General features: G+C 72.0%; 53 protein-coding genes (1 of these 53 only partly in view). 35 read left to right on the top strand and 18 right to left on the bottom strand.

Annotated features, from left to right (window positions below; genetic code table 11):
• The 5 genes from PV350_RS08150 to PV350_RS08130 all read right to left on the bottom strand — a co-directional run.
• Window positions 1-163, bottom strand: partial view of a PP2C family protein-serine/threonine phosphatase gene (locus PV350_RS08150; RefSeq protein ID WP_499508905.1) — the 5' end (the start) only. Its footprint begins 1,076 nt before the window's first position; 163 of the gene's 1,239 nt are visible here — the first part of the coding sequence; the start codon lies at window positions 161-163; its stop codon lies beyond the left edge, outside the window.
• Window positions 164-313: 150 nt separating this feature from the next.
• Window positions 314-679, bottom strand: a complete 366-nt coding sequence (locus PV350_RS08145; protein ID WP_500333249.1) for a toxin Doc — start codon at window positions 677-679, stop codon at window positions 314-316.
• Window positions 679-909: a hypothetical protein gene (locus tag PV350_RS08140; protein ID WP_499508907.1), complete on the bottom strand. Its 231-nt coding sequence runs from the start codon at window positions 907-909 to the stop codon at window positions 679-681. Before PV350_RS08140 ends, PV350_RS08145 begins: the two co-directional genes overlap by 1 nt.
• Window positions 910-1,051: 142 nt before the next feature.
• A complete protein-coding gene (locus PV350_RS08135) occupies window positions 1,052-2,098 on the bottom strand; it encodes a glycine-rich domain-containing protein (protein ID WP_500333248.1) in 1,047 nt (348 codons plus the stop codon).
• Window positions 2,099-2,328: 230 nt separating this feature from the next.
• On the bottom strand, window positions 2,329-3,543 hold the full coding sequence (locus PV350_RS08130; RefSeq protein ID WP_500333247.1) for an FAD-dependent oxidoreductase: 1,215 nt from the start codon (window positions 3,541-3,543) through the stop codon (window positions 2,329-2,331).
• Window positions 3,544-3,607: 64 nt separating this feature from the next.
• Here PV350_RS08130 and PV350_RS08125 point away from each other — a divergent pair, with 64 nt between their 5' ends.
• Window positions 3,608-4,213 carry a PadR family transcriptional regulator gene (locus PV350_RS08125; protein ID WP_499508910.1) on the top strand — a complete coding sequence of 202 codons (606 nt, stop codon included), beginning with the start codon at window positions 3,608-3,610 and terminating at the stop codon, window positions 4,211-4,213.
• 25 nt (window positions 4,214-4,238) lie between these two features.
• Here the strand turns inward: PV350_RS08125 and PV350_RS08120 are convergent, their stop codons facing one another.
• A complete protein-coding gene (locus PV350_RS08120; RefSeq protein ID WP_500333246.1) occupies window positions 4,239-5,672 on the bottom strand; it encodes a glycoside hydrolase family 47 protein in 1,434 nt (477 codons plus the stop codon).
• A gap of 148 nt (window positions 5,673-5,820) precedes the next feature.
• Window positions 5,821-6,783, bottom strand: a complete 963-nt coding sequence (locus PV350_RS08115; protein ID WP_500333245.1) for a helix-turn-helix transcriptional regulator — start codon at window positions 6,781-6,783, stop codon at window positions 5,821-5,823.
• A gap of 90 nt (window positions 6,784-6,873) precedes the next feature.
• Here PV350_RS08115 and PV350_RS08110 point away from each other — a divergent pair, with 90 nt between their 5' ends.
• The gene (locus PV350_RS08110) at window positions 6,874-7,560 is read left to right on the top strand and encodes an alpha/beta fold hydrolase (protein ID WP_499508913.1); all 687 of its coding nucleotides are present in this window, start codon (window positions 6,874-6,876) and stop codon (window positions 7,558-7,560) included.
• A gap of 88 nt (window positions 7,561-7,648) precedes the next feature.
• Here the strand turns inward: PV350_RS08110 and PV350_RS08105 are convergent, their stop codons facing one another.
• Window positions 7,649-8,821, bottom strand: coding sequence for a bifunctional class I SAM-dependent methyltransferase/NUDIX hydrolase (locus PV350_RS08105; RefSeq protein WP_500333244.1), 1,173 nt, complete (start codon window positions 8,819-8,821; stop codon window positions 7,649-7,651).
• 348 nt (window positions 8,822-9,169) lie between these two features.
• Here PV350_RS08105 and PV350_RS08100 point away from each other — a divergent pair, with 348 nt between their 5' ends.
• Window positions 9,170-11,533, top strand: coding sequence for a glycosyl hydrolase family 95 catalytic domain-containing protein (locus PV350_RS08100; protein ID WP_500333243.1), 2,364 nt, complete (start codon window positions 9,170-9,172; stop codon window positions 11,531-11,533).
• A gap of 248 nt (window positions 11,534-11,781) precedes the next feature.
• Window positions 11,782-14,373 carry a rifamycin-inactivating phosphotransferase gene (gene rph, locus PV350_RS08095; protein WP_500333242.1) on the top strand — a complete coding sequence of 864 codons (2,592 nt, stop codon included), beginning with the start codon at window positions 11,782-11,784 and terminating at the stop codon, window positions 14,371-14,373.
• 52 nt (window positions 14,374-14,425) lie between these two features.
• Here rph and PV350_RS08090 read toward each other — a convergent pair whose 3' ends face one another.
• A complete protein-coding gene (locus PV350_RS08090; protein WP_500333241.1) occupies window positions 14,426-15,424 on the bottom strand; it encodes an alpha/beta hydrolase in 999 nt (332 codons plus the stop codon).
• A gap of 49 nt (window positions 15,425-15,473) precedes the next feature.
• A complete protein-coding gene (locus tag PV350_RS08085; protein ID WP_499508918.1) occupies window positions 15,474-15,791 on the bottom strand; it encodes a putative quinol monooxygenase in 318 nt (105 codons plus the stop codon).
• A 143-nt stretch (window positions 15,792-15,934) separates the two neighbouring features.
• On the opposite strand from PV350_RS08085, the gene PV350_RS08080 reads away from it, so the two are divergent.
• The 6 genes from PV350_RS08080 (at window position 15,935) to PV350_RS08055 (ending at window position 24,942) form a co-directional block, all read left to right on the top strand.
• The gene (locus PV350_RS08080) at window positions 15,935-16,825 is read left to right on the top strand and encodes an AraC family transcriptional regulator (RefSeq protein WP_500333240.1); all 891 of its coding nucleotides are present in this window, start codon (window positions 15,935-15,937) and stop codon (window positions 16,823-16,825) included.
• A 297-nt stretch (window positions 16,826-17,122) separates the two neighbouring features.
• Complete coding sequence (locus PV350_RS08075) at window positions 17,123-18,235, top strand: maleylacetate reductase (protein WP_499508920.1); 1,113 nt, start codon at window positions 17,123-17,125, stop codon at window positions 18,233-18,235.
• Complete coding sequence (locus tag PV350_RS08070) at window positions 18,228-19,115, top strand: dioxygenase family protein (RefSeq protein WP_500333239.1); 888 nt, start codon at window positions 18,228-18,230, stop codon at window positions 19,113-19,115. The genes PV350_RS08075 and PV350_RS08070 overlap by 8 nt, the downstream gene beginning before the upstream one ends.
• On the top strand, window positions 19,096-22,017 hold the full coding sequence (locus tag PV350_RS08065) for an AfsR/SARP family transcriptional regulator (RefSeq protein WP_500333238.1): 2,922 nt from the start codon (window positions 19,096-19,098) through the stop codon (window positions 22,015-22,017). Before PV350_RS08070 ends, PV350_RS08065 begins: the two co-directional genes overlap by 20 nt.
• 106 nt (window positions 22,018-22,123) lie before the next feature.
• Window positions 22,124-22,603: a flavin reductase family protein gene (locus PV350_RS08060; protein WP_499508923.1), complete on the top strand. Its 480-nt coding sequence runs from the start codon at window positions 22,124-22,126 to the stop codon at window positions 22,601-22,603.
• Window positions 22,604-22,689: 86 nt separating this feature from the next.
• On the top strand, window positions 22,690-24,942 hold the full coding sequence (locus tag PV350_RS08055; RefSeq protein WP_500333237.1) for a winged helix-turn-helix domain-containing protein: 2,253 nt from the start codon (window positions 22,690-22,692) through the stop codon (window positions 24,940-24,942).
• Here the strand turns inward: PV350_RS08055 and PV350_RS08050 are convergent.
• On the bottom strand, window positions 24,915-26,429 hold the full coding sequence (locus PV350_RS08050; protein ID WP_499508925.1) for a 4-hydroxyphenylacetate 3-hydroxylase family protein: 1,515 nt from the start codon (window positions 26,427-26,429) through the stop codon (window positions 24,915-24,917). The two genes, PV350_RS08055 and PV350_RS08050, sit on opposite strands and share 28 nt — an antisense overlap.
• A gap of 159 nt (window positions 26,430-26,588) precedes the next feature.
• On the opposite strand from PV350_RS08050, the gene PV350_RS08045 reads away from it, so the two are divergent.
• From PV350_RS08045 to PV350_RS07970, 16 genes are all read left to right on the top strand, one after another.
• Window positions 26,589-29,408 (top strand): helix-turn-helix transcriptional regulator, encoded by a 2,820-nt coding sequence (locus tag PV350_RS08045; protein ID WP_500333236.1) that lies wholly within the window; start codon window positions 26,589-26,591, stop codon window positions 29,406-29,408.
• Window positions 29,409-30,036: 628 nt separating this feature from the next.
• Window positions 30,037-30,630 (top strand): malonic semialdehyde reductase, encoded by a 594-nt coding sequence (locus PV350_RS08040; protein WP_499516692.1) that lies wholly within the window; start codon window positions 30,037-30,039, stop codon window positions 30,628-30,630.
• A gap of 233 nt (window positions 30,631-30,863) precedes the next feature.
• Complete coding sequence (locus PV350_RS08035) at window positions 30,864-31,343, top strand: cupin domain-containing protein (RefSeq protein WP_500333235.1); 480 nt, start codon at window positions 30,864-30,866, stop codon at window positions 31,341-31,343.
• 47 nt (window positions 31,344-31,390) lie between these two features.
• Window positions 31,391-32,035 (top strand): RraA family protein, encoded by a 645-nt coding sequence (locus tag PV350_RS08030; RefSeq protein WP_499508928.1) that lies wholly within the window; start codon window positions 31,391-31,393, stop codon window positions 32,033-32,035.
• Window positions 32,036-32,420: 385 nt separating this feature from the next.
• The gene (locus PV350_RS08025; RefSeq protein WP_500333234.1) at window positions 32,421-33,239 is read left to right on the top strand and encodes an HpcH/HpaI aldolase family protein; all 819 of its coding nucleotides are present in this window, start codon (window positions 32,421-32,423) and stop codon (window positions 33,237-33,239) included.
• Window positions 33,236-33,967: a CoA transferase subunit A gene (locus PV350_RS08020; protein WP_499508930.1), complete on the top strand. Its 732-nt coding sequence runs from the start codon at window positions 33,236-33,238 to the stop codon at window positions 33,965-33,967. Before PV350_RS08025 ends, PV350_RS08020 begins: the two co-directional genes overlap by 4 nt.
• Window positions 33,964-34,626, top strand: a complete 663-nt coding sequence (locus tag PV350_RS08015; RefSeq protein WP_500333233.1) for a 3-oxoacid CoA-transferase subunit B — start codon at window positions 33,964-33,966, stop codon at window positions 34,624-34,626. Before PV350_RS08020 ends, PV350_RS08015 begins: the two co-directional genes overlap by 4 nt.
• Window positions 34,627-34,634: 8 nt before the next feature.
• Window positions 34,635-35,777: a thiolase domain-containing protein gene (locus PV350_RS08010; RefSeq protein WP_500333232.1), complete on the top strand. Its 1,143-nt coding sequence runs from the start codon at window positions 34,635-34,637 to the stop codon at window positions 35,775-35,777.
• Window positions 35,774-36,166 (top strand): Zn-ribbon domain-containing OB-fold protein, encoded by a 393-nt coding sequence (locus PV350_RS08005; RefSeq protein WP_499508933.1) that lies wholly within the window; start codon window positions 35,774-35,776, stop codon window positions 36,164-36,166. Before PV350_RS08010 ends, PV350_RS08005 begins: the two co-directional genes overlap by 4 nt.
• On the top strand, window positions 36,163-37,083 hold the full coding sequence (locus PV350_RS08000) for a cupin domain-containing protein (RefSeq protein WP_500333231.1): 921 nt from the start codon (window positions 36,163-36,165) through the stop codon (window positions 37,081-37,083). The genes PV350_RS08005 and PV350_RS08000 overlap by 4 nt, the downstream gene beginning before the upstream one ends.
• Before the next feature lie 49 nt (window positions 37,084-37,132).
• On the top strand, window positions 37,133-38,488 hold the full coding sequence (locus PV350_RS07995; protein ID WP_500333230.1) for an MFS transporter: 1,356 nt from the start codon (window positions 37,133-37,135) through the stop codon (window positions 38,486-38,488).
• 21 nt (window positions 38,489-38,509) lie between these two features.
• The gene (locus PV350_RS07990; protein WP_500333229.1) at window positions 38,510-39,721 is read left to right on the top strand and encodes an MFS transporter; all 1,212 of its coding nucleotides are present in this window, start codon (window positions 38,510-38,512) and stop codon (window positions 39,719-39,721) included.
• The gene (locus tag PV350_RS07985; protein WP_499508937.1) at window positions 39,687-40,685 is read left to right on the top strand and encodes a cyclase family protein; all 999 of its coding nucleotides are present in this window, start codon (window positions 39,687-39,689) and stop codon (window positions 40,683-40,685) included. The genes PV350_RS07990 and PV350_RS07985 overlap by 35 nt, the downstream gene beginning before the upstream one ends.
• 31 nt (window positions 40,686-40,716) lie before the next feature.
• Entirely contained in the window at window positions 40,717-41,661 is a 945-nt protein-coding gene (locus tag PV350_RS07980) for a DUF6282 family protein (protein WP_499508938.1), read from the top strand.
• A gap of 59 nt (window positions 41,662-41,720) precedes the next feature.
• Window positions 41,721-42,503: an IclR family transcriptional regulator gene (locus PV350_RS07975; protein ID WP_499508939.1), complete on the top strand. Its 783-nt coding sequence runs from the start codon at window positions 41,721-41,723 to the stop codon at window positions 42,501-42,503.
• Window positions 42,504-42,614: 111 nt separating this feature from the next.
• On the top strand, window positions 42,615-43,238 hold the full coding sequence (locus PV350_RS07970; protein ID WP_499508940.1) for an isochorismatase family protein: 624 nt from the start codon (window positions 42,615-42,617) through the stop codon (window positions 43,236-43,238).
• A gap of 70 nt (window positions 43,239-43,308) precedes the next feature.
• Here the strand turns inward: PV350_RS07970 and PV350_RS07965 are convergent, their stop codons facing one another.
• Window positions 43,309-44,484 (bottom strand): alpha/beta hydrolase family protein, encoded by a 1,176-nt coding sequence (locus PV350_RS07965; RefSeq protein ID WP_500333228.1) that lies wholly within the window; start codon window positions 44,482-44,484, stop codon window positions 43,309-43,311.
• A 311-nt stretch (window positions 44,485-44,795) separates the two neighbouring features.
• On the opposite strand from PV350_RS07965, the gene PV350_RS07960 reads away from it, so the two are divergent.
• Complete coding sequence (locus PV350_RS07960) at window positions 44,796-45,248, top strand: MarR family winged helix-turn-helix transcriptional regulator (RefSeq protein WP_500333227.1); 453 nt, start codon at window positions 44,796-44,798, stop codon at window positions 45,246-45,248.
• A gap of 4 nt (window positions 45,249-45,252) precedes the next feature.
• On the opposite strand, the gene PV350_RS07955 is transcribed toward PV350_RS07960, so the two are convergent.
• Window positions 45,253-46,032, bottom strand: coding sequence for an SDR family NAD(P)-dependent oxidoreductase (locus PV350_RS07955; protein ID WP_499508943.1), 780 nt, complete (start codon window positions 46,030-46,032; stop codon window positions 45,253-45,255).
• 184 nt (window positions 46,033-46,216) lie between these two features.
• Between PV350_RS07955 and PV350_RS07950 the strand changes: the two genes are divergently transcribed.
• Together PV350_RS07950 and PV350_RS07945 are read left to right on the top strand one after the other, a co-directional pair.
• The gene (locus tag PV350_RS07950) at window positions 46,217-46,759 is read left to right on the top strand and encodes a DUF302 domain-containing protein (protein WP_499508944.1); all 543 of its coding nucleotides are present in this window, start codon (window positions 46,217-46,219) and stop codon (window positions 46,757-46,759) included.
• Between the two features lie 100 nt (window positions 46,760-46,859).
• A complete protein-coding gene (locus PV350_RS07945) occupies window positions 46,860-47,387 on the top strand; it encodes a DinB family protein (protein ID WP_500333226.1) in 528 nt (175 codons plus the stop codon).
• Window positions 47,388-47,410: 23 nt separating this feature from the next.
• Here PV350_RS07945 and PV350_RS07940 read toward each other — a convergent pair whose 3' ends face one another.
• Complete coding sequence (locus PV350_RS07940) at window positions 47,411-48,922, bottom strand: FGGY-family carbohydrate kinase (RefSeq protein ID WP_499508946.1); 1,512 nt, start codon at window positions 48,920-48,922, stop codon at window positions 47,411-47,413.
• A gap of 89 nt (window positions 48,923-49,011) precedes the next feature.
• Window positions 49,012-49,965, bottom strand: coding sequence for a PASTA domain-containing protein (locus PV350_RS07935; protein ID WP_499508947.1), 954 nt, complete (start codon window positions 49,963-49,965; stop codon window positions 49,012-49,014).
• 500 nt (window positions 49,966-50,465) lie between these two features.
• Here PV350_RS07935 and PV350_RS07930 point away from each other — a divergent pair, with 500 nt between their 5' ends.
• On the top strand, window positions 50,466-51,104 hold the full coding sequence (locus PV350_RS07930; protein WP_500333225.1) for a hypothetical protein: 639 nt from the start codon (window positions 50,466-50,468) through the stop codon (window positions 51,102-51,104).
• Between the two features lie 242 nt (window positions 51,105-51,346).
• Window positions 51,347-52,096, top strand: a complete 750-nt coding sequence (locus tag PV350_RS07925; RefSeq protein WP_499508949.1) for a lysophospholipid acyltransferase family protein — start codon at window positions 51,347-51,349, stop codon at window positions 52,094-52,096.
• 133 nt (window positions 52,097-52,229) lie between these two features.
• Here the strand turns inward: PV350_RS07925 and PV350_RS07920 are convergent, their stop codons facing one another.
• Window positions 52,230-52,790, bottom strand: coding sequence for a winged helix-turn-helix transcriptional regulator (locus tag PV350_RS07920; RefSeq protein WP_500333224.1), 561 nt, complete (start codon window positions 52,788-52,790; stop codon window positions 52,230-52,232).
• A gap of 110 nt (window positions 52,791-52,900) precedes the next feature.
• Here PV350_RS07920 and PV350_RS07915 point away from each other — a divergent pair, with 110 nt between their 5' ends.
• The 4 genes from PV350_RS07915 to PV350_RS07900 all read left to right on the top strand — a co-directional run bounded on the left by PV350_RS07915 (window position 52,901) and on the right by PV350_RS07900 (window position 55,091).
• Window positions 52,901-53,206 (top strand): putative quinol monooxygenase, encoded by a 306-nt coding sequence (locus PV350_RS07915; protein ID WP_499508951.1) that lies wholly within the window; start codon window positions 52,901-52,903, stop codon window positions 53,204-53,206.
• 17 nt (window positions 53,207-53,223) lie between these two features.
• The gene (locus tag PV350_RS07910; protein ID WP_500333223.1) at window positions 53,224-53,457 is read left to right on the top strand and encodes a hypothetical protein; all 234 of its coding nucleotides are present in this window, start codon (window positions 53,224-53,226) and stop codon (window positions 53,455-53,457) included.
• Window positions 53,414-54,163, top strand: a complete 750-nt coding sequence (locus PV350_RS07905) for a zinc-binding dehydrogenase (RefSeq protein ID WP_500333222.1) — start codon at window positions 53,414-53,416, stop codon at window positions 54,161-54,163. Before PV350_RS07910 ends, PV350_RS07905 begins: the two co-directional genes overlap by 44 nt.
• 160 nt (window positions 54,164-54,323) lie before the next feature.
• Complete coding sequence (locus tag PV350_RS07900) at window positions 54,324-55,091, top strand: SDR family oxidoreductase (protein WP_500333221.1); 768 nt, start codon at window positions 54,324-54,326, stop codon at window positions 55,089-55,091.
• Here PV350_RS07900 and PV350_RS07895 read toward each other — a convergent pair.
• Window positions 55,081-55,809 carry a DinB family protein gene (locus tag PV350_RS07895; protein WP_499508954.1) on the bottom strand — a complete coding sequence of 243 codons (729 nt, stop codon included), beginning with the start codon at window positions 55,807-55,809 and terminating at the stop codon, window positions 55,081-55,083. The two genes, PV350_RS07900 and PV350_RS07895, sit on opposite strands and share 11 nt — an antisense overlap.
• A 131-nt stretch (window positions 55,810-55,940) precedes the next feature.
• Window positions 55,941-56,715, bottom strand: a 775-nt coding sequence (locus tag PV350_RS07890) for a C40 family peptidase (protein WP_500333220.1), incomplete at its 5' end; no start/stop codon positions are given.

The following is a 56,715-nucleotide window of genomic DNA, read 5'->3' as shown; positions in this document are numbered from 1 at the left end:
GCCGCGCTACCGCCTTCCCCGTCAGGTCCACAATGAGGAAAGAGACCTTCGTAGCCTGAAAACGCAGCCGCAGGTCCTCCGCAACCACGTCGACGGCATCCGCCGGCGCCGCTGTCTCGGCCGCCGTCAGCAGCCGGGGAAGTCCACTCGTTCCAGCACTCACGGCCGCGGTCCCTTCCACCAGCCCCCTCACCAGCTTGGCTACCGCAGCGGTGAGCGTCAATCTGTGCCCACTCGCGGCTGCAACCGGCGCAGTGTGCTCCGCGGGCCCTCAGACATCAACGGCAACAGAATTCCCGGCCAGCCCTGCGTTTCACGCTCGCCAGGAGCGGATGCGTTCGGCGGCGGTGAACACGTCGGCCTTGCCGCTGACGATGTCGCGGGCGAGCTCCACCGGGGCGTAGGGCGCGGTGAGGGTGTGGCCGCTGGCCGTCATGTAGGCCACCGCGGCCATCGCGCCGAACAAGGCGTTGCGGGCGGGGAAGAAGCGGAGCTGGATGATGGTGTGCATCAGGGCGGCCGCGCGCCAGGCCTCGTCGTAGTCGGCACCGAAGGCGGGGGTGTTCACGCGGTGCCGGGCGACGGCTGCGACCAGTGCGGAGTAGTCGCGTACCGCCAGGTCCGTCATGCGGGCCTCTTGGATCTCCAGGAGCCAGCGGACGTCGACGAAGAGCTCCATCAGGCGGCGGCACCCGCTCCACTGCGGGGTGCGTCGTCGGGGAAGGCCTCGTCGAAGGCGGCCGCGTGGGCGTCGTGGAAGTCGAGCGCCGTGGAGACGAAGACGCGGCGGCGCCCTTCGAGGACGGTCGTGGCGTGGATGTAGTCCTCGACGGACATCCCGGCGGCTGCGGCGGCGACTTGCAACTGCCGCAGCTCGGCTTCGGTGTAGTCCACGCTCACATCCGGCATGCACCGAAGGTACCGGATCGGCTGCGGCCGCTGCACCTGAGCCTGCCATCTGCTGCGTCAAACGGAACCGAGCCGGTCATGGCACGAAAACCCGAGGTCCCGGCGCACCGAAGGGTGCGCCGGGCCTGATGCGTGTCCTCGGCTACCACCAGATGACGGCGTATCCGTCGCCACCGTTGTCGGCGGGAATCAGCGCGGCCACCGTACCGTCGCCTCCCGTGCCCGCACCCTGTGGGGCGGGCTCGACGATGCCGCTCACCGCAGGCTGGCCGCCGGGGCCTGCCAGCCCTTGGGCCACGACGGGAGGCTGGCCCGCGGCGCCCTGACGGGTCGTACCGCCGACCGAGCAGAAGCCGTTTCCGCCGGGACTGGGAGTCAAGGGGAGGAGGCCGGCGCGTCCTCCGGTGCCGCCGTCACCCCTCGCGAGAATGCCGCTCGGGCCGGACAGGACGGTGTTCGCCCCGTTGGTACCGTTCACGCCGATGGCGTTGGCACCGATCCCTCCTTGACCGACGGTCACGTTGTAGACCGTCCCGGGTGTCACGTCCACCGGGCACCAGGCGAAGCCGCCGGCACCGCCGCCTCCACCGAGGGGGACGGGGATGAGTCCGATTCCACCGCCGCCCCCGCCCGCACCCCATACCTGGACGAAGACCCTGGTGACCCCGGCGGGCGGGGTGAACGTTCCGTCGCCGACCCTGAAGTCCACCAGGTCGTGGGGGGCGGCGGCGGTCCCGGGCGGACCAGCCGGGCCCTGCGGACCCTGCGGACCCTGCGCCCCGGGGTCGCCCTGGTCCCCGGGGTCGCCCTGCGGGCCGGCAGGCCCGGCGGGACCCTGCGCTCCGGGGTCGCCCTGCGGGCCGGCTGGCCCGGCAGGACCAGCCGGACCCTGCGCTCCGGGAGTTCCGGGAGTTCCGGGCGGTCCGGGCGGTCCGGGCGGGCCCTGCGGGCCAGGAGGCCCGGGGATGCCCGGTCGGCCGGGATGCCACGGACGGCCCGGGTACCCGGGGTAGCCGTGGTAGCCGGGGCGGCTCGGGCAGTACCCGGGGAAGTAGGGGAAGAGGAAGCACGGGTCGGCGAGAGCGGTCGTGGCGCCGGGTTTCACGGCGTCAGCCTGTCCACCGTCGGCGCTTTCCGCGTCCGCGGCACCTGTCAGAGCACTGGACGCCAGGGCCACGCTCGCGGCCATCGTCCACATCCGCAGACCACCTCGGCGTCGGCTTACGGGCGCCTGAGGCAGGGCTATTCGGGACAACACGTCACCTCCAGGAAGGGGCTCACAGCGCGCGGCAGACGCCGCCCGGAGAGGAAGCTGGCATGGACAGCAGCGAGCCCACAGCAATGATCACCCTGCGTTTCCCGGCATGCACATTCGGTAGCCGACCGGGTGACTCCTCGCAGCTCAGCGGGTTCCGGTCGTCACGCCACGGGGGCGTCGAAGTCGATCGGGTACCGGAACTGCCAGGCGTTCTTCTCGGGCTTCATCAGCTTGAACATCGTCGGCAGCAGCGCGTCGCGGATCACCCGCGCGACCGGGCCCGCGGCCTTGCGGGCGTTGGTGCGGGCGGTCTCCTTGATGATCCGCTCCACCCGGGGCCGGCGCAGTTCCTCGTAGCGGGCCAGCGCCTGAGGCAGGGGCAGGTCGCGCAGGCAGCGTGCGAGTTCGACGGAGCTCTCCGCGGCGAGCGAGGCGCCCTGGCCGGAGCTGGAGGAGGGCGCATGGGCGGCGTCCCCGGTGAGGACCATCCGGCCGCGGCTCCAGCGCACCGGCTGCGGCATGTTCTCCGTGCTGCCGGCGAAGAGCACGGCCTTAGGGTCGGTGGCCGCCAGCATCCTTCCGGCCGGGGTGGCGTCGCCTTCGCAGACCTCCGCCAGGTGTTCCAGCCAGTAGGCGCCGCCGCGCTCGCGCTGGTCGCTGACCGAGAGCGGCTGCGCCACGGGCAGGTTGATGAACCACAGGCCCGTACCGTCGGCGAAGACCTGCCAGGCGAAGAAGCAGCGCTTGCCGAAGGTCATGTGCATCGTGCCGTCGGTGGGCGCGACGCCGGCGTCGGCGACCATGGCGCCGAACCCGGCCGTGCCCGCGAACTGCGGTGCGGAGGCGGTCGGGTCGATCAGGCCGCGGACCGTGGAGCGCAGTCCGTCCGCGCCGATGAGCACGTCCGCGGTCGCCGTGCTGCCGTTCTCGAAGCGCGCGGTGACACCGTCGGCGTCCTCGCTCGCGTCGACGATGCGTCTGCCGTAGACGGTGGCCACGCCCCGCTCCTCGGCGGCCTCACGCAAGGTCCGGAACAGCTCCGCGCGGAACACGAAGCGCGTCGGATCGATACCGGGCAGCGTGCCGAACTCGGCCAGCTTCTTGCCGTTCCAGCTCTGCAGCACCATGCCGTTCATCTCGGTGCTGACCGCGCGGATCGCGTCGCCCACGCCGATCGCGTCGAACGCCTGGAATCCGTTCGGCGCCAGTCCCATGCCGCCGCCGGCCCCGTCCGCCGGGCCGTCGTACGCCTCGAAGACCGTCGCCTCGATGCCTGCCTGCCGGAGCGCCATCGCGGTAACGGGACCGGCGATGCCGCCGCCGATGACCAGAGCGGAGCGGACCTTGCCGTTCGTGGTGCCAGTCGAGTTCGTCATGACGTGATAGTTGCACTGCAACTAGTCTCTGGTCAACTAGTTCGGCCGTGGGTAGCATCGGGCCATGAGCACTGCGCCCCGGAGTTCCCCCCTCGCCCTGACCGTCCTGGCCCTGCTGCACTACAAGCCGCTGCATCCCTACGGCATCCAGCGGCTGCTCAAGGAATGGGGCAAGGACCAGGTCGTCAACGTCGGTCAGCGGGCCGGCCTGTACCGGACCATGGAGCGCCTGCTCGCCGCCGGGCTGATCGCCGTCCGCGAGACGGGCCGGGACGCGCAGTACCCGGAGCGCACCGTGTACGAGGTCACCGGGGCGGGCAGCGAGACGGCGCACCGCTGGCTCGACGAGATGCTCTCCACGCCGAAGCAGGAGTTCCCCGAGTTCCCCGCCGCGCTGTCGCTGATCATGATGCTGACGCCGGAGGCACTGCGGGATGCGCTCGGCCGCCGCGCCGAGGCCCTGGAGACGGCCCTCGCGCAGCACGACGCGGACCTCGCCCGGGAAGCGGACAGCGGGCTGCCGCGGATCGCGACGCTGGAGCTGGGGTACGTGCGCACGATGGCGGCGGCGGAGCTGGCGTGGGTCCGGGGCGTCCTGGCCGATTTCGCGGACGGACGCCTGGCCTGGTCACCCGAGGAACTGCTCGCACACGCGGGCGATGACGGGTGATCACCAGGCGGCCGTCTTCGCCGCGTCACTTACCGGCAGGGCCCGCGGTGCCGGGGTGCAGCAGCCCGCGCAGGACGTTGCCCTCCGTCGTCAGGTAGCTGGAGCCGTAGTCGAAGCGGCGTGCATCGGCGAACAGCAGGAAGTAGTACTTGGCGTTCTCGCTGAACCAGTACGCCGGGGTCAGGTCCCCGAGCTCCATCGGGGACGCCGTCACGTCCCGGACGACCGTGTAGCCGTTGCGGACCTTGCAGTAGCGCTCCTGGCGGCCGAACATCTCGCGGGCGCGTGCGCGGTACAGCTCCTTCCCGGTGGTGAGCCACAGGAGCAGGCAGGAGTTGGCGTACTCCGGGCGCAGCGGGTAGGACGGGTCGATCGCGCGCAGGGTCCGGTAGTCGAAGAGGTCCGGCGGCAGGCGGAAGGTGTCGAGCGCGGCCGTCCAGCTGTCGAGGTAGCTCTCGCCGCCGGCGAGGTGGCCGCTCTGGGCGAGCAGGCCGGCGTAGAAGGCGGTCAGCCCGGACTCGACGTGGCCGGCCGCGCGGCCCGTGGCCATCTGCGCCTGCCGGAACCACAGCCGCCCGGTGTCCCGGTCGGCGAGATACCGGAAGATCCCGGCGGTCAGCGTGGTGTACCAGGTGTGCAGCTCCTCGTCGCCGTACAGCGCCCAGCCGTGCCACAGACTCTCGTAGAAGGAGTCGACGGGCGGATCGAGGGTGGCGGTGGTACCGGTCCACGCCCCGGTCTCGACGTTCATGCTGGTGCCCACCAGGTCCAGCCGCGAGCGGCGTTCGCAGACCGCGCGCAGCGCCCGCTTGGCCGCACCGTAGTAGGAGCGGTCGCCGGTGAGCCGGGACAACTCCCCGAACTCGGTGATGCAGGTGCCGATCTCGGCGAGGTAGTTGACCCGGCCGCCCACCGCGCCGGTGGAGAGGTTGACGTAGCGGTAGGGAGCGCCCGTGGGCGACTTGACGAAGGCGGGCATCAGCCGGTCCGCGAGGTCGCGGGCCAGATCCAGCAGCACGGGTTCCCTGGTCGCCAGGTACCCCGACAGCAGCCCGCCGACCAGTCGGATGATCGACTCGAAGACCTGGACCGACACGTCCTGGTCGAGGACGAGTTCGTTGCGCACCCAATGGACGGCCGCGGCCAGGTCCTCGTCCAGTTCCATCAGGTACAGCGTGTCGAGCGCCTCGACGATCGTGAGGCCGAACGTGTGACCCCGGACGAAGAAGTCCGCACCGCAGCCACGCAGCGGCCGCAGCTCGTCACGGCCCCAGGCCAGCCGTCGGTAGGCGTCCCACGCCCTGCGGAACGAGGCGACGGCCTCCTCCCCCAGGTCCGCATACGGCTCGGGCGCCACGTCGGCCGCACCGGCCATGGGCACAGCCGGAACGGCAGCGACGGGCGTCAGGGCCGCCACGGCACCGAGCAGCCTGCGCCGTGACACTCCGCCAGGACCCATGAAAGTTCCCATAACCGCACAGATGCCCCAAATGCGCCATCCCCTTTCCCGGCCCTACGGGAGATCACCGCATTGACGGGACATCCTTGCCGATGACCGGCTCAAGCAGCGACGCCGACCCCGCACGCCTTCCGCGTCGAGGCCGTGGTCAGGACCGGTCCGCCACGGCGGCGGCGAAACGCGCCACGAGCGCCGCAACCGCGGCACGCAGCTCCTCCCCGCCCTCGACGCGGAAGGCGAACGGCACCCTCGCCAGCCATTCCTGCGCGTACATGTCCGGGTTGCGGGTGCTGCCGACCAGCACGCATCCCTCCCCCGAGGGCTCCAGCCGCCCCATGGGCGGCCGGATCCACGGGGCCACCTCGGCCAGGGGCGCGTCGAACACCACGCGGGTCGAGAACTCCCACCCCAGACCCAGGTTCTCCTCGAGCGCCGCCACCGGGTCGAGGCCCTCGGGCGGCTCGAAGCGGTGCCCGGTCGGCCGGACCGCACGGATCCGGTCGAGCCGGTAGGTGCGGATCGCGTCCGCACGATGGGAGTGGCACAGCACGTACCAGCGCCCGTAGCGGACGACGATGGACCAGGGATCCACCTCCGCCTCCCACTCGTTGCCGGCCTCGCTGCGGTAGGTGACCGACACGCGCCGCCGGGCCGCGACGGCGTCGACGAGTTCGCTGGTGATGGCCGGATCGGGGCGCGTCGCGTACGGGTCCGCCGCGGCCGACGCGTACTCCCGCAGCAGCGCAGCCTGTTGGCCGACGCTCTCCGGAAGCGCCTTGACGACCTTGCCCAGGGCGGCGCCGACCAGGTCGTCGGTGCCGGCTGCGGCCGGCTGGGCGCTGAGCACCGCCATCACCAGGCCGAGGGCCTCGGACTGAGTGAAGTGCACCGGGGGCAGCCTCGTCCCGCGCCCCAGCCGGTACCCGCCATGCGGCCCGCGGGCCGACTCCACGGTGATGCCTGCCTCCCGGAGGATCCCGACGTACCGGCGCGCGGCGCGCTCGGTGACGCCCAGCCGCACGGCGAGTTCGCCGGCCGTCGTACCGGGGCGGGTCTGGAGGATCTCCAGGGCGCGCAGCGCCCGCGCGGTGGGGCTGAGATCGTTCGGCACGGGAGCAGGTTAGCCCGGATGAACCGGCAGTGGATCGTCCGGATCTCCTCCTACGGTGGCGTCCACGAAGTTGGAGAAGGGAAACCGACCATGGACATCCTGCTCATCGGCGGCCTGTGGCTGAACGGATCCGTGTGGGGCCGCGTCGCGTCCGCGCTGGAATCGCTCGGCCACCGCCCGGTGCCGCTCACCCTCCCGGGCCAGGGGGACGGCTCCGTGTCCGCCACGCTCGACGACCAGTTGGCGACGGTGCTCGCCGCGGTGGACGCGGCACCCGGCAAGCCCCTGGTGGTGGGGCACTCCGCCGCCTCCACGCTGGCCTGGCTGGCTGCCGACCGGCGGCCGGGGCGGGTCGCCAAGGTCGCCCTCATCGGCGGTTTCCCGACCGCCGGCGGTCAGCCGTACGCGGACTTCTTCGAGGTGACGGACGGCGTCATGCCCTTCCCCGGCTGGGGCCCCTTCGAGGGGCCGGACGCCGCCGACCTCGACGACGGCGCCAGGCGAGACCTGGCGTCCGCCGCGATCCCGGTGCCCGCAGGTGTGTCCAAGGCACTGGTGCGACTGACGGACGAACGGAGGTTCGACGTCCCGGTCGTGCTCGTATGCCCGGAGTTCACGCCCGCGCAGGCGCAGGAGTGGATCAACGCCGGTGACATCCCGGAGCTCGCCCGGACCAAGCACGTCGACTTCGCCGACATCGACTCGGGCCACTGGCCCATGATCACCCAGCCCGCAGAACTGGCCCGGATCCTGGCCGAGGCAGCCGACACGGCCTGACGAGGGGTCCACCGGGCCCGGACCCAGACCGGCAGAGATCATCCAGAGCGCGGTGGCCAAGGGCAACCCGCCTGCCTGCGGCCCGAACTCATACGCCTTCGCGGCGGGCGCGCACGCCCCCGGCTCCCTGCAGGGGGTGGAGCCGGGCGGGCAGGTGCTCGATCGGCAGGTCGGGGTGCCAGGTGGTCAGGCACTGGGCACTGGGAACGAACAGGCCGTTCGGGAGCCGGTCGAGCGGCCACCACCGCCAGTCGCCCACGCTCTCGCCGGGTTGGTCGGCCGGCTCGCCGTCCCATGCGGTGATCACCGCGGCGACGGTCGCCCGCAGCGTGCCCTGGGCCTCGTCCAGGAGCAGGCCGAGCAGTTCGACGTCCTCCTCGCGTACGGTGCAGCCGGTTTCCTCGTTCACCTCACGGGCGGCCGTACCGGCCAGGGACTCCCCCCTTTCCACCGAACCCCCGGGCAGCTCCCACGTACCCCGACGGTGCCGGCCCAGCAGAAGACCACGGGGGCCGTGGAGGATCGCCCCGACGCCGAGGGCCGTGTTCGGCGGCGGCGGGCCGGTGGTGCGGGGGCGGCTGGTGACCCGGGTGCGCCGACGTACGCGGTACAGCCGGCAGGACGTCGGGACGCCCGCTTCCGGCGCGTCCAGGACCTCGATCCGCTCGACGACGAAGCCGTGTTCCTCCAGCAGGTCCCGCCACAACTCCGGCGTCAGGACCCACATCTGCACCGTCAGCCGCCCGCCGCCCGCCAGGGGCAGGATCTGCGGGCGGGCCGTGACGGTGTCCGAGGGGCCTTGGCCGTCGGAGTCGGTGTGCAGGACCGAGAACACCAGCCTGCCGCCCGGTGCCAGCGCGTCCGCGACGGCGGGCAGCAGCCGGCGCGGGTCGACGTACGCGAAACCGTGGACGGAGTAGATCACCTCGTACGGATCCGCCCGCCGCAGATGCTCGACCGCGTCGGCCAGGATCAGGCGCAATCCCGGCACGGCCGAGTAACGCGCAGCGGCGCGCTCGTACTGGGTGGGCGAGGCTTCGACGGCGTCGACGTCGGCACCGTGCGCACGGACCAGGTGGGCGGCATGCCTGGCCAGGCCCGATCCGAGGTCCGCGACCCGCCGGCCACGCAGGTCGCCCAGGGCCTCCACGCCGTGTTCGTCCGGCCAGAAGCCCCAGGAGATGTCGTCCGCGTCGGGGACGTCGGTGCCCCTGGCCACGTGGTGGGCTCCGTAGGCGGTCCAGGCGTCGGCGTTCGTCACTTCCGCAGGGTCCACAGTGCTGCCCTCCCCACGGTGCGGCCGCGCCGTCCATGACGGCCATTCGACACCACACCATGCGCCGCCGTCGATGAGCGTGCGTGCACTGACACCCGACGATCCGTCAGAGCGCCTTCGCCGTGGCATCGCAGACATCCGACCTCATCGCATCATGGACCTTGAAGTTCGAGCCGAAGGTGGGGAAATCGCGGACTAAAACTCCATAAGATCAACAGCGACGAGGGCAAAGGTCGGGTTAATTTGGCATCGGCCGTTGACATGGGCGAAACAACTTGATTATTTATGAATACTTTTCGTGGGCTGCTGCGACCCTGGAAGGGAACCCTTGCCGTGTCCGCTTCTTCCCGACGTGACTTCCTCCGCCTGGCCGGCGCCACCAGTGGTGCTCTCGCCCTGTCGAGCGGCCTCTACCCGTTCGCCGCACATGCCGCTCCCGCCCGTCCGACCAGCGTGGACATCGTCCCGGAGGGGAAGGCCACGTCGCTCTGGTACCGCACGCCCGCCAACGAGGCGCGCATCATCCAGGAGGCACTGCCCGTCGGCAACGGCCGGCTGGGCGCGCTGGTCGGTGGTGATCCGGCGGACGACTTCCTCTACCTGACCGACGGCGCGTTCTGGACCGGCGGCACCAACGACACCCTGACCGACGACGGCCAACTGCCGTACGGGCCGGACGACTTCGGCAGCTTCGGCCTCCTGGCCAAGCTCCGGATCGCACTGCCCGGCCACTCCGGCAAGGCGGTGAGCAAGTACCGTCGCCGGCTCGACCTTAGCAACGGCGTGGTCTCCGCGGAGTACCTGCACGAGGGCAACCTCCACCGCCGCGAGGTGTACGCCAGCCATCCGGACGACGTGGTCGTCGTCCGGCTCAGCGGCGGGCCGCACACCGGTACGGTCTCGCTGGCCGGCACGCACGGCGAGACCACCGCGGGCGGCAGCGGGCACGTGTCGTTCGCCGGGACGCTGAAGAACGGTCTGCGCTACGCGGCGGCGGTGACCGCGGTCAGTGCGTCGGGCCGGGTCGGCGTGGAGGGCGACAAGCTGTCCTTCGCCGGGTGCCGGGAGCTGCTGATCGTGGTGTGCGGCGGCACCGACTACTCCCCCGACGCCGCGAAGAAGTTCCGCGAGCCCGGCACCGATCCCCTCGCGGTGGCCCGCGCCAAGATCGCCGCCGCGGCGAAGGTGTCCGGCAACGAGCTGCTCAAGACCCATGTGTCCGACTACCACCGGCTCTACAACCGGTTCAGCATCGACCTGGGCGAGTCGTCGGCGCTGCAGCGGTCCCTGGACTCCTGGTCGCGCATCGCCGTGCGGTACACCGACGCGACGACGCCGGACCCGGAACTGGAAGCCGCCTACGTCCAGTACGGCCGCTACCTGACCATCACCGGCTCCCGCGACTGGCTGCCGATGAACCTGCAGGGCATCTGGGTGCACAACAACAATCCGGACTGGTACGCCGATTACCACACCGACATCAACGTCCAGATGAACTACTGGCTGGCCGACCCGGCCGGCCTGGGCGAGAACGCGTACGCCCTCGCCCGGTACTGCGTGTCCCAGCTGCCGGTCTGGACCGACGTCACCAAGCGGCTGTTCAACGACGAACGCAACCGGTTCCGCAACAGCACGGGCAAGATCGCCGGCTGGGCGGTCGCGTTCTCCACCAACATCCACGGCGGCAGCGGCTGGGCCTGGCACCCCTCCGGCAACGCCTGGCTGTGCAACTCCCTGTGGCGGCACTACGAGTACAGCCAGGACCGCGCCTACCTGGAGCTGATCTACCCCGTACTGAAGGGGGCCGCGGAGTTCTGGCAGGCGCGCCTGATCAGCACCACGGTCACCGGGACGGACGGCACGTCCCAGCAGGTCCTGATCGACGACACCTCCTGGTCGCCGGAGCACGGTCCGGACGGGAAGGGCAACACCTACGGGCAGGAACTGGCGTGGGAGCTCTTCGAGGAGTTCAAGACCGCCTCCCGCGTGCTCCACCGGGACACCGAGCTGGCCGCCGAGCTCGGCGCGATGCAGGCCAAGCTCTACCTGCCCCGGGTCAGCCCGAAGACCGGCTGGCTCGAGGAATGGATGACCCCCGACAACCTCGGCGAGGTCACGCACCGGCACCTGTCGCCGCTGATCGGCTTCTACCCGGGCGACCGGATAGCCGCCGACACCAGCCCGGCGGAGCTGCTCGAAGGGGTCCGTGCGCTGCTCACCGCCCGCGGCATGGACAGCTTCGGCTGGGCGTGCGCGTGGCGGTCGTTGTGCTGGTCCCGGCTGAAGGACGCGGAGAAGGCCTACCAGCTGTACCTGACGGTCCTGCGGCCGTCCATCACCAATGGCAACGGCACCTCGGCCAACTGGTTCGACATGTACAGCCAGGGCAGCTACACGATCTTCCAGATCGACGCGAACCTGGGCGGTGCCACCGCCGCGCTGGAGATGATCCTCTACTCACGGCCCGGCGTCATCGAGCTGCTGCCCGCACTCCCCCAGGCCTGGGCGGCCAAGGGTTCCGTGACCGGCGTCGGCGCCCGCGGCGGCTTCGAGGTGGACCTGTCCTGGCGCAACGGCAAGGTGACCGAGGCGACCATCCGCAGCACCGGCGGGACCGCCACCGAGCTGCGCGCCGGCGACTTCCGCAAGCAGCTCACCCTCAAGCCCGGCAAGTCCGTGACGGTACGCATCCCCTAGCCACGGTCTTCGTGACGGCCCGCCGGTTCCTCCGGCGGGCCGTTGCGCATTCCCGTTCCGCGGCCGCATCCGCAGACCGCCGGGACGTCCGGCTCGGCCGTCCCGGCGGACGGCGAAAAAGCAAAGGCAAGGAGACGTCTCTCCTTGCCACTCTCAAGGTATAGCGCACCAGGGGGCTTGCGGCAAGGCCCCGGGGGTGGCGCACAATCGTCGGCCGAGGCCACAACCTGCGGAAATGAGGGCACGACGTGCAGTACGTGATCGATCTGCCAGAGGTCGACGAAACGCAGGTCACGGTCGTCGGCGGCAAGGGCGCGCACCTGGGCGGGCTGTCGCGGATCGAAGGCATCCGCGTGCCGGCCGGCTTCTGCGTGACGACGGACGCCTTCCGGCGGATCATGGCGGAGGCGCCGTCGATCGGCGAGCGGCTCGATGAGCTGTCGCGCCTGGACCCGGACGACCGCGAGGCGATCCGCACGCTCAGCGCACGGATCCGCCGGACCATCGAAGGGATCGTCATCCCTGGCGATCTCGCGGCGGCGATCACCCACCCGCTCGCCCGGCTCGGCGAGCAGGCCGCCTACGCCGTCCGGTCCAGCGCGACGGCGGAGGACCTGCCGACGGCCTCCTTCGCCGGCCAGCAGGACACCTACCTGAACGTCGTGGGGCCGGTGGCGATCCTCCGGCACGTCAGCCGGTGCTGGGCCTCGCTGTTCACCGAGCGGGCCGTGACCTACCGCCAGCGCAACGGCATCGACCACCGTACGGTCCACATGGCCGTGGTCGTGCAGCAGATGGTCTTCCCGCACGCGTCCGGCATCCTGTTCACGGCCGACCCCGTCACGGGCAACCGGAAGCTCGCCACCGTGGACGCCGGCTTCGGCCTCGGCGAGGCCCTGGTCTCCGGCCTGGTGAACCCGGACGTCTACACGGTGCGGGACGGCGAAGTCGTCACCAAGGCGATCGCCGCCAAGCAACGTGCGGTTCGCGCCCTGCCGGCCGGCGGCACGCAGGAGGTGGCGATCGACGCGCAGCGGCAGGAGCAGCCGGCGTTGACGGATGCGCAGGTCGTACGGCTCGTGCAGCTCGGGCGGCGGATCGAAGGGCACTTCGGCCGCCCGCAGGACATCGAATGGTGCCTGGTCGACGACGCCTTCCAGATCGTCCAGAGCCGGCCGATCACGACGTTGTTCCCCATCCCCGAGGCCGGGGACGAGGAGAACCACGTCTACGTCTCCGTCGGCCATCAGCAGATGATGACCGACCCCATGAAGCCCCTGGGGCTGTCCATGTGGCAGCTGACGGCCATGGCGCCCATGCACGCGGCCGGAGGGAGGCTGTTCGTCGACGCCACCCGGCGCCTGGCCTCGCCCGCGAGTCGCGCCGCCCTGCTGGACGTCATGGGGAAGGGCGATCCGCTGGTCAGGGACGCCCTGGAGACCGTCCTCGACCGCGGCGACTTCGTCCCGTCGCTCCCGGACGCGGGTCCCGGCGGGCCCCCGTTCGGCGCTGCGCCGGCTCCGATCGAGACCGATCCGGCCATCGTCACCGAGCTGATCGAGCGCAGCGAGGCGTCCATCGCGGCCCTGGAGCGCGACATCCAGGCGAAGACCGGCCCGGCGTTGTTCGCCTTCCTGCTGGAGGCCTTCGAGGAGCACAAGCGGGCCCTCGGTGATCCGCTGAACATGCAGGCGATCATGGCGGGGATGGAGGCCACCTGGTGGCTCAACGACAAGCTGCAGGAGTGGCTGGACGAGAAGAACGCGGCTGACACGCTCACGCTGTCCGCCCCCGACAACATCACGTCGGAGATGGGACTGGCGCTGCTCGACGTCGCGGACGTGATCCGCCCGCATGCCGAGGTGGTGGCGTTCCTCCAGGGCGTCCAGGACGAGGGCTTCCTGGACGAGCTGCCGAAACTCGCGGGCGGGACCGAGGCGCGCGACGCCATCGAGGGCTACCTCGACCGGTACGGCATGCGCTGCGTCGCCGAGATCGACATCACGAGGCCGCGTTGGCGCGAGCGCCCCACCGCGCTCGTGCCCGTGATCCTCGACAACGTCAGGAACTTCGAGCCGGGCGCCGCCCAGCGGCGCTTCGAGGAAGGCCGGCAGAAGGCGCAGGAGAAGGAACAGGAGGTGCTGTCACGCCTGCGGGCCCTGCCGGACGGGGACCGCAAGGCCGACGAGACCAAGCGGATGATCGACCGGGTCAGGACCTTCATCGGGTACCGGGAGTACCCGAAGTACGGCATCGTCAGCCGCTACTTCGTCTACAAGCAGGCCCTGCGGGAGGAGGCCGAGCGCCTCGTGCGGGCCGGCGTGCTCGCCGAGAAGGAGGACGTCTTCTACCTCACGTTCCAGGAATTCCACGACGTGGTGCGGTCGCACCAGGTGGACGACCGGCTCATCCAGCAGCGCAAGGACGCCTTCCGGTCGTACCAGGCGCTCACACCGCCCCGGGTCCTCACATCGGACGGCGAGGCCCTCACCGGGGCGTACCGGCGCGACGACGTGCCGGCCGGCGCCCTGATCGGCCTCCCGGTCTCCGCCGGGACCGTCGAGGGACGGGCCCGCGTCATCCTCGACATCGCGGAGGCCGATCTCGAGGCGGGCGACATCCTGGTCACAACCTTCACGGACCCCAGTTGGTCGCCGCTGTTCGTCGCCATCGCGGGCCTGGTGACCGAGGTGGGCGGTCTGATGACACATGGCGCGGTGATCGCCCGGGAGTACGGCCTGCCGGCCGTCGTGGGCGTGGACCAGGCCACCCGGCGGATCCGGGACGGGCAGCGGATCCGTGTGCACGGAACCGACGGGTACGTCGAGATCCTGCCCTGACGGAGCGGGGGTGCGCCGGGATTCCGGCGCACCCCCCTCACACATCTCGGCGTCACGCGGCGCCGTGCGGGGTCAGGAGCCGGGCGAGCCAGTCGGTGCGGGTCCGGCGGGCCGTGGCCGAGATGCGCGCCTGCGGGTACAGGGCGTCGAAGCCGTGGAAACCGCCTGCCCAGACGTGGAGTTCGGCCTGTCCGCCGGCCGCCCAGATCCGGGTGGCGTAGTCGGTGTCCTCGTCGCGGAAGACTTCGGCGGAGCCGGTGTCGACGTAGGTGGCCGGCAGGCTGGAGAGGTCGTCGGCCAGTGCGGGCGAGACGTACGGGGACACCTCGTCGTCGGTGCGGTCGCCGAGGACCGCGCGCCATGCGAACGCGTTCATCTCACGGGTCCAGACGCCGGGGCCGCCGGAGTACTGGCGGCTGGAGACGGTGGTGTTGCGGTGGTCGAGCATGGGGCAGATCAGCATCTGGGCGGCGATGGCGGGGGTGCCGAGGTCGCGGGCCATCAGGGTGACTCCGGCCGCGAGCCCGCCGCCCGCGCTGGCGCCGGCGACGACGATCCGGGCGGGGTCGATGCCCAGTTCCTCCGCGTGTTCGGAAATCCAGAGCAGCCCCTGGTAGCAGTCCTCGACGAGGGTGGTGCCGGTGGCCTCGGGGGCGAGCCGGTAGTCCACGGAGGCGACGACCGCGCCGAAGGTGTCGAGCCACTCCAGCGGGATGTCGACCTGTGAGAACCGGTCGCCCATGACCATCCCACCGCCGTGCAGCCAGAAGATGCAGGGTGCGGCCGTGCTGCGATCGGGGCTCGCGGAGCTGAACACCGACATGGGGAGGGGCGTACCGTCCTCGGCCGGCACGGTGAACTCACGCCGGTCGACCCGACGGTGGGCGGTGAGGGAGTCGACGGGCGGCGACGGCATCCGGCGCAGTTGCGCGAGCACCTCCGGGCTGAGCCGGGACATCAGCGGCATGTCGGCCAGGAGGTCCAGCAGTTCGGGGTCCAGGGCGGGTCGCGGCGTGGTCGTGGAGGTGGTCGCGGGCATGCTCGTGGTCATGGTCGTGGGCCTTTCGTGGGGTGGTGACGGACGCGGCGGCGTTCCGGCTTCAGAAGGCGGCCTTGCCGCGGACCGGGACGTAGTCGGTGTACGCGGGCTCATCGGCCAGCAGTCCGCCGATCCGCGCCACGATGGCCTGCGCGGCCTCGCCGGCGAAGATCCGGTGGTGGTCCTCCTCGCTCGTCCACCCCTCGGTGACGTGGACGACGTCGGGATCGGACGCGGAACGGGAGACGAGGTAGACGACGCAGTGTTCGCTCGCCCCGGGGCTGCCCTCGTTCAGCCCGGTCAGCAGCAGGTCCACCAACTGGTCGCCCGTTCCGGGCCTGGCGGTCAGGGTGGCGTTGAAGCCGTACTGCGCGATCATGGATTCCTTCTTCCCGGTGATGGAGTGGGGTGACTCCATTCAACCGAGCTGACCTGCGTAAACGTTAGAACGATGCTCGCTCGTCCTTGCACGTTCCTCTCAGACGGGGGAGCTGCCGTACGCAAGGGTGCTGCAATGGGCGCATGCCCTTCGAAGAGTTCCGCACCCTGCTGGCCCGGCACGCCCGCCCCGACTCGGCCACGGACATCGACGGCGTCCTGGTCTCGAGGGTGGACCGGACGGATCCGCCGGCGCCCTCGATGTCCGGCACGGTGCTCGCCGTCATCGCCCAGGGCGCCAAACGCCTCGCGCTGGGCGACCGGGTCTACGAGTACGGACCCGGGCAGTACCTGGTCGCATCCGTCGACCTGCCCGTGACCGGGCAGTTCACCCAGGCGGACCCCGGCCGGCCCGCGTTGGGGTTCGGGCTCACGCTGGAACCGTCCGCCGTCGCGGAATTGCTGTTGCAGGCCGGCCCGGGCGACATCCCCCGGGCCGGCGGGGGCGCTCCGTCAGGTATCGCCGTCAGCGACGCCCCGGCGGCGCTGCTGGACGCGGTGGTCCGGCTGTTGCGCCTGCTCGACGAGCCCCGCGACCGCGCCGTGCTGGCCCCGCTGGTCAAGCGCGAGATCCTTTGGCGGCTGATCACCGGTGAGCAGGGTGCGGCGGTGCGCCAGCTCGGCCTGGCCGACAGCGGCCTGAGCCACGTCTCCCGGGCCGTGCGCTGGATTCGCGAGCACTATGCCGAGCCCTTCCGGGTCGAGGACGTGGCACGTCGCTCCGGCATGAGCGTCTCCGCCTTCTACCGCAACTTCCAGGCGGTGACGGCGATGAGCCCCATCCAGTTCCAGAAGCAGATCCGACTGCAGGAGGCACGGCTGCTGCTCGCCACCCACCCGGGCGACGTCACCGGAGTCGGCCAACGCGTCGGGTACGACAACCTCTCGCAGTTCAGCCGCGAGTACCGCCGCCAGTTCGGCGCTCCCCCGAGCCGGGACGCCGCCCGCATGCGGAACACCGCGCAGACCCCGTAGGCACCCAAGGGAGCGGGAGCGAGGGCCCGTTGGGGCCGAAGTCGGAATCGGGGCCTTTCCGCCGCCCGTACCCACGGTGGCGTTTCCGCTGCCCTCCTCCGTGGGCGGCCCTCACGCCGCGCGCATCACCAGGATGGGTGATATCCGCTCCTGTCCCCGGATCCGGGGAGCCGGCCGTTCGTCGCGTGAATGGGGTAATCGGCGCCGTGCGCGCGCGATCGCGCGAAACATTCATTGACGCATCACCGAGCGGCCGATGAGACTCCATTTCCGGTAAAGAATGTGCAAGGGGCAACTATGAAGTCGTTCGTGCATAGAGGACAGATCACGAAAGTGGTCTTCGGCAGCGGAACGCGCAAGGGGCTCGCCGACGAGGTCAGGGCGCTGGGGCGCGGCCGGGCCCTCGTGCTGTGCACCCCCGGCCAGACCGACCAGGCCCGGGAGGTGAGCGAGCTCCTCGGCCCGCTCGCCGCCGGGGTGTTCGACCAGGCGGCCGCGCACACGCCCGTGCCCGTCACCGGGAAGGCGGTCGACGCGGCCCGCGCGGCCGGCGCGGACTGCCTGGTCGCCGTGGGCGGCGGCTCGACCATCGGCCTCGGCAAGGCCGTCGCGCTGCGCACCGGGCTGCCGCAGCTCGCCCTTCCCACCACCTACGCGGGTTCGGAGATGACCCCGATCCTGGGCGAGACCCAGGGCGGTGTGAAGACCACCCGGCGGCTGCCGGAGATCCTGCTCGACACGGTCGTGTACGACGTCGACCTCACCATGACGCTGCCCCCGCACGTCGCCGCGGTCAGCGGACTCAACGCCATGGCGCACGCCGTGGAGGCCCTGTACGCCCAGGACGGCGACCCGCTCGCCTTCCTCACCGCCGGTGAGGCCCTGGACGCCCTGGCCGCGGCCTTGCCGGCGCTCCTTCGGGATCCAGCGGACACCGAGGCGCGCGCCGCCGCGCTGTACGGGGCGTGGCTGGCGGGGACCTGCCTGGGCACCGTCGGCATGGCCCTGCACCACAAGGTGTGCCATGTCCTGGGCGGCTCCTTCGAGCTGCCGCACGCGGAGACCCACGCCGTCGTGCTGCCCCACGTCATCGCGTACAACGCCCCGGCGGCCGAGGCGGCCGTGGCCCGGATCGGCCGGGCGCTGCCCGGCGCCGGCCTCGATCCCGCGACGGCGGTCTTCGACTTCGCGGGCGGCATCGGCGCGCCCCGGGCGCTGCGTGACCTCGGCATGCCCGAGTCGGGCATCGGCGAGGCCGCCGACCTGATCGTCCGGGACGGCTACTGGAACCCGCGCCCGGTACGGCGGGACGCCGTACGCGACCTCCTCCAAAGGGCCTGGGCGGGCGAACCGCCCCACCGGGCCGCCGACGACCATTCCTCCGACCCGACGGGAGCCCGTCATGCGTGACCTCACCGATTCCACCATCACCGAGGCCGTCGTCGCCACGGTCCGCGACGCGAAGGACGACCGCCTCGCCGAGATCCTCGAGTGCCTGGTCCGGCACGCGCACGACTTCGTCCGTGAGACCGGTCTGACCGAGCAGGAATGGGCGCGCGGCGTGGACTTCCTCACGCGTACGGGGCAGAAGTGCACCCCCACGCGGCAGGAGTTCATCCTGCTGTCCGACGTGCTGGGGATCACGATGCTGGTCGACGCGCTCGGCAACCGGCGGGCGGAGGGATCGACGCAGAACAGTGTGCTCGGTCCCTTCTTCCGCGACGACCGCCCGCAGGCGGCCGACGGCGCCGACATCTCCGAGGGGCTGCCGGGCACGCCCTTGTTCTTCGAGGGACTGGTGACCGACGACCACGGCGCGCCGGTCGCCAACGCCGGGATAGACGTATGGCACAGCGACGCGGACGGCCACTACGACGTGGACGTCCCCGGCCTGTCCGACCCGGCCATGCGCGCCCTGCTGCGCACCGACGGCGAAGGGCGCTTCCGCTTCCGCTCGATCCGCCCGTCCAGCTACCCCATCCCCGACGGCGGTCCGGTGGGCGAGATGATGCGGGCCACCGGCCGGTCCGTGATGCGGCCGGCGCATCTGCACGTCATGATCGCCGCCGAGGGGTTCCAGCGCGTGACCACGATGCTGTTCCCCTCAGACGACCTGTACCTCGACCAGGACCCGGTCTTCGGCGTCAAGCAGTCGCTGGTGACGCAGTACGCGAGCCACCCGGCCGGCACCGGTCCCTACGGCACGCGGACCGACCAGCCGTACACCCTGCTCCGTCACACCTTCGTGCTCGAGCCGGGACGGTCGGCTCATGACCCCCGGCCTTCCTGACGGGCGGCGCCCGGCCCTGCCGGACCTGCCGGCGCACGTCGTGCCCCGGCCGCGGGTGACCCGCCGCGTCCTTCAGGCGCTGGCGGGTCACCCCGTGCTGGTCGTCGCGGCCTCCGCCGGGGCGGGAAAGACCACCGCGGTGCTCCAGGCGGCACGGGCCCTGCCGGGCCCGGCAGCCTGGATCCCCCTGGGCGGGCTCCCCGCCGGGGACGGCGCCGGTGAGGTGCTCCGCGGCCGTCTGACGGAGGCCGTGTCCGCCGGCGGCGCGGGGCCGCCCGTGCTCGTGGTCGACGGGCTGGAACACGTCGCAGGCCGGGCCACGGCCGAGGAGGCGCTCACCGCGCTCGTCGTGGAACCGCCGCGGGGGCTGCGGCTGGTGCTCGTCACGCGCACGGATCCGCCCCAGGGCATCGGAGGGCTCGCAGACGTCCATCGCGTGGCGTTCCTCGACGACACCGACCTCGCCTTCGACGTCTCCGAGGCGGCCCGTGCCCTGCGACCCACCGGGCAGGACGGCCAGGCGCAGTTGCGGGTGCGGGCCACCGGGGGCTGGGTCACCGGGGTCCTGCACGACTGGTGGGCCACGGACCCGGCGGCCGCGGCGGGCAGGCTCGACCTGCTCTCCGCCGACCTGCTGGGGCAACTCACCGAGGACGAGACGGCGCTGCTCGTGGCCACCAGCGTGCTGGACGAGGTGACCGCCGAGTCCGCCAACGCGCTGGGGCTGTACGGACCGGACCGGGTCATGGCCTCCCTGCGCCACCGCCGGCTGCCGCTGACCTGGTCCCGTGACGGCACCCGCATGCGGGTGCTGCCACGGTTCCGTCAGTACCTGCGCAAACGCGCCGACGCCATGGAGGACGGCGCCCGGCGCGAGCTGAGACGCCGGCACGCCGCGTTGCTGGAGACGGCGGGCCGTCACGAGGACGCCGTCACCGAACTGCTGATGGCCGGGGAGTCGGCGGCGGCCCGGCGCGCCGCAGAACAGGTCCTGCCCGGCATCCTGGACCGGCTGGACCTGACCACGGCCGAGAGCTGGCTGGACCGGATGCGGCCGGTGCCCGGGCCGCCCGCCCCGGGGCTCGCGTCCGCCGCGCTGCGCGTCGCGTTCGGCCGTGAGCAGTGCTGGCGCGGGCTGCGGCTGGCCGACCACCACGGACGGTCCTGGTGGGGCCGGCTGCCCGAACAGCCCGGCGGCAGCGAGGACCTGGCGCTGCTGGTGTGGTGCTTCTGGCACGCGGGCAGGCTCGACGAGGCCCGGCGGATGCTGCAGGTGATGCCCCCCGGCCGCCACCGCGACATCGCCGCCTCGCTGATGTCGCTGGCGGACGGCGGCCCCCTCACCCCGCTCCCGGACCTGCGGGCCGACGCCGCGGGCCCGGTCGAGGTCATGCTGATGCGGATCGCCTACATGGGCGGACGGCTCGCCGAGCTCCAGGACGATCCCGCGCCGCCCGGTGCCTGGCGCCGGGCGACCGGCGCCCCGTGGACCGTCGCCGCGCTCCGCGCGACCGGCCGCATCTCCCAGGCCGGCGAGATGTACGCGTCCCTCGGGGACGGACCCCGGCCGGTGTGGCTGACCGCCATCGACGACGTGGAGCTGATGGCCGACCTCGGACGGCGCGAGGAGGCCTGGGCCGCGCTGGCGGCCGGACGCCCGGCCATCGCCGCGACCGGCTCACGCGTGTACGGGATCCTCAGCCTGCTGCTGGAGGCCAAACTGGCGCTGCGGCTCGACCGCGACCTGGCGCGGGCCGCCCGGGCGCTGACCGCGGCCGGCCTTCGGGGCAGCGCCCGCTACGCCTTCACCCGGGAACTGTCCGGCACGTGGCACGGCCTGCAACTGCTCCTGGCGGGCCGGGACCAGGAGGCGGCCCGCCGGCTGGCCGACGCCGTCGCCGCCATGACCGCGGGCGACCTGCTACTGGAACTGCCCACCGCGGCCGTCTACTTGAGCGAGGCGATGTGGCGCGCCGGTGACGTGGAGGCCGCGGACGCCGCGGCCGACCTGGCCCTGGGGGTGTCCGCCGCCCAGGGCGGCCGCCATCTGCTGCTGCAGGCGCTGGACGACATGCCGGCGGTGGCCGTGCGCAGGGCCGACGCCGAGCCCTCGCACTCCTCGCCCTGGCACGAGCTGGTGGCGGCGCGGTCCTCCGGCCCGGCGCTCAGCGCCCCCGCCGCACCGCGGCTGGTCCTCGAGGAGTTCGGGGCGGTCCGGTTGTCCGCGGACGGGCGGGAGGTCCACCCGCGCCTGGCCAAGAGCACCGAACTGCTGGCGTTCCTGCTGGCCAGGCCCGCCGCGACCGCGCGGCGCCCGATGCTACTGAGCGCCTTGTTCCCCGGCCGGAGCGACGCCGCGGGGCGCAGTTACCTGCGGCAGGCGGTGTACCGGCTGCGGGAGGTGCTGCCGGAAGGGCTGGCGCTCCTGCAGGACGGTGACGTCTACCGGCTGACGCCCGAGGCGTCCGCGGCGGGCTCCTCGGGCACCTTCCGGCGGCTGCTGGCCGAGGCCGGCAGGCAGGACGGCGAGCACCGGCTCCACACCCTCCTGCAGGCGCTGCGGACCGCGGGGCGCGGCTCGTACTTCGAGGGCGTGTCCACGCCGTGGCTGGACGCCCGGCGCGAGGAACTGGCGGCCGCGCTCATCCAGGCGCAGGTCGACGCCGGCGCCGTCGCCCTGCGCCTGGGCCGGATCCGTGAGACGCGGGAGCTGGCGGGAGCGGCGCTGGAACGTGATCCGTACCGCGAGCAGGCCTGGCGGCTGGCGCTGGCCGGCGCCGAGGCGGCCGGGGACGACGACGAACTCATCGAGCTGTACCGGGGTTACCTGCGGGCCATGGCCGATCTCGGCGTGCGCCCGTCGGAAGAGATGAGACGCCTGGTCGAGCGGCTGCGCCGATGAGCCGTGAACCCCCGGCCACAGTGCGGTTTCCCTCCTATTAACAGGCGGCGGCGCACAGTTCACCACGTCCACCAGGGCTCGGCACACTCCTTCCCGGAGGTCTCCCATGACTGAAACCCTCGACATGACCGTCGCCTTCCGCGCCACGATGGGACGCCTGGCCACCGGGGTCAGCGTCATCACCACCCGGACCGCAAGCGCCCCCGTGGGCATGACGGCCAGTGCGGTCTCCGCACTGTCGCTGGACCCGCTGCAGCTGATCGTGTGCATCGGCAACCACCTGTTCACCCGCACCGCGATCGCCGAGCACGGCCGGTTCGCCGTCAACGTCCTGGGCGAGGACTGCGAACACCTGGCCCGTACCTTCTCCGCTCCGGTGAAGGACCGCTTCGCGGGCGTGAACGTCGACGAGGACCACGGCGTGCCGGTGCTCAAGGACGCGATCGCCACGATGGTCTGCGACGTCTCCCAGGCGCTGCCCGGCGGCGACCACACCATCTTCGTCGGCGACGTCCGGCACTTCGAGCACAAGGCGCAGGCCCGTCCGCTGCTGTACTTCGCGGGCGGCTTCGGCGTCCTGAGCTAGGCCCTTTCGTCACAGTCCCCCCGGTGCCCGGTGCCGTGTCGTGCCCGCCGGGCACCGGGGACCCCTACGGCCCGGTGGGAGGCTCCTTGAACACCATTGCCGAGTACAAGCTCCACCCGCCCGCGCGGCCACGGCGGTTCGTGCCGCGGCCGCGGCTGCTGCGTCGTCTGGACGCCGCGGTGGAGCCCGTGGTCGTCGTCTCGGCGCCGCCGGGCGCCGGGAAGAGCGTGCTGCTCGCCGACTGGGCCCGCGCCCTCCGGGCCCGTGGCGGCCAGGTGGCGTGGCTGGAGCTGGACGCGTACGACAACACCCCGGCGCGGCTGTGGGCCGGGATCCTCACGGCGCTGAGCCGGTTCCGGCCGGGGCTGCCCACTCCTCCGCCCGCCGGGGCATGGACCCTGGAGGTCTGGGTCGAGGACCTGCTGCCGCGCATCCTGGCGGCGCCGGCGGGCGGATCGCCGCTCACCCTGGTGCTGGACGGGGTGGAGTGGCTCACCGACCAGGCGGCCCTGCGCTGCCTGGGGGACTTCCTGACCGCGCTTCCCGCGGGCATGCGGGCCGTGCTGGCCACCCGCCACCTCCCCGGGGCGCCGGTGCCGGCGCTGCGCGCCCGGGGGCTCGCCGCCGACCTCGCGGCGGACGAGCTGCGCTTCACCCCCGAGGAGGCGGCCGCCCTGCTGGCATGCGGCTCCGGCGGCCCGGTGGACGAGCGCAGGGTGCGCGAGCTGCACCACCTGACCGAGGGATGGGCGGCGGGCCTGTGCATGCTGGGGCGCACGCGCGCCGGGTACGCGGCCGGTGTCCGTCAAGGCGGGCATGCCGTCGACGGCGCCCGCGCGGTCGCCGACTACCTCGGCACCGAGGTCCTGGACCGGCTCACCACCGAGCAGCGCGCCTTCCTGCTGCGCACCAGCGTCCTGGACGAGCTGAGCCCGGAGTCCTGTCGTGCCGTCACGGGCAGCGACCGCGCCGGAGTGCTGCTGCGCGACCTCGCGCGGACCGTACAGCTGCTCGTGCCCTCGGGTACGGCACCGGGGGCCTACCGGCACCACCCGGCGTTGCGCGCGCTGCTGGCCGGGGTCCTGGCCACCGAGCAGCCAGGTGGGGCCGCGGCACTGCACCACGCGGCCGGGCACTGGTACGGCGAGCGGCGTCGGACGACGCCCGCCGTACGGCACTTCGTGGCGGCCGGCGACACCCCCGGCGCGCTGACGGCGGTCCTTCAGGCCTGGGAGGAGACCTTGGCCGCGGGCCGGACCGCGGACGTCGCTCGGTGGCTGCACATGCTGCCGGCTCGCGCCGTCCGCGCCGACGCCCGGCTGTGTGTCGTGGCGGCGATGACGGCGCTGTGCGAGGGCGATCCCGAGGCGGCGGAGCGGTGGCTCGACGTGGCGAAGGCCCGGCCGTGCGGGCCGGGCACCGTGGGGGAAGGGGGAACGGTGACGCAGGCGGCGGCCGTTGCCCAGGCTCTCGTCCGCTGCTTGCGGGGGGAGAGCGCCGCTCAGGTCCGGCTCGACGGGGCGGCTGTCCGCCGTCCCCCCGCGCTGACCGCCTGGCGGGCGCTGGCTAGCGTCGCCCAGGGCACCGCGCTGCTGTGGCAGGGGCGTACGCAGGAGGCGGACGCCCGGCTGGCCGAGGCGGTCCGCGACGCGCACGGCGCCCGGCACTCGCTGGTCCTGGTCCGCGCCCTGGGCTCGCGGGCCCTGTGCGCGTATCTGGACGGGAACCGGGAACGGGCGCGCACCTTGGTGGAACAGGCTCTGGACACGGCCCGTGCCGAGGGTCTGAACGGCCACTTCGCCGCGGCGCCCGCCCATCTGTGCCATGCGGGACTGCTGTTGGAGGACCTCGCCCGTACCGAGGCCGCCGAGGCCCTGTCCGGCGCGGCGCGGGCGATGACGGCGACCGTCCACGGCGGCGAGCCGCACTTGTGGGCGCTGGCCGGTGTCGTCGCCTCGGGTCTGCCGCGCGGCGTTCGCGGCGCCGTCCCCGTGTCCGTGCCCGAGGATGACGGTGCCGTTCCGGAGGTGCTGGGCGGTCTGCTCGCGCGCCTTGGCACGGCACGGCCCGAGCCAGCAGCATCAGGTGCAGCGCCGCGAGCGCAGGACCTGTCCCCCGGGGAACGCCGGATCCTGCGCGCCTTGTGCGGTCCGCTGACGCTTCGGGAGATCGCCGCCGAGCTGCACGTGTCCCGCAACACCGTGAAGACCCAGGTCAGTTCCCTGTTCCGGAAGCTCGACGCGCACAGCCGCAGCGGCGCAGTGGCCCGGGCCCGGGAGTGCGGCGTGCTGCATCCCGGGCCCGGCACCCCCTACGAGGCGTCCTGCCGGCGGGCGTAGTCCGCCTGGGCCGTGTACGCGGTGTCCTTCTCCTTGGCGGGACCGTCGATGCCGCACACCTTCCGGGCGAGGTCGGCGATGGGCCCGCTCGGGGACAGCTCGGCGCGCTTCATGGTGAGCGTGCGGATCGCCAGCAGCGGCGTGCCGTTGAAGTTCTCGAAGGTGCTGATGCGGTCGCCCCAGTCGGACAGGAACAGGTCGCGGATCACCCGGCTGATCTTCAGCCGGTCGTGCGGCCTGCCGACCGGGCCGGTCTGCAGTGCCTCCAGCCAGGGCCGAAGCTCCGGGCGCTGCCACTGTCCCTCGGTGGGGAAGATCAGCGAGGCGCGCCCGGCCAGGTCGATCACCTCGTTGACCATGCGGGCGATGTTCTCCAGGTAGTACGCCCTGCCGTAGTCGAACATCAGGACGTTCGGCTTGTACAGGCCGCCCGGGGTGGTGAAGCCCTCGTCCTCGCAGGCGAGCACATGGGCCTTCAGCGTCTGGTGGAACCCGGCGAACTGCGAGATGCGCGCCTGCACCGGGGGCAGCTGGTAGGTACCGATGTGCTCGGTGACCAGCAGGGTCAGTCCGAGCATCAGCTCGGCGCGCACCATCTGCCGCACCAGCGCCTGGTAGTGCAGCCAGTCGAAGACGCGCTGCGGGTACAGCGCGGCGTGCTGGGGGTTGCCGATGTGGAACACCCGGTCCCAGGGGATCAGCACGTCCTCGAAGAGGATGACGCTGTCGAGCTCGTCGCCCTGCGAGGCGAGCGGGTGCTCGACGTCCTCGCCGTCGCGGACGTTGCTCTCCCGGCAGATAATGGTGACGCCGGGCGCGTTGGGCGGGACCGCGCCGAAGATGACCTGATCCGGCTGGATGCCCGGGCGGTAGAACACGCCGATGTGGATCCAGTCGCCGAAGGCCGCGCCCGTGCCGATGGCCTTGACGCCCCGTACGGTGATGCCCTCGTCGGAGGTGGCCACGACCTTCAGCGCGGGCGATTCCGCCTGCGCGGACTCCCGGGAACGGTCGGTCTGCGGGTCCACGAACGCCGGCGTGGTGTTGAGGTCGCCGTCCCGCGCCTGCCGCCAGAAGTCGAGGATCCCCGCGGTGAGGTCCCGGCCGTCGGTCCCCACCGCCTGGCTGCTCCAGGGCTCGGGGTCGTCGACGTAGGTGAGCAGGACGTAGTTGTTGACGTCGGGGGTGCGCGGGGTGGCGCCGCCGCCCAGCTCGTGCAGCACGGTCTCGATGTAGCGCCGCTTGCGCTTGAGGTCGTCCTTGCTGCGGTGCTGGAACCACGTCATGGACCGGCGGACACCGTCCTCGTCCACGAACGTCATGACGTCCTGGAGGTCCGGGCGGTGGTGCAGGTCGTAGAACTCGGCGATCCGCCGGGCGTACGCCCTGGTCTTCGGGTGCGTGGCCACGTTGTCGACGAGCTCGTCGCCCACCCACACCTTCCGGCCGTCGTCGAGTGCCGCCAGGTATTCCTTGCCTGTACGCACGTCGTGCTCCTTTCCGGGACACGGGATCTGGACGGAACGCAGCCTGCGCCCCAACGGGGTGAGAGCGCGCCCCGTCGCGGCACATCACCCCGGGTGAAACCGCCGGTCACAGGCCCTGCGGCATTGAGGAGGCCCGGTCCCGTGCGGCACGATTGCGGCATGCACGACGCGGTCTCCCGGACGACGCACTCCCCCCGCCTGAGGGGGCGCGACGACGAGATCGCCGCGCTGCGCGCGGCCCTGGACGGGGTGCTCCGCGGGGAGGGCGCGTGCGTGCTCGTGGAGGGCGCGTCCGGCACCGGCAAGAGCGGACTGCTGACCCGCCTGGGAGAGCTGGCGGGCGCGGCCCGGTTCGACGTCCTGTGGGTACGGGCCGACGAGCTCGACCAGTACGCCCCGCTGGCCGCGCTGCACGCCGCGGTGCACGGCCCCGCCGCCGGCCGCGCCCCCGACGTCACCGGCGACCGGCGGCTGTGGCTGCTGGACGGCATCACCGACGCCTTGGAGGACCGCGCGCAGCGCGCCCCGGTGGCGGTCCTCGTCGACGACGCGCAATGGGCGGACCCGGCCACCTTGTTCGCCCTGCGGACGCTGCCCGGGCGGCTGGCGGCCTCCCGGGTCCTGTGGGTGATCGCCGTACGTTCCGGCACCGAGCGGTCCGACGTCACCCGGATGAGCCGTACGCTGCGCGACCGGGGTGCGCGCGGGCTGACCCTCGGGCCGCTCCCGCCCGCGGCGCTGCGGCAGCTGGCGGCGGACGTCCTCGGGGCGGCGCCCACCCCCGCCCTGTCCCGGCTGCTGGACGGCAGCGCGGGCAACCCCTTCCTGGCGATCGAACTCCTGCGCTCGCTGCGCGACGCCGACGCCCTCGGCATCCACGGCGGCACCGCGACCCCCCTGACCCAGGAGATGCCCGCCGGATTCCGGCGCAGCGTCCGGGAGCGGCTGGACCGGCTGCCCGAGGACGCACGGCATCTGCTGCAGATCGGCTCGGTGCTGGGCCGCGCGTTCGACCTCGGCGTCGTCGCCCGGATGCTCGGCAGGCCGGTCGGCGGGCTGCTGTCCGCCGTGGACAGCGTCCTGGGCGCACAGCTGCTGGTCAGCGCGGGCCGCCGGTTCGCCTTCCGGCACGACCTGATCCGGCAGGCCGTCCACGACGACCTGCCGCTGCCGGTGCGCGTGGCCCTGCACCGGGAGGCCGCCGACGCCCTGCGCGACGGCGGCGGCGACCGGGCGGAGATCGCCTGGCACCTCGTCCTGGCCGGCGGCACCATCGACGACGCGTCCGTGCACACCCTGACCACCGCCGTCCGGGAGCTGTCGCGGACCGTCCCCGGATCCGCCGCCGACCTCGCGCGTCAGGCGGCGGACCTGCTGCCCGCCCACGACCCGCGGCGCGTCGAACTGCTCACCCATGCCGCCGAACTGCTCGGCTGGACCCGGCGGGTCAACGAGGCCCTGGAGCTGGTCGACGCCACCATCTCCGACGGGCTGCAACCCGCCCAGGAGGCCGCGCTCCGGCTGGTCGGCGGCGAGATCCACCAGGCGGCGGGCGACGACGCGGCCGCGATGAGCCATCTGCGGCGGGCCCTGGAGCTGCCCGACCTCCCGCAGGACCTGCGCGTCCGGCTGCTCAAGGCCAAGGCGACCGCCCACATCCACCGCCGCGAGATCACGGCCGCGGAGGAGACGGACACCGGGCTGGTCGAGGCGGCGTACCGCAGCGCCGACCCGGCCGTCGTCGTCAGCGCCATGGTCTTCCAGTCGCAGACCGCCTTCTACCGCGGCCACCTGGACCGCGCCCTCGAACTCGCCGAGAACGCCTCCGGACGGGCCGCCACGACCGCCGACGGCCTGCGACTGCGGCCGCCCCGCATCCCGGCACTGTGGCTGGCCATCGTGATGCTGTCCACCGACCGGCTGGAGGACGCCCGGCGGGTACTGCGCGAGGGCCAGCGCTCCGCCGAATCCCTCGGCCTGGGCTGGTCACTGCCCCACTGGCACGCCTGCCGGGCCATCGCCCTGCTGGAAGGCGGCGCCCTGGACGACGCGGCCGTGGAGGCCGAAGCCTGCCTCACCGTAGCCGCGGAGCTGGAGACGGCCCGCGCGGTGCCCCTGGTCCGCGCCGTCCTGGCCCTGGTCGACACCGCGCGCGGTGACCTCACCCAGGCCGGTGCGCATCTGCGGGCCGCGACCGCGGCCGCACCCGACGGCACCCCGTACGGCCCGTGGACGGCGCTCGCCCACGCCCGCCTCCTGCAGGCCCAGGGCCATGGCGTGGCGGCGGCCGAGGCACTCGGCGCCTTCTTCCACGCGGGTGACCGTACGGCCTGGCTGCTCTGTCTGCCCCCCGGCCACTGGCCGGCCCTGGCGCGTGCGGCACTGCGCGGTGGCGACCGGGCGACGGCCGAGGCGGTGGCCACGGTCGTGCGCGCCGTGGCCGAGGAGAACGGCGGTCAGGACGTCGTCCTGGCGGTACGGGACCACATCGACGGGCTCCTGGATGACGACCCCGCGGCACTGCAGGCAGCCGTCGCGGAACACCGTCTCGGGGGCCGCCTCCCGGCGGTCGCCGCGGCACACGAGGACCTGGGCACCCTCCTGGCCGCGCACGGCCGTACCGATGCGGCGGTCGCGTCGCTGGAGGAGGCCGCGCGGCTCACCGCCGGGACCGGGGCCCTCCACGACAACGAGCGCGTCCGCCGCATCCTGCGGGACCTCGGCGTACGCGCCTCCGGGATGACCCGCCGCGCGGCCGCCACCTCCGGCTGGGACAGCCTGACCGAGTCCGAGCTGAAGGTGGTGCCCCTCGTCGCGGAGGGACTCACCAACCGGGCCATCGCCGACCGCCTCTACCTGTCCGTCCACACGGTCAACACCCACCTGAAGCACGTCTTCACCAAGCTCGGCATCAACACCCGCGTGGAACTGACCCGGTTGGCGGTGGAACGGACCGGCGCGGGCGCCGACCGGACCTGACCGCTACCTGACCGCGGCCATCGCGGCCTGACCGCGCGGGCCGCCAAGATCCCTTGAATGGGCGATGCCCGCCCATGGCCCTCCTCCCGATGCTGGTGGCGGGGCAGGCCTCCGGTCCGGTGGCCGCCCCGCTCAGTTCCGGGAGTGAGGGACCATGACGACCGCGCGCGGATACCGCGGCTCTCTCCAGGGCATCGTGGCGGCCGGCGCGGCACCCCACGGCTACACCCTGGCCCTGTGGACGGCCACCGCCGTGGCCGCGTCCGCACGGGACGCACCGTCCGCCGCGGAGGTGCTGGCGCTGCTCACCGGCGCCACGCTCACCTACGTCGCGGTGGGGGCCGCCGCCCACGGCGGCCCCGGGCGTCCCCTGGCGCGCACGGCACCACCGGCCGGCCCCGTCTGGGCCGCACTGCACCTGCCCACGGTCGCCCTCGGCGCCGTGTTCAGCGCACTGATGGCGCACGTCCTGTCCGGGCCCCTGCTGTGGGGCCTGGTGGGGGCCACCGCCACCGGCGTGTACCTGCTCGGCGCGGGCGCCCAGTTCTGGTGGGCCGGGACCGTACGGCGCCCCTCACCCCCGTCACCCGGACCGACCGTACCGACCGTACCGACCCGAGGAACCGCCATGACGCTCGTACTCGACCCCGCCGCACAGGACCTGCTCTTCCGTGAGGCCCGCACCGCCAACACCTTCACCGACGCCCCGGTCACCGACGAGCAGGTCCAGGACATCTACGACCTGGTCAAGTACGGCCCGACCTCCATGAACCAGCAGCCGCTGCGGGTCGTCCTGGTCCGTTCCGAGGACGCCCGCGCACGCCTGGTGCAGCACCTGGCCGAGGGCAACAAGAAGAAGACCGCGACCGCGCCGCTGGTCGCCCTGCTCGCCGCCGACAACGAGTTCCACGAGGAACTGCCCGCCGTCTTCCCGCACTTCCCGCAGGCCAAGGACGTGTTCTTCGCCGAGCGCGCGGTCCGCGAGCGGTCCGCCGCCCTGAACGCCGCACTGCAGGTGGGCTACTTCATCGTCGGCGTCCGCGCCGCCGGCCTCGCCGCCGGCCCGATGACCGGCTTCGACGCCGACGCGATCAACAAGGAGTTCTTCCCCGACGGCGACCACTGCGTCCTCGCCGTCGTCAACATCGGCAACCCGGGCACGGACGCGTGGTTCGCGCGCAACCCGCGACTGGCCTACGACGAGGTCGTCAGCACCGTCTGACGCCGGACACCGAGGATGACCGCGCTCAAGCCCCCGGGGCCACCCCCGGGGGCTTGAGCCATTTCACGCGGGCCGAATTCCGCCCGCTCGTCAGTCGGCGGCAGACCAGGCGGAGGGACCGATTCCGCTTTAGGATCCTCGATGGGCCGGCTGCCGCAGTGGATTCGCATTCCGGAGCCCTTCGTATTGCGCGCCGCACATCGCAGAATTCGAACAGGAATAGGAGAGCCGCCATGACCCCGATGGCGTTCCGTCGTGGCATTCTCGCTTTCGGCCTCACCATGGCGGCCGTCGCCGCATGCGCCGCCCCCGCGGCGAAGGACGCCACCGGCGAGGCGCCCGCTGCCGTCGTCGCTCCGGCAACGTCCATGCGGCCGACCGACAAGCTGTCCGTCCTGCTCGAGCAGGCACTCCCGAACGTCAAGGGCAAGACGTTCACCTCGGCGGTCGTGGACTACCCGCCCGATGGGAGCACGCCCCCGCACCGGCACGGGGATGCCTTCGTCTACGCCTACGTCCTCAAGGGCACGGTGCGCAGCCAGCTCGCCGGAGAGCCGGTGCACACCTACCGCAAGGGTGAGTACTGGGTCGAGCCGCCGGGCGCCCACCACGTGCTGTCGGAGAACGCCAGCCGAACGGAGCCCGCGCAGTTGCTGGTCGTCTTCATCAGCAACACGGGGGATGCGATCAAGGTCGACGATCCGTCGAGCTAGGACATCGGTTGCGGTCTCCAGCGCCGCGGCAAGCTCGGAGGAGAAGCATGAGCAGCCATGACGACGCGGATTACGCGGCCAGGGCGGCACGGCTGGGCTGCGCCTCGATGGTGGACGCGATGGGCCGCGTCCACAGCCATCGCGCGCACATCCTCGCCCTGTCGAGCCCCGTTCCCTCCAGGACGCTGTTCGGCCCGGCCGTCACCCTCGCGTACCTGCCCTATCGCGACGATCTGCCGCAGGCCGGGACCGGCTTCGGTGAACTCTTCGACCAGGCGGTCGGCGACGACCCGGCCGGGAAGGTCCTCGTACTGTCCAGCGGCGGGTACCCGGACGTCTCGCACGGTGGCGGTACGAAACTGTCCCGGGTCAAGCGTCACCAGCTCGCCGGTGTGCTGGCGGACGGCAGGCTGCGGGACTTCGCCCAACTGCGCGACCACGGCTTCGCGTCGTGGTGCCGGGGCGAGGCGACGCGCTGGGGCGGCGACGTCGTCATGCCGTACGCGGCCGGCGTCGCCGTCGAAGTCGCGGGGGTGTGCATCACTCCCGGTGACTACGTCTTCGCCGACGCGGCGGGAGCCGTGGTCATCCCTCAGGCCAGCTTGGAGCGGGTGTTCCAGGAGGCGGCCAAGGTCGAAGCCGAGGACTCCGAGTCCGTCGCCCGGCTCCTCGACGAACGCCCGCCCCGGTAGCGGCGCAGCTTCCCGGCGGCCGCAGGCCACACGTCCGGCGCCCGCGCCTGTCGCACCGTCGAGTAGGTGACCTCGGTACCGCAGACTGCGACAGGTCGCGCAGACGGACCGGCGCGACGGCCGACCGCCGTCATCACCAGCACGCACCGCGAACGAGGTTCTGCCGGCGTGTTGTCATCCACGCCCGGGCCCGCTCCCGCCAACGGCCGGGTCCCGCTCACCGCCTGCGGCGCGAGCGGACTTGACGTGCCGTTGGGCCCATGGACGGCCGTGGCCTGACCCGGATGCGGCCGTCGCGCGCCGGCGATTTTTCGATCCCGTCCTCTCCCTTGCCCGGTCGGGCCATCGGTGCCATGCTGCGTATCGCGAACAAGGTGTTCGCAATATGAACTCGCTCTGGCACCGCTCATCGACGGAGATCGTGATCATGTTCCAGCAGCTGTTGAAGTCAGCCGGCCCGCCCGTGGTCGGCACGTTCGTCAAGATCCCCTCACTGGAGATCGCCGAGATCATCGGCGCGGCGGGGTTCGACTTCGTCGTGATCGACACGGAGCACGCCCTGCTCTCGGTCCGCGACGTGTACTCCCTGGTGGTGCTCTACTCCCGGATGGACGTCGCGCCGCTGGTCCGGATCACCGACCACGGATACGGCGACGGCCAGCGCTACCTCGACGCGGGAGCGGCCGGGATCCTGGTTCCCCACGTCTCCAACGCCGGGCAGGCGGAGGCGACGATGAAGCAGTTCCTGTTCCCTCCCGCCGGTACGCGGGGGATGGGACTGGCGGCCCGGGCCGGATTGTGGGGCAGCATCAGCGGCGGTGCGGCCGAGTACGTGCGCGCGGGTCAAGAGGACGCCGCACGGATCGCGATGGTCGAGGAGCGGGAGGCGGTCGAGGACATCGAGGCGATCCTCACCGCGCCTGGCGTGGACGCCGTGTTCATCGGGCCCGGTGACCTCTCGCTCAGCCTCGGGGTGCCCGGCGGCTCGCCGGCCGTGCACGACGCCGTGACCAGGTCGATCAACGCCGCGGTCCGCGCCGGCGTCCCGGTCGGCACCGTGGCCCGGGGCGAGGAGCAGATCCGCTTGCGGGCCGAACAGGGCTGCCGGTTCATCCTGGTCGGCAACGACACCGGGATGATCTCCGGAGCCGCCCGGCGGACGCTTTCACAGGCGCGGGACGCCCTGCCGGTGGCCGTCCGATGATCGACAAGATCCGGCCCAGCGCCGCGGACTCCTTGACCCGCATCCGCAGCGGAGCGTCCGTCGCCATCGGCGGGTTCGGCCAGACCGGCGTGCCCGTCGACCTGATCGACGCGCTCTGCGACCGCGATGTGCGCGAGCTGCACGTCATCGCCAACAACGGCGGCCGGGGACTGCCCGGCGAGCGCGGGATCGGCAGGCTGCTCAAGGAGAACCGGGTCCGCAGGCTCTCCTGCTCCTTCCCGGTCAACCCCGACTTCTTCCGGCGGTACTTCGCCGGCGACGTCGAGATCGAACTCGTACCGCAGGGCACCCTCGCCGAACGGCTGCGTGCCGGAGGTTCGGGCCTCGGCGGGTTCTACACCCCGACCGCGGCCGGGACGATGCTCGCCGACGGCGGTTTCGTGGTCCGTTACGGCGAAGGCGGCACAGCCCGGGAGACGCTGACGGAGAAGGAGAGCCGGGTCATCGACGGCCGCACCTACGTGCTCGAGTCGCCGTTGCGCCCGGATTTCGCCCTGGTGAAGGCTCACGTGGCGGACCGGTACGGCAACCTCCGGTTCCGGCTCGGTGCCCGCAACTTCAACCCGCTGGCCGCGATGGCCGCCCGCACCACGATCGTGCAGGCCGACCACGTCGAACGCAGCGGATCCCTGCCGCCCGACGACATCCACCTGCCCGGTCCCTTCGTGGACCACGTCGTGGAAACCGCAGGGGAGCCGGTGCGATGACCACCACTCAGCAGGGCCTGACCCGGGCGGAACTGGCCCGCCGCGTGGCCGACGACCTGGTGGACGGGTGGTGCGTGAACGTGGGCATCGGCGCTCCGCTCCTCCTGCCGGAACAGGCCACGCCCGGAAGGGAGATCGTCTACCACAGCGAGCACGGACTGCTGGGCGTCGGCCCGGCGCCGCACGGCGCGCCGGACCCCGATGTCACCGACGCGGGCAAGAACCCCGTCACGCTGCTCGAGGGTGCGGCCTCCTTCGACTCGTCGCTGTCCTTCGCCATCGCCAGAGGCGGCCGGCTGGACCTGTGCGTGCTCGGCGCGCTGCAGGTCGGTGAGAACGGCGACCTGGCGAACTGGCTGGTCCCCGGCGGCAACCCCGGGGTGGGCGGCGCGATGGATCTGGTGGCCGGCGCCCGTCGCATCTGGGTGATGATGACCCATCTCGACAAGCACGGCGAACCCAAGCTGCGCAAGCGGTGCAGCTTCCCGCTCACCGGGCCGGGCGTGGTCGACCGCGTCTACACCGACCTGGCCGTGTTCGAGTTCGTCGACGGCGTCCTGACGCTGCGCGAGTGCGCCCCCGGCATCACCCCGGACCACGTCACAGCAACCACCGAGGCGACCCACACCGTCGATCTGCGAGGGGGCCAACCCGTATGACCAGGCAGGTGTCCGCACGGATAGCCGGTGCCTTCGAGCATCCCCTGCGCAAGATCCCCGACCGCACCGTGCCACAGGTGATCGCGGAGGTCGCCTACGGCGCGCTCGCCGACGCCGGGCTCGGCCCGGCGGACGTCGACGGCTTCTTCTGCTCGAAGGTCCCCGGGCTCGGCTCGATCGCGATGGCCGACCACCTCGGACTGACGGACCTGTCCTATGTGGACGTCACCGAGGCCGGCGGCGCGTCCTACCCCATGCACGTCGGACACGCCGCGGCCGCCGTGGCGAGCGGCAAGTGCCATGTGGCCCTGGTCGCCATGGCCGGGCTCCCGCTGAGCGGTGGCGGCACCACCGGTGGTGCCCGCGGTCCCGAACACCCCTATGAGGCGGGTTACGGCATCACCGTGCCTGCCGGATACGCCCTGGCGGCACGCCGGCACATGCACGAGTACGGCACCACCTCCGAACAGCTCGCGGAGATCAAGGTGGCGGCCGCGCACCACGCGCAGTACAACCCGCATGCGCTGCTGCGCAAGCCGGTCACGATCGAGGAGGTGGTCGGCTCCCCGATGATCTCGGACCCGTTGCGCCGGCTGGACTGCTGCGTGACCACCGACGGCGGCGGCGCACTGGTCGTCGTGTCCGAGGAGGTCGCCCGCACCCTCCCCCGCCGCACGGTGAAGGTCCTGGGACACGGCGAGACGGTGAAGCACAGCGCGATCGGCCGGATCGACCTCACCCACACCGGCGCCGCGGTGTCCGGGCCACGCGCGTTCGCCGAGGCGCGGCTGACGCCGCAGGACGTCGACTACGTCTCGATCTACGACTCCTTCACCATCACCGTGCTGATGAGCCTGGAGGACCTCGGCTTCTGCGAGAAGGGCAAGGGGGGTGCCTTCGTCACCGGCGGCACCCTGCGGGCCGACGGCCGGCTGCCGTTCAACACCGACGGCGGCGGCCTGTGCAACAACCATCCGGATTCCCGCGGCGGCATGATCCGCACCATCGAGGCCGTCCGCCAGTTGCGCGGCGAGGCGGCACCGGAGGTCCAGGTGCCGGACTGCCGGATCGCCCTGGTCCAGGGCCACGGCGGCAATCTCGGCTTCCGCACCGCGGCGGCCACCCTGTTGCTCGGATCGGAGGACGCATGACCCCGCACGACCCGGTCCTCTCCCGCCTGGAGGAAGGGCTGGCCGAGGGCCGGCTGGAACTCCCCCGCTGCACCGACTGCGGCACGCTCGTCTGGTACCCGCGCGCCCGCTGCCCGCACTGCATGTCGGACGGCCTCGCCTGGGAGGCGTTGTCCGGCACCGGCACCGTCCACTCCTACACCGTCAACCACCGCGGTCAGGGCGACCACGCCGGAAAGGGCCCCTTCGTCATCGCCTACGTCGAACTGGCGGAAGGCCCTCGTGTCCTGTCCCACCTGGACGCCGACCCGGACTCGCTGCGTGTCGGCACGCCCGTGCGGCTCAGCCGGGGGCTCGACCAGGAAGGACGCCTGCACCTGCGTTTCGAGCACCTCGAGGAGAACCCGTGACCTACACCAAGGACGATCCGCGCTCCGCACTGTCCGCGAGGACCGCACCGACACCCCGGAGGTCCGGCGAGGCGATCGCCGCGCCGCAGTTCCTCGACTTCTCCGTCACCGCCCCCGACGCCGTCACCGCGGCGGGCAGCCGGCAGTGGATCGTGCGGGGCCAGAACTTCGTACTGATCCACACCCAGCCGGAGCCCGGCGACACGATCTTCTCGGCCGAGCTGGCGTCGGAACAGGTCGTGCTGCTGATCGACGGGAACAGCTCGCTGCGCGGCTCCGGATCGGGCGAGGAGCACGCGGTCGACGGTCCGGCCCTGGTCGTCGTCCCGCCCGGTTCCAGCGAGATCGTCAGCACGGGCACCGGGCCGATCGTGCAACTGATCCAGTCCGACGAGGCCGAGTGGGCGGAACGGGCGGCCAACGCCGACCGCTACGCCGAGCCGCACCCGCGGGTCGCGCCGCTGGAGCCGTGGCCGGAGCCGGTCGGCGGCTACCGCTGGCGCACCTACCTGATGGCCGACGTGCCGGAGGACCCCGAACGTTTCGGCCGGCTCTTCCGCACCCGCGCCTTCATGGTCGGGTTCTTCAAGCCGGGCAACGGTCCCCGTGATCCGCACCGGCTCTCGCCGCACACCCACGACGACTTCGAGCAGTGCAGCCTGGTCGTCGCCGGCACCTACGTCCACCACATCCAGACGCCGTGGGGCCCCGACGCCACGGCCTGGCGGCCGGAGGACCACGCCCGCGTCGGCAGCCCCTCGGTCGCCATCATCCCGCCGCCCACCGTGCACACCTCGCAGGCCATCGGGTCCGGCGTCAACCACCTGATCGACATCTTCGCCGGCCCGCGCCACGACTTCTCCGCACAGCCCGGCTGGGTGCTCAACGCCGACGAGTACCCCGCCCCGGTCAACTGACCCCGGCCCACCAGACATCGTGCCTTCAGCGCCGAAGGGACCCCTTGCCATGTCCTCCACCACCGAAGTCAAGGCCAGATCGACCGACTCCGACCTACGGGCCCGCAGACGGCGGGCGATCACCAGCGCCTGGGCCGGTTTCGCCGTCGACTCCTACTCCATCTACGTGGCGTCGACGGCCCTGCTGCCCGCCATGGTCTACTTCCAGTCGAACCTCTCCCCCAGCCAGCTCTCGGTGTTCGTCGGCATGACCTTCGCCGCGACCCTGATCGGCCGTCCGATCGGCGCCCTGCTGTTCGGTCACTTCGCGGACCGGATCGGCCGGCGCAAGGTCGGGTCGATCACCATCTACGGGTTCGGCACGATCTCCCTGCTCATCGCGCTGCTGCCGGGCGCCGAGGTGGTCGGCCCCACGCTGGCCACGACGCTGCTGATCGGGCTGCGTTTCATCGAAGGCATCTTCCTCGGCGGGGAGTACACCGCCGCCACGCCGATGGCCCTGGAGTACGCGCCGCAAGGGCGTCGGGGATTCACCGGCGCGCTGATCCAGTGCTCGGCCAGCGGCGGCCCGTTCTTCGTGGCCATGCTCACCTCGATCGTCCTGGTGTTCGCGCCGAACGCCGGACTGCACTCGCCGTACGTCCAGTGGGGCTGGCGGATCCCGTTCTTCATCGGCGCCCTGCTGTCCTGGGGGGTCGCCTGGTTCCTGCGCCGGCGGGTCGAGGACTCGGACGTCTACAAGGAGACGGCACGGTCCAAGTCGCCGTTGCGCGACATGCTCAAGGGCTCGTCCGGCCGGGCGTTCCTGCAGTCCTACCTCATCATGACCGGCGTCTTCTTCGCGGTGAACATGCTCGGCAGCGTCATGCCGCAGCTGCTGCTGTCCAACGAGGGCTACACCGCGTCCGACCTCGCGCACACCCAGCTGGTCAACGCGTGGCCGGGCATGGCGACCTACCTCTTCTACGGCTGGCTGAGCGACCGGATCGGCCGCAAGCGGGCGCTGTACATCGCCGCGACGACCACGGTCCTGCTGACGCCGGTCACGCTCACGCTGATGGGCAGCGGGCACGTGCACGGCTGGCTCGGGCTGACCGCCCTGGCCTCGCTGACGAACGTGTTCATCGTCGGCTCGCTGGGCGTGCTTCCGGCCTACATCAACGAGCGCTTCGCCACCGCGGTCCGGTCGTCGGGCTGGGGAGTCGCGTACAGCACCGCGGTCGTCATCCCCGCGTTCTTCTCCTACTACCAGCTGTGGCTGGCCCATCTCGTGCCCTTCCACTACACCGCGGGAATCCTCTCCGCGTTCGGCGGACTGATCATCCTGACGGCCGTCACGGCCGGGCCGGAGACCCGCGGGGTCGACCTGAACACGGTGGGCGAACGAGCCGGCGCCACGGCATGACACTCACCACGAAGGCCAGGTATGCGCCCGGACAGGAAAGCCACGCCCGTCGCCGTAGCCGTCTTCGTCCTGCAGACCGCGGGCAGCGGTGTGGCGGTGTACGGCATCCCGGTCTACATCGCGGCGTTCCTCCGCTCGGGCACGGTGAGCGCGGCCGGGCTGTCCCTGGCGAGTACCGGGTTCTTCGTGGTGGGCGCCCTGACCGGGCCGTTGTTCGCCCGGCTCGGACAGCGCAGGCCGAACCTGGTGATGCTGGGCGCGGTACTGGGCGGGACGGCGGCCATCACGGCGATGGCCGTCCGTCCCACCGGGATCGTCGTCATCGCCGCGTTCTCGACGCTGGGCGCCATCTTCAGCGGCGGACTCGTCGTGGTGGGGACGATCGTGCTGGTGCGGGTCTTCGACGGCAGACCCACGGCCGGGATGGCACTGGCGACCTCCGGCTCCTCGGCGGGCGGCATCCTGGTCTCACCAGTGCTGGCACTGCTGCTGACCACGCAGGCGGCCCTCACCCGGTCGTTCCTGGCGATCGCGGCGGGATTCCTGGTGATCAGCTGCGGCGCGCTGGCGCTCGGCTCCTGGGCGACGGCACGGCCTTCGCCGGTGCGTGCGCCCGTCGTCCCGGCCGGTCGGGTGCGACTCCTCCGGCACTGGCCGTTGGTCGTGGCGTTCAGCCTGGTCAGCGCCTCGCAACTGGGCGCGACCTCGTACATCGTGGCGACCGCGCTGTCCCGGGACTTCACCGGCGCGCGCATGACGGTCTCGGTCGCGACCGCGGCGGCCGTCGCCTCGCGGTGGATCGGCAGCGCCGGCATCCGGCGGCTGGGCCTGCACCGCTGGACGGTGACCAGCTTCTGCGCCCAGGCCGTCGGGGTCGCCCTGGTCGGTGTGGCGCCGTACGGGTGGGTCCTGTTCCTCGGGGCCGTGCTGATCGGGCAGAGCCTGGGCATCACCATCCTGATCCGGTCGCAGGTGATCGTGGAGCTGTTCGGGATCGACGAGTTCGCCCGGAAGTTCGCCCAGTTCCAGACGTGGACCAGCCTGGGTTCCGCGGCCGGGCCGCTGGTCCTCGGCCAGATCTACGCGACCACGCAGGACTACGTCCTCGCGTACCTCACGTTGTTCGTGCTCAACGCGGTGGCGGTGCCGTTCCTGCTGCCGTGGATGCGCACGCCCCGACCCCGACCCTGGAGAACCGATGAAGTCCGGCACCCTGACCGTTCCGCGCTATGAGGAGCTGCTGCGCCGCACCGACGCCCCGCCGGGGTCGTCGTGGCACGTGTTCGGCCCGGGCGACCAGCTCGGCACGCTGAACTTCCTCACCCCGCAGTCGGCCCTCGACGGCGCGGCGCTCGTCCGGCGCGGCCGGGTGTTCAACCTGGACCACCCGCTGAACACGTTCGTGCCCAGCCCGGCCGGCACGCGGCCGCCGACCGCGCACCACATCTTCGCCAACAACCCCCACCACCGGGACGACTGGCTGGACTCGTTCTACCTGCAGTCCACCTCCCAGGTGGACGGGCTGCGGCACATCCGCCACCCCCGGCACGGCTTCTACGGGGGCGTCGAGGAGTCCGACATCGACGTGGGCACTCCCTCGCTGGGCATCCAGCTCCTCGCCGAGAAGGGCATCGTGGGCCGGGGCGTCCTGCTCGACGCGGTGCGCTGGTTCGACAGCATCGGCGAACCGCTGGCGCCGAACGCGCCGCGGGGCATCACACCGTCCGACCTCGACGCCATGGCCCTGCACTTCGGGGTCGAGTTCCGCCCGGGCGACATCCTGCTGCTCCACACAGGATGGGCCCGGCACTGGCTGAACTGCACACCGCAAGAGCGCGCGGCGCGCACCGGCAGCCCGGGCCTGCACCAGTCGGAGGAGATGCTCGCGTGGCTGTGGGACCACCGGATCTCCGTCGCCGCGTCGGACAACGGCGGGCTGGAGTCGTTCCCGGTCGATCCGGGCTCCGGCTGGGTGGACCCGGACGAACCGCCGCCCCTGCGCGGGCCCTCGCACAACGGCATGATGCACCGCCCGCTGATCGCGCTGCTCGGTCTGATCATCGGCGAACTGTGGAAGCTCGACGAACTGGCCGAGGACTGCGCCGCGGACGGGGTCTACGAGTTCCTGCTGACGGCCAAGCCGCTCAACCTGCTGGGAGGGGTCGGATCACCGCCCAACGCGCTGGCCGTCAAGTAGCCCTGACCCGAACACAGACAAGGACGAACGCATGACGCAGACCGTGAACGCACTGTGGGACCCGGCGCTGGACGCCGACCGGCTGCAGGCCGACCCCGAGGTGGACGAGTTGCTCACCGGCGCCGTCGACCTGCACACCCACCCCGGCCCCAGCCCGTTCCCCCGCCGGATGTCCATCATCGACGCGGCCACCGACGCCGCCTCCCTCGGGTTCCGCGCCCTGGTGGCCAAGTCGCACCACCACAGCATGCAGACCGACATCCTCGCGCTGGAACAGGCCGGGCTGCAGGACGTCCCGGTCAAGGTCTACGGGGGCGTCGCGCTCAACCACACGGTCGGCGGGCTCAACCCCTACGCCGTCGAACTGGCCCTGCGCATGGGCGGCAAGGTCGTGTGGTTCCCGACGATCGCCTCGCGGGCGCACCTTGAGTTCCACGCGCACCACCACAGCGGCTTCCCGGTCGCGGGCGTACCGCTGCGCGAGAACGAGCCGATCAGCGTGCTCGACGGGTCCGGCAGGCTCAACGCCGCCACCCGCGACATCCTCGACGTGATCGCGGCCGAGTCCGCCATCCTCAACTGCGGGCACCTGCCGGCCGACGAGATCGACGTGCTGATCCCAGGCGCGCTCGAGGCGGGCGTGACGCGGATCGTGGTCAGCCACCCCGACTTCGTCCTCGGCGCCTCACCCTCGAGCATCGGCGACTGGTGCCGCAAGGGCGCCTTCGTGGAGCACTGCCTGGCGATGCTGGTCGGCCGGGAGCCGAAGGCCGAGCCGTTCGACCGGATCGCCGCGTTCTACCGGGCGGCCGGTCCCGGCCGGACGATCCTCTCCTCCGACCTCGGGCAGAAGGGCAATCCGCTGCCGGTCACCGCGTACCGCAGGATGGTCCGGGTGCTGCTGGACCAGGGCGTGGCACCCGCCGACATCAGGTCGATGACGGGAGGAAACGCCGCTCAGCTGCTGTCCATTTGAACCCCGGGCCGGTGGCTCGGTAGAGTCCGCTCGATGTGCGAGCGACGTGAGGAGCGGGCTTGACCAGCGGGGGCGGCACCGGCGACATCCAGGCGGTGCACCGCGTCGCGGAAATCCTGCGGCTGTTCACCCTCAACAAGCCGAAGGTCACCGTCGCCGAGGCCGCCGCGCAGATCGGCCTCAACCGGACCACCGTGCACCGCTACTTCACCTCGATGGTCCTCGACGAGATCCTCGAACGCGCGCCGGACGACGCGTCGGCGTACATGCCCGGGCGCCTGCTGCTGCAGCTCGGCGCCGTCGCCCAGGGCCAGCGGCGGGTGCTGGACACCGCCCCTCGTCACATGGACGCGCTGTCGGTCGAGACCGGCCGGTCGGTGGTGCTGTCCTTGTGGGGCGCGTCCGGTCCCGTGGTCTCGCTCGTCTCCGAGGCCGGCACCCATCCGATCCTGATCACCGTCCGGATCGGCTCGACCCTGGGGCCCGACTCGGCGCAGACCCGGCTGTTCGTCGCGCTGTCCAAGGACGAGGAGAGGGTGAAGCGGTACCTGGCCCGGATTCCGGACGAGGCGCGGACGGCGCTCGAGGGCACGCTCGAGCCGTGCCGGTCCCGCGGCCTCAGCCGGATCCGGGTGCCCTCGATCGACGGCGTGGTGCTGGCCGCGGCCGTCTTCGACGAACACGACGTCGCGGCCACGGTGGCCTTGGTGGGCACCACGTCCTCGTTGCCGGAGCACGCGACGGAGATGGAGTCGGCGCTCCTGCGGACGGCCGCCGCCATCACCGAGGAGCTGGGCGGCTCCGGCACCCGCGATGCGGCACTGGGCGACCCGGCCGTCTGAGCCTGCGGCTCGGCCGCTTGCAGACGGCCGGGGCGCGAGTTAGCGTCGAATATAGTCACTTATGTTGACTATCGAGGTTCATCCATCTCTCCGGCTGCAGGAGCGTGCACCATGCCGGACAACAAGTTCCACGAGTTCCTGACCCCCGACAACAGCGCCCTCGTCCTGGTCGACCACCAGGTGGGCCTCTACAGCGGCGTGCGGGACACCGGTCTGCTGGAGCTCAAGCACAACGTGGTGGCCTTGGCGAAGGCGGCGCAAGTGCTCGGGGTCCCGACCGTCGTCACCACCACCTCCGCGGACAGCCTGTGGGGTCCGCTGATCGGCGAACTGGCCGAAGTGCTGCCCGACGGGGCCAAGGTCATCGACCGCAGCACCGTCAACGCCTGGCACGACGACCGGGTACGTGAGCGCATCACGTCCACAGGGCGCGGCAAGCTCATCTTCTCGGGCATCTCGTTGGAGGTGTGCGCGACGCTGCCCGCCATCGCGGCCGCCGCGGAGGGCTACGACACCTACGTCGCGCTCGACGCGTCCGGGACGTTCTCCGCCGCCAAGCGGGAGGCCGGCCTCATCCGGCTCCAGCAGGCGGGCGTCATCGTCGGTGACTACGCCACGCTGATGGTCGAGATCCTCGGCGACAACGCCTCGGCCAAGGCCGCCGAGGTGTACGCGGCCCTCGACATGCCGTTCGCCGTGCTCGTCGGGCAGATCTCCGCCGCGTACGGCACGTAGCGCCGCGCGTCTCGTCCCGGTGCCGGGACCGCCATCGGCCCCGGCACCGGGATGACGCATGTCGCCTCGGCTACTCGCCGGTCTGCTGCCGCAGCCGCTCGTCCAGCCAGGTACGGGCCACGCCCCAGGCGTGCCCGTCCGGGTCGATCACGTCGAAGTGGTCCGCTCCGGGTGACATCACGAGCGTGACGTCCGCTCCCTTGGCCGTGGCCGCTTGCGCGTAGGTCTGCGCGTAGGCCGGTGGGATCACCTCGTCGGCGGAGCCGTGGACGACCAGGACCGGGACCCCGCCGTCGGCGAGTTCGACGGGGGAAGCGACCGCGTACCGGTCGGCGTGTTCCGCGACGCTCCCTCCGAGCAGCAGCCGGGCGATGCCGTCCCCGGCCTGTGCGGCCACCGCCGGCCACACGTCGGCGTGGGACGGCGGCGGCGCGTTGGGCGGGACGTCGGCATCGGAGTCCGTCATGCCGTTGCCGAGTGCCACCGCGTCGGCGTGGACCAGGTCCAGCACGCCGGCCAGCGACACCACTGCGATGGGCCTGACCCTGGGATGCGCGCCGGGAACGCCGTCCGGCAGGGCGGATCGGTGGGCGACCCATGTGGCCAGGTGCCCGCCCGCCGAGTGTCCGACCACCAGTACTCGGCTCGCGTCGACCGCCGGGTCGAGGTGGGCGACGGCGTCCACGGCCGCGGCCATGTCGTCGAACGTCCCCGGCCACCCACCGCCGGGTTCACCGATCCTGCTGTACTCCACGTTCCAGACGGCGTAGCCGCGCGCCACGAGGTCCTCGGCCAGCGGTACGACCTGCCGGCGGTCGAACATGGCCGTCCACCATCCGCCGTGCACCAGGACCACGACGGGGAAGGGACCCTCGCCCTCGGGGAGGTAGAGCTCTCCGACCTGGGACGGCCCGGGTCCGTAGGCGACGGTCCGCACGGCTCGGGAGCCATCGGCCGCGTCGTCGTAGCGCACCCCGCTGTCGGCGCTGACGAGCCGGTCGATCGTGGCGAAGAACGCGGCGATCTCGGGGAGGTTGCCCCCCTTCGCGCGTGACTCGTCGAAGGCCAGTGCGTCCGCCCATTCGACGACGTCCAGCCAGGTGTCGTCGGCGACGCGCACCAGGCGTGCGCCGATGAAGCCCCTGCGGTCCTTGCGGAACGCCGACAGCATGCCGGAGCGTGCCGACAGCATGTCCGACGTCCTGTCCGGTGCGACGACGAAAGTCGTCAGCTCGATCACAGACATCCTCAGCTCCTGACGGGAGATGCACGGAACACAATTAGTGAGCAAACTTGATAGTCACTGATCTTGACTATTCAACCTTAGGTGTCCGCGGGGACGGCTGCAAGTGAGGGCGGAAGCCGGGCGGAGGGCCGGGCGCCCTGTGCGCGGTCATCCACCGCGGTGAACACACGGGCGGTGCGCCCCGGATGCACAGCGGGCACCCGGCGAGGCCGCCACACTACGATCGACCGTAGTGAGGGACTCCAGACGCAAAGGGGTGGCCGGCCGTGCGGCGCAGTGAACGGAAGGTGACGGATCCTGACATCGGGATCATGTCCGCACGCCTGCTCTTCTCGGTCCAGAAGGAACTCTTCGAGAAGCTCGCCGAGCAGGGCCATCCCGAGCTGCGCCCCCAGCACGGCGCGGTCCTGGGATACATCGACGAAGAGGGCAGCCGGGCGACGGAATTGTCCCGGCTGTCCGGGGCCCACAAACAGGTCATCGGCAATCTGATCGACGAACTCGAAGCCCTGGGCTACGTGGAGCGCCGCCCGGACCCCAGCGACAGGCGCGCGAAACTGATCGTGCCCACCGCCCTGGGACGCGACCAGATGCGCAAGTCCGACGCCATCATGGCCGCCATCGAGGAGCGCCACGCCGAGGAGATCGGCGCGCAGGTGTACGCACGCTTCAAGGACGCGTTCCGGCGGATCACCACACTCCAGACCGAGCGGTTCGACGAGGCCACGACGCCCCGGCGGCGGCGCCCGGCGGCCGGGGACTGACCGTCTACAGGCGGGCGGTCATCCCGCCGTCTATCGCGAGCGCGGCTCCGGTAATGAACCCGGTCTCGTCGCTCAGCAGGAACGCCGCGAACGCGGCGATCTCCTCCGCCCGGGCCATCCGCCCGAGCGGATGCATCGCTTCGGCCGAGCGCCAGGAGTCCTCCGGCGTCAGGTCCGGGTCGGCCCGCGCGAGAGCCCGCGACAAGGGCGTGTCGACACCGCCGGTGACCAGGGCGTTGACCCGGACGCCGGCCGCGGCGGCGTCCAGCGCCGCCGACTGGGTGAGCCCGATGACGCCGTGCTTGGCCGCGTTGTAGGGGGCCATGTGCGGGTACGCGGCGACGCCGCAGACGGAGGCGTTGTTCAGGATCGCGCCCCCGCCGCTCGCCTGGAGCGCGGGTATCTCGTGCTTCAGGGCGTAGAAGACGCTGGTGAGGTTCAGCTCCAGGTCCGCGTGCCAGGCCCCGCTGTCGACCTCGGTGACCCTGCCGTCGGCGGTGGGGGCGCCCGCGTTGTTGAACGCGCCGTCGAGCCTGCCGTACCGGCTCAGCGCCTGCCCGACCGCCTCCTCCACATCGGCCTCCACGGTCACGTCGGTGGGCACGAAGGTCGCCTCGCCTCCGGCGGCCCGGATGTCGGCCGCCAGCGCCTCACCGACCTCCCGGCCGCGTGCCGCGAGGACGAGCTTCGCGCCTTCGCCCGCGACGCGCTCCGCCGTCGCCCAGCCCATGCCCGAGGTGGCCCCGGTGATCAGGATGACCTTCTCTGCGAAACGTGCGTACACGATCACTCCCCTGGCCGGTCGGGCCGGAAGGCGGAACTCCCACTCGAAACAGAAAGTAATAAGTCTTGATTGTCGCGATTTGCACCATAGAGGCTAGACCGCTTCGCACCCGGCGGCAACCCTGCCGGAACCGCTCCACCGCCCTAGGCTGACTGTTGTAGGGCAGGCCAGAAGGGAGCAGGTCATGGCCGACAACGCCACGACGAGCCACCCCGCGACCCACGCACTCCCCCGCTCCGTCACACGACTGGAGATCCCGGTCGGAGAGGATTACGAGGACTTCCGCGCCCGCTACGAACAGGCCGTTCCTCCGCTCGACTACCAGCGCACCTTCGAACTGGTCGCCGCCCGGGCGACGTGGAGCGCCGTGCGCGATCTGGTGGACGAGAACGCCCCACTGGGGTTCATGATCTACTGGAAGTTCGACGCGCAGCCCCTGTTCGGCGTCGCCGGGAACCAGGCACGCTGCACGGAGTACCTGATGGGCAATCACATCATCGCCGAGCGCATGTACCGGCACGATGCCGGAGCCCTCATGTACGCCCCCCTGCGCACCACGGTCCACGAATCCCCCTCCGGGGAGGCGCTGTTCGCGATCGACCGCCCCAGCGACACGGTCGCCGCGCTCGGGCGGCCCGAGATCACCGACGTGGGGCGGGAGCTGGACCGCAAGGTCGGAGTCCTCCTGCGTCACCTCGGGGTCCCCGTGCCCGAGGAGCTGACCTGACCAGGCGGCGCACCTAGGTCCTCGGCCCGCGTTGTCGTACCCCCGGCGTAGCATCCGCCCGGAGTCAGGGATGCGGTGTGCGGCTGACGGAGGCGCGTGGATGACGAGCACGACGGGGCAAGCCGAATTCGACGCCCTCAAAGGCGGCCTGGACCGGCAGCGCGAGCATGTCCTCGGGATCCTCGCCGGCCTCTGTGAGCACGACCTGCGCCGGCCGGTGCTGCCCAGCGGCTGGAGCTGCCTGGCGCTGGTGCGCCATCTGACCCTGGACGTCGAACGCTTCTGGTTCTCCGGCGTCATCGCGGGCGAGCCGGCTGTGGCCCGGCAGCTCACGGCAGGGGCGCAGGCACACTGGTCCGTGCCCGGGACGATGACTGCCGAGGAGGTCTTCGCCGACTACCGGGCGGCCGTCGAGCGTGCGGACGCCGTCCTGGCCTCCACGGCACTCGAACAGCCGCCCGCCGCCTGGCCCGAGGAGATCTGGCCCGACTGGCGGCTGCCCGACGTGCGCCACATCCTGATCCACGTGCTCACCGAGGTCGCCTGCCACAGCGGCCACCTGGACGCCGCCCGCGAACTGATCGACGGCACGACCTGGCTCGGCGGCGACCCCTACGCCCGTGGCTGACCGCAGCGGGACGTGAGGGTTCGTCAGGAAGCCGAAGGGCCGGGCCCGGCGTCCGCGATGCCCGCGGCGTCACGCTGGAGGCGGGCGAGGGCGTGGACCGTGTCGCGGGTCGCGGGGTACAGCTCCCGGTAGAGGCCGTGCAGCCTGGCGTACGCGGCCTCCGTGGCCGGGTCCGGTACGCACTGCTCGCGGACGGGGTTCCACGTCGCGGTGGCCGTCGTTCCACCGTCCCATCGGGCGGCGAGCCGGGCGGCCCCGTAGGCGGCTCCGACGGTGACGGTGGGGATGTCCTGGGGCAGCCCGGTGACGTCGGAGACGATCTGCGTCCAGAGCCTGCCCTGCGTGCCCCCGCCGACCGCGACGACCCGCTCGATGCCGGCGCCCGCCCGGCGCATGGCCTCGATGTTGTGGCGCACGCCGTGAGCGGTGGCCTCCAGCGCGGCCCGGTACAGGTCGCCGCGGGTGTGCTCGACGGTCAGACCGGCGATCACCCCGCGGGCGTCGGGGTCGGCGATCGGTGTCCGCTCACCGGCGAAGTACGGGAGCATCGCGAGCCCGCGCGCGCCGACGCCGCTGGCCGCGGCCTCCGCCAGCAGGTCCGCGCGGCCGGGTGAGCCGAACAGGCCGCGCAGCCACTCGGTGACCGCGCCGGAGGTGGCCATGCCGGCGGCGAGTGAGCGTGTGCCCGGGAAGGCGCCCACGGTGCTCCACAGTTCGGGCACGCGCAGCTGCCCGGTGACGGTGGCGATGAGGAACATCGTCGTGCCGTACATGAGCATCAGGTCGCCCGGCCGGGTCGCGTCGACGCTGACGGCCTCGGCCCAGGCGTCGATCGTCCCGGTCAGGACGGGTGTCCCCGGCAGGAGCCCGGTTGCCGCTGCCGCCCCGGCCGTCACCGTGCCGGCCTGGTCACCGGGCCAGCGCAGCTCGGGCAGCTCCGCGTGCGGCCACACCGCGTCCACCCAGGGGCGGTACCACTCCTGCGCCCGGCTGTCGTAGAAGGGGACCGACTGGCTTGCCGAGTGGTGGTCGAGCACGTAGGCGCCGGTGAGCCGGTGGGCGAGGAAGGAGGCCGGCATGAACAGCCGCCGTGCCGCACCGAACACCTCGGGCTCGTGCTCGGCCACCCAGGCCACCTTCGGCCCCACCGCCTGCGTGGACAGCACGCTCCCGCACCGGTCGAGGACGGCCAGGCGGCCGAGTTCGGCGTCGAGCCGGGCGATCTGCGCAACGGCCCGCGTGTCCACGCCGTACAGGACGGCCGGACGCAGCGGCCGGTTCGCGGCATCGGCCAGGGCGACGCACGGGCCCATGCCGCTGACGCCGACCGCCTCCACGCGCACACCGCCGGACAGGAGGTCGCGGGTGATGGCGCAGAACTCCCGCCACCACACCTCGGGGTCCATCTCGACGTGTCCTGGTCTCGGGCGGGAGACGGTGTGGGTGCGCACGGCGGTCGCGATCACCGTGCCCGATGCGTCGACCAGGACGCCCTTGCTGCTGGATGTGCCGACGTCGACACCGAGGAAGGCCATACCTGCATGTCACCACACGGGTGGGCCGTAACACCGAAAACGCGGTCCTGCTGTGGACGGGTGCGCATCATTCGCCGCCGGCCCCGCATTCAGTAGTTCCAGCGGTTCACACTGCCCTCGTCGCGGCAGAAGATCAGGCGGCCGTTGCCGGCGTGCGTGGACCGGCCGACGTCGGCGGCCCGGCAGAACTGACCCGCGTTGTAGCAGTTGCCCGCGTTGGAGACGATCTCGCACGTGGTGCTCGTGTCACCGCTTCCGGCCGAGCCGCTTCCGGAGCTGGGCGCGTCGTCGTCGCGGACCGGCGGGGAGTAGTCCGGGTCGTTGGTCCTGTCCTTGTAGGTGCCCTTCTTGGCAGGACAGGCCCCCTCCGTCAGCCACAGCGTCACCGTCGGATCGTTCTTGACCTGCGTCGTGGGGCCGGGGGCCTGGAAGCACACCTTCCAGGTGTCGTAGTCGCCCTCCTCGGCGGAGACGTCGTCGACGTCCTCGTCCGCGTAGGCGGCCTTGAGCGTGACGTCTCCTTCGGTCACCTTGCCGACGGCCTCGAGGGCCTTCTCGTAGCTGCGGCCGACGACCGCCGGCATGGTCGGCCAAGGGATCGGCCTGCCGTCCGCCTTGGGGCACGGGGCGCCGCCGGGCACCGTGGCGAAGTCGACGCTGTGGTAGGTGACCTGCTCGAAGCACACGGTCCAGTCGTCACCGGGAGCGGCATCCTGGTTGCTCGCGTCATGAGCGGAGACCGTGTAGCCGTGCTTCCGCGCGACGTGCTCCGCCGCGGCGAGCGTGCTCTCGACCTGACTGGTCATGGCCGCGGGCGCCACGGTCGCCGTGGCCGTCACCGTGGGCGACGGTTTGGCCTTCGCGCTGCTCTCGGTGTCCCCCTTGGCGGTGACGGCGGCGCCGCCTCCGGCGCCGAGGGCGAATATCAGGGCGCCGATGCCGATGCGCTTGAGCCACTTCCGTCGGCCCGGGGTGCCCGGGGACTGGGCCTGCGGCGGGGACTGCCATCCGGCACCCCAGGACGGGGAGTTCTGCGGGTTCACTTGCGTTCCTTGCCGGCGAGTCCGACGGGTGGCGGCGTCTTCGTCGCACCGGTCTGCTGAGTGGGAAGGATGGTGGACTTCGCCTGAGATTGCGGGAGATTATCGGATGAACCAGTCCCTGTCGACGCTCTTGACCGGCTTTCGTGGGTTCGCCATCCCAGCCGACCGGACGCGGCGAACCGCACGCGCCAGCCGGCCGCCGAACAACCCACCCCGGCCAGCGGTCTGACTGTCGCTCAGCCGGCTTGAGACCTCCTCGACGTACGGGAACAGCCCTACCTCCCAGGCAACTTGAGCACGCGCCCCATGCCGGAAGCGGCACCCGGCCCCGGCGGGAAATCCCCGGTCTTCGCATCGCGCACCGAAGGGCGCCCGGCCCGCTTGCCCGGGCGTCCCGAGTCGCCGGCGGGGACACCGGGCGGAGGCGGCCGGCCGCCTCCGCCCGTCGGCTCCGGTAAGTCGGGTGACGGACCGCCGCGGGCCTGGTAGAACAGGCGCCGATGGGCATCCGGGAGCGCGACCGCAAGGTGTACCGGCCGCTGCGGCGGGCCGGCCTCGAGGTGATCCCGAACGCCGTGCCGGACGGCACGATGCCGTTCGTCCACGGGTACGCGACCGAGGACGTGGGCGGCAACATCTCCCACCCGTACGACACCCCACGGCTCGTCGAGCGGCTCAACGAGGACTGGTACGACCTCGCCGTCGCCTCGGGGCTCTTCGACCATCGCCGCGAATTCCTCGTCCAGCTTCCGCAGGGCGCCCGAACGCACCAGGCCGCCCTGTGGAACCTGCACAACGGCGGCCACGTCGCGCCGGCGGTCTGGGCGCGGGTCCGGCTCCTGGAGCGCTGGGACATCATGGGACGGGGCGCGGCATCGGCGTTCCTCGGTGTCCACGCGGGGCATCCCGGCTTCGCCATGATGGCCCTCGACGGCAGCGTGTACCTCTGCGCCTCGACGGGCGAGGCCGGCGTCGACGTGCTCACGGTGCGCCACCCGGACCGCTCGGAGAACGTCCTGCGGCACCTGGAGCGGATCGTGCTTGACGCCAGCCCCTACGTCATCCGCGCGTTCAAGGAGCGGATCGCCGTCTGGCTCGCCGGTCGCACACCGGACGCCGTCGGCCTTCCGGGCGGCTGACGCCGCGATCCAGGCGACAGGCGGCAGGCCACGGCCGGGGGCGACGGCCGGGAGGCAAGTTGATCGTTGCACCACACACCCATTAGGCTCTTGCCTGATCAAGTAAATTGTCGGACGTGCAGGGCGCTCCCGGCGAACGGTGAGCCGACGAGGACGCCTGACACGCCACCGGCCTGCCACGCACCGGGGAACAACAGGAACGAGCGGCCGGTCAGCGCCGCGCATGTGAGGGAGGAACCCGGGTGTCCGGCAGATCACACAACCCCTACGGCTTCTGGTACCGGCTGGCCGCGGCCATCGCGAAACCCGTGCTGTTCGTCCTCGTCAGGCACCGGTGGCGCGGGCACGAGCACATACCCGCCGAGGGCGGTTTCATCACCGCCGTCAACCACATCTCGTACTTCGACCCGCTCACCTACGGGCACTTCCAGTACAACAGCGGTCGGCCGCCCCGGCTTCTGGCCAAGGCCTCCCTCTTCACCATCCCCTTCGTCGGCATGGTGCTGCGCAAGACCGGCCAGATCCCCGTCCACCGTGGAACCGCCGACGCCGCGCTGGCGCTCCGGGACGCGATCGCCGCCGTCAACAAGGGAGAGTGCGTCGCGGTCTACCCGGAGGGCACCGTCACGCGCGACCCGCAGCTGTGGCCGATGGCCGCCAAGTCAGGTGCGGCACGCATCGCGCTGACGACCGGCGCGCCCGTCATCCCGGTCGCCCAGTGGGGCGCGCACCGGATCGCACCGCCTTACGCGCGCGGGGGACGCGGCAACCGCAGGGTGTGGCTGGTGCCCCGCCAGACCGTGCACGTCGTGGCGGGACCCCCGGTCGACCTCAGCCGCCACCACGGCAAGGAGCTCACGCCGGGCGTTCTGAAGGACGCCACGGAGGACATCATGACCGCCATCACCGCGCTCCTCGCCGACATCCGCGCCGAGCAGCCGCCCGCCGAACGCCACAGCGTGCGCCGCGCCGCTCGCGAGCGCGGCAGGTGACCCGCGGCGCTGCGGGGACGCGCGCAGCGGCAATGGGTACTGCCCACAGGTGAGTTGATCGTCGGACGTGTCACGGCCCGTGGCGGAGGGTTCTCCGCCACGGGCCGTTCAGCGGCGCCCGGGGGCCCAGCCGTCACACGCTCCGGTCGCGCCCCCGCCCCCGCGCCGGGGTGCGCGCCGTCACGATGGGCTCGAGCAGCCGCCGCGGGGTGTTGATCGCGCTGGAGACGGGATCGTCGTCGGCCCCCTGAGGCCGGAAGCCCGGTCCGGGTTCCATGCGGATTTCCGGGACCGGAACGGCCGCACCGCATTCCCGGCAGCGTCCGTCGGGGTCGAGCAGGCCCCCGTCGAGGTCATGGCGGATGAGGCGCTTGGTTCCGTTCGGGGAGTAGAAGGACTCCCCCCAGTTCATCAGAGCGTGAACGGCCGGCCACAAGGCGATGCCCTTGGCCGAGAGCCGGTACTCGACGCCGCCCGCCGCGTCGTCGCGTGTGAGCACGCCTTCCTGCACCAGCGTCTTCAGCCTGCTGGTGAGGACGGCCCGCGGGATCCCGAGCTGCGTGGCGAAGTCCCCGAACCTCCGGACCCCGTAGAACGCGTCGCGGACGATCAGGAGCGTCCATCGTTCTCCGACGACTTCCAGCGTCCGCGCGAGGGGGCAGTTCCCGTCGGCGTAGGTGTTGGGCAGGGTCATGCCCACCATCCTACCAGGAGCGGTTCACTCACCGAACTGATCGGTGCTACCGTGGACCCGAGATCAGTTCAGTCACTGAACTGGCCGCATTGAGCTCGGGAGCATGCCGCATGTACCAGTTCCTCGTCTCCTTCACCGTCCAGCCCGATCACCGCGACGACTTCGTGCGGGCGGCCCGGAAGACCGCGCAGGACTCCCTCGCGAACGAGCCCGGCTCCCACCGGTTCGAGGTCATCGCCGACGAGCAGAACCCGGACGTCTTCTACCTGAACGAGGTCTACGCGGACGTGGACTCGTTCAACACCCACGCCACCGGACCGTACTTCGCGGCGTTCTTCGCCGAAGCCGCCGCCTACGCCGAAGGCCCGACGTGGCTCATGCGGGGCAACCTCGTCGGCGACAAGACCGCCGTCTGACGCGGGGAGGGCGAGCGATGACCATGTCCGGAAGCCCGGGGCGAACGCGCAGGTACGTCCTCGCGGAGCGGCCCGCCACGCTGGTCGGGCCGCTGCAGGAGGGCGTCCTGCGCTACGAGGAGGACGTTCCCGTGCCGCGGCTCGAAGCGGGACAGGTGCTGGTGGAGGTCGGGTGGATGTCGCTGGACGCCCGCGGCCAGGAGCTGGATGAACGACATCCCGACTTCCCTCCCGCCCTCACCCCTGGGTGAGGTCATGCGCGCCCTGGGCGCCGGTACGGTGACCGGGACGCAGCACCCCGGCTTCGCCGTCGGGGACCGGGTCTGCGGTCTGCTCGGCTGGCAGGAGGACGCCCTGGTGGACGGCGCCGTCCTGCGCCGCGTCCCCGGAGGCGTGCCCCTGCACGCCTCGCTGAACACCTTGGGCATCGCAGGCCAGACCGCCTGGCCGGGGCTGCACGACATCGGGCGGCCGAAGAAGGGCGAGACCGTCGTCGTGACCGCGGCGGCCGGCGCCGTGGGGTCGATCGCCGTCCAGCTCGCGGTCGCCGTCGGCGCCAGGGTGATCGGTGTGGCCGGAACGCCGGACAAGTGCGCGTGGGTGCGGGAGATCGGCGCCGAGGAGTGCATCGACTACCGGGAGCAGGACGTGTCGGCGGCCTGCTCGCGCTTGTGTCCCGACGGAGTCGACGTCGTGTTCGACAACGTCGGCGGGGCGACGCTCGACGCGCTGCTCCCGCACCTGGCGGTCGACGCCCGCGTCGTCCTGTGCGGCGCGATCTCCCGCTACGACGGGGGACGCGGCCCGGGCCCCCTGCACAACTGGTTCCACCTGCTGCCCAAGAGGGCGCGGATGGAGGCCTTCATCTACATGGACCACCAGGCGCGCTTCGACGAGATCGAGGCCGACCTCCTGCCCCGGGTAGCCGGGGCGAGCTGCGCAGCCGCGAGCACGTGATCGAGGGGCTGACCGCGGCCCCGGCAGCCCTCCAGAAGGTCTTCGACGGCACGAACACGGGCAAGCTCCTCGTGCGCGTCGGCCACTCCTGATCCACCCGTGCCGCGCGGGCCGTCCGGCCGGCCATGGCACATCGCCCACCGCAACGAAGAGGTCGATCATGTCGTCCGTACTCATCACCGGCGCGTCCCAAGGCATCGGGCGCGCCATCGCCGTCGAGCTGGCGGCTCGGGGCCATCGCGTGATCGCCACCGCACGCCGCCCGGAGACGCTGGTCGGCCTCCCCGTCGACCGGCGCCTGCGGCTCGACGTCACCGATCAGGAGAGCGTCGACCAGGCCGTCCAGGACGCCGGCGAGGTCGACGTCCTGGTCAGCAACGCCGGGGAGACCGTACGCGCACCCCTGGAGAGCGTCCCGCTCGCGGAGGTCGAGCGGCTCTTCCGGCTCAACACCCTCGGAGCGCTGCGGGTGGCGCAGGCGGTGCTGCCGGCCATGCGCGAAAGGGGGGCGGGTCGTCTCGTCTTCGTCTCCAGCATCCAGGGACGCCTGGTGCTGCCGATGATCGGCCCCTACGGCGCCAGCAAGTGGGCGCTGGAGGCGCTCGCCGAGACGCTCGCCATCGAGACGGGTCACTTCGGCATCAAGGTGAGCATCGTGCAACCCGGCGCCGTCTCCTCCGGTGGCGGGGAGCGCGCCAAGGTGTTCCTGAAGGAGGACGACCCCTACGCCCCGCTCTACGCGGCCCTGCCCGCCCTCCGGGGTGAGCTCATCACCCCCGAGGAGGTGGCCGCCGTGGTGGCCGACACGATCGAACAGCCCGCGCCCGCGCTGCGCGTGCCGGTCGGCGCGCCGGCCGAGCAGGTGTTGCGGGCCCGTAAGCAGGCCCCGGAGAGCGAGCCCTTCCTGATGGCGAAGATCAACTGGTAAGGGCCTCGGAGGCACCCTTCGCCTGCCACAGGTCGCGGAGCAGGGCGATCTCGGCCATGTGGTGGATGAGTTCCAGGTTGCCGCCCGCGAGCACGCCGACGAACGGCTCGTCGGGGTCGGAGCCGTACGGGTACTGCGAGAAGCCGATCGTGTCGAGCTGCTCGTCGGTGACGGTGGCGACGCTCTCGCGCCAGCGGTCGATCACCGCCCAGAACCGCTGGAGCGCCACGGCCGCGGAGGGCGTGAAGTCGACGAGCAGCTTGGGCTCGTGCCGCCGTTCGCCGAAGGTCCACTCCCATCCGCCCGCGAAACAGAAGTGCAGGTGCCCCAGGCGCCACGCGATGGTCGTGAACGGTGCTCGGTCGGGCTCCGGCGGGCCGGTGTGGGCCAGGACCTGCTCGACCCGTTCGACGCTCACGCTCCAGTCCTCGGCGATCTTGTCGATGGTCATGCCGCCCGCGGCCTGCCGGGCCACCTCCGCGTACTCGCTCGCCGGGATGTCCGGGGCGCCCAGGTCGAGCACCCACTCCCCCGGACCGAACGCCCTGGGCGTCTTCGCCTCACCCCGCCGACGGATCGACCAGCAACCGGGCACCGGCTCCCACAGGTACTCCTCGTCGCCGAGCCCCTCGAGCCGCACCTGGGCCATCTCCCGGGCGTGGTCGAACTGTTCGAGCAGCAAACCCAGTCGGTCGGTCCGCGCGCCCTCTGTCGCCATGTGCCCGGCTCCCTCCGCGGTCGCGTTTCGTCGCTGCGCACAGGCGAAGCTAACGGCTCACCTCACGGGACGCGACCGAATTCCCGGCCCGCGCCCTCAGCGCTCGGCACGGGGCGCATGGTGCACAGCGCTCAGATGCGGACGCCGAACTGGAACGGCATGTTGTTGATGGACTCGTAGCGCACGAGCGTGCCGGTGCGCGGCGCGTGCAGGACCATGCCGTTGCCCGCGTAGAGGCCGACATGATGCAGGTCGCCGTAGAAGAGGACGAGGTCGCCGGGCGCGAGCTGGCTCATCGACAGGCGGGTGCCCGCGTTGGCCTGCAACTGGGAAGGCCGCGGTATGTGTGCGCCGGCCTGGGCGTAGGCCCAGGAGGTGAGGCCGGAGCAGTCGAAGGCATTGGGACCGGAAGCTCCGTAGACGTACGGCAGGTTGAGCTTGGTCTTGGCCGCTGCGAGGGCGGCGGCGGCGAGCGAGGAGGCCGGCGGGACGTTGCCCAGGTCGACGCGCTCGTTGGAGCGGTTGGCGCGGGCGTCGGCGGCGGCGAGGGAAGCGCGCTGGGAGGCGGTCAGCGAGTTCAGGAGCTTCTGCGCCTCGGCGAGCTTCGCCTGGACTTCCTTCTTCTTCTCGCCCAGTTCGGTGCGGGTCTCGTCGAGCTCGTTGAGCTTGCTCGCGGCCTCCGCCTTCTGCTGGTTGAGGGTGCGCTTCTTCTCCGCGATCTGCTGGAGCGCCTCGGCCTGCTTGGTGCTCAGCTGGTCGAGGGCGGACGCCTTGTCGAGGTAGGTGTCCGGGTCGGCGGAGAGGAACAGCTGGAGCGTCGGGTCGATGCCGCCGCTGCGGTACTGGGCGCTGGCGAGGGTGCCGAGGTCGTCCTGGAGGTCGTTGAGCTCCGACTGCTCGCGGGCC

Source organism: Streptomyces sp. PA03-6a (genome assembly GCF_033792765.1).
Classification (GTDB): Bacteria; Actinomycetota; Actinomycetes; order Streptomycetales; family Streptomycetaceae; genus Actinacidiphila.
Note: the sequence above shows the minus strand (reverse complement) of the source record. Positions and strands in the feature narration are given on the sequence as shown.

Excerpts from the sequence above, each read along its gene's own strand:
- PV350_RS08090 (WP_500333241.1), bottom strand. The coding sequence starts at position 15,424 with ATGACCACGAGCATGCCCGCGACCACCTCCACGACCACGCCGCGACCC.
- PV350_RS07945 (WP_500333226.1), top strand. The coding sequence starts at position 46,860 with ATGACGAGCACGACGGGGCAAGCCGAATTCGACGCCCTCAAAGGCGGC.
- PV350_RS07920 (WP_500333224.1), bottom strand. The coding sequence starts at position 52,790 with ATGACCCTGCCCAACACCTACGCCGACGGGAACTGCCCCCTCGCGCGG.
- PV350_RS07930 (WP_500333225.1), top strand. The coding sequence starts at position 50,466 with ATGGGCATCCGGGAGCGCGACCGCAAGGTGTACCGGCCGCTGCGGCGG.
- PV350_RS07985 (WP_499508937.1), top strand. The coding sequence starts at position 39,687 with ATGAAGTCCGGCACCCTGACCGTTCCGCGCTATGAGGAGCTGCTGCGC.
- PV350_RS08015 (WP_500333233.1), top strand. The coding sequence starts at position 33,964 with ATGACCACCACTCAGCAGGGCCTGACCCGGGCGGAACTGGCCCGCCGC.
- PV350_RS08080 (WP_500333240.1), top strand. The coding sequence starts at position 15,935 with ATGCCCTTCGAAGAGTTCCGCACCCTGCTGGCCCGGCACGCCCGCCCC.
- PV350_RS08110 (WP_499508913.1), top strand. The coding sequence starts at position 6,874 with ATGGACATCCTGCTCATCGGCGGCCTGTGGCTGAACGGATCCGTGTGG.
- PV350_RS08070 (WP_500333239.1), top strand. The coding sequence starts at position 18,228 with ATGCGTGACCTCACCGATTCCACCATCACCGAGGCCGTCGTCGCCACG.
- PV350_RS07960 (WP_500333227.1), top strand. The coding sequence starts at position 44,796 with ATGTCCGCACGCCTGCTCTTCTCGGTCCAGAAGGAACTCTTCGAGAAG.
- PV350_RS07905 (WP_500333222.1), top strand. The coding sequence starts at position 53,414 with ATGAACGACATCCCGACTTCCCTCCCGCCCTCACCCCTGGGTGAGGTC.
- PV350_RS07970 (WP_499508940.1), top strand. The coding sequence starts at position 42,615 with ATGCCGGACAACAAGTTCCACGAGTTCCTGACCCCCGACAACAGCGCC.
- PV350_RS07915 (WP_499508951.1), top strand. The coding sequence starts at position 52,901 with ATGTACCAGTTCCTCGTCTCCTTCACCGTCCAGCCCGATCACCGCGAC.
- PV350_RS08075 (WP_499508920.1), top strand. The coding sequence starts at position 17,123 with ATGAAGTCGTTCGTGCATAGAGGACAGATCACGAAAGTGGTCTTCGGC.
- PV350_RS08020 (WP_499508930.1), top strand. The coding sequence starts at position 33,236 with ATGATCGACAAGATCCGGCCCAGCGCCGCGGACTCCTTGACCCGCATC.
- PV350_RS07950 (WP_499508944.1), top strand. The coding sequence starts at position 46,217 with ATGGCCGACAACGCCACGACGAGCCACCCCGCGACCCACGCACTCCCC.
- PV350_RS08130 (WP_500333247.1), bottom strand. The coding sequence starts at position 3,543 with ATGACGAACTCGACTGGCACCACGAACGGCAAGGTCCGCTCCGCTCTG.
- PV350_RS08025 (WP_500333234.1), top strand. The coding sequence starts at position 32,421 with ATGAACTCGCTCTGGCACCGCTCATCGACGGAGATCGTGATCATGTTC.
- PV350_RS07900 (WP_500333221.1), top strand. The coding sequence starts at position 54,324 with ATGTCGTCCGTACTCATCACCGGCGCGTCCCAAGGCATCGGGCGCGCC.
- PV350_RS07940 (WP_499508946.1), bottom strand. The coding sequence starts at position 48,922 with ATGGCCTTCCTCGGTGTCGACGTCGGCACATCCAGCAGCAAGGGCGTC.
- PV350_RS07910 (WP_500333223.1), top strand. The coding sequence starts at position 53,224 with ATGACCATGTCCGGAAGCCCGGGGCGAACGCGCAGGTACGTCCTCGCG.
- PV350_RS08040 (WP_499516692.1), top strand. The coding sequence starts at position 30,037 with ATGACGCTCGTACTCGACCCCGCCGCACAGGACCTGCTCTTCCGTGAG.
- PV350_RS07990 (WP_500333229.1), top strand. The coding sequence starts at position 38,510 with ATGCGCCCGGACAGGAAAGCCACGCCCGTCGCCGTAGCCGTCTTCGTC.
- PV350_RS08085 (WP_499508918.1), bottom strand. The coding sequence starts at position 15,791 with ATGATCGCGCAGTACGGCTTCAACGCCACCCTGACCGCCAGGCCCGGA.
- PV350_RS08060 (WP_499508923.1), top strand. The coding sequence starts at position 22,124 with ATGACTGAAACCCTCGACATGACCGTCGCCTTCCGCGCCACGATGGGA.
- PV350_RS07965 (WP_500333228.1), bottom strand. The coding sequence starts at position 44,484 with ATGTCTGTGATCGAGCTGACGACTTTCGTCGTCGCACCGGACAGGACG.
- PV350_RS08035 (WP_500333235.1), top strand. The coding sequence starts at position 30,864 with ATGACCCCGATGGCGTTCCGTCGTGGCATTCTCGCTTTCGGCCTCACC.
- PV350_RS07895 (WP_499508954.1), bottom strand. The coding sequence starts at position 55,809 with ATGGCGACAGAGGGCGCGCGGACCGACCGACTGGGTTTGCTGCTCGAA.
- PV350_RS08145 (WP_500333249.1), bottom strand. The coding sequence starts at position 679 with ATGGAGCTCTTCGTCGACGTCCGCTGGCTCCTGGAGATCCAAGAGGCC.
- PV350_RS08120 (WP_500333246.1), bottom strand. The coding sequence starts at position 5,672 with ATGGGTCCTGGCGGAGTGTCACGGCGCAGGCTGCTCGGTGCCGTGGCG.
- PV350_RS08135 (WP_500333248.1), bottom strand. The coding sequence starts at position 2,098 with ATGGCCGCGAGCGTGGCCCTGGCGTCCAGTGCTCTGACAGGTGCCGCG.
- PV350_RS08005 (WP_499508933.1), top strand. The coding sequence starts at position 35,774 with ATGACCCCGCACGACCCGGTCCTCTCCCGCCTGGAGGAAGGGCTGGCC.
- PV350_RS08030 (WP_499508928.1), top strand. The coding sequence starts at position 31,391 with ATGAGCAGCCATGACGACGCGGATTACGCGGCCAGGGCGGCACGGCTG.
- PV350_RS08065 (WP_500333238.1), top strand. The coding sequence starts at position 19,096 with ATGACCCCCGGCCTTCCTGACGGGCGGCGCCCGGCCCTGCCGGACCTG.
- PV350_RS08140 (WP_499508907.1), bottom strand. The coding sequence starts at position 909 with ATGCCGGATGTGAGCGTGGACTACACCGAAGCCGAGCTGCGGCAGTTG.
- PV350_RS08125 (WP_499508910.1), top strand. The coding sequence starts at position 3,608 with ATGAGCACTGCGCCCCGGAGTTCCCCCCTCGCCCTGACCGTCCTGGCC.
- PV350_RS07995 (WP_500333230.1), top strand. The coding sequence starts at position 37,133 with ATGTCCTCCACCACCGAAGTCAAGGCCAGATCGACCGACTCCGACCTA.
- PV350_RS08045 (WP_500333236.1), top strand. The coding sequence starts at position 26,589 with ATGCACGACGCGGTCTCCCGGACGACGCACTCCCCCCGCCTGAGGGGG.
- PV350_RS07980 (WP_499508938.1), top strand. The coding sequence starts at position 40,717 with ATGACGCAGACCGTGAACGCACTGTGGGACCCGGCGCTGGACGCCGAC.